The organism is Cryobacterium levicorallinum, assembly GCF_004402405.1.
In the GTDB taxonomy this organism is placed as follows: domain Bacteria; phylum Actinomycetota; class Actinomycetes; order Actinomycetales; family Microbacteriaceae; genus Cryobacterium; species Cryobacterium levicorallinum.
Map to the genome: position 1 here is coordinate 1 of NZ_SOFE01000001.1, position 57066 is coordinate 57066.

Sequence of the window (57066 nt, forward strand, 5' to 3'; positions counted from 1 at the left end):
GGCTGTCGTCTTCCGGGTCGGGTTGTCCAGAGTTATCGGCGCCAGCAGAGAACTCACCAGCGGCGCCTTCGGCCGGGAGGGAATCGTCGGCGAGGAAATCGTCCGGGAGGAAGTTGTCCGCGAGGTAGTTGGTATACAGGAACTCCTCGCGGAGGTCCTCATCGAAGAGGTGCTCGGGCGGCACCGCACCGAACACCTCGGTCAGATCGAGGTCGGCCGGAATGGTCGGGCCGTCAATCAGCTCCGGGCGGCCAGCCACCGGGCTCACTGCTGCCGGGCTCACCGGTTCCAGGTCGAGGTCATCGTACGGGGCGCAGTCTCCGAGCCCCTCGGCAATTTCAAACCGCCAATCAGCCTGACACTGCGCCCAGAACACCTCGAACTCGGCACGCTCCTCGGGTGTGGACGGCGGGTAGCCGTGAGCCGTGAGCCGCGAAGAACGGATCGACACGGCCCGGCTGGGGAGTATCGCCGCTCTGGCTCATAGAAGAAGGATACCAAAACCATGCGCCAGAGTCGAGAGATTCTCAGATATGTTTGGATTTCTGTGCGAATATGCATTCGGGCAGACCGCGCGTTGTCGAGACGGCTCAGGCCAGTCCACGGCGGTCTCGGCAAGCTCGACCAACGGAAAGAGTCGCGTTCCACAAACAGGCCACGTTTGGGAAGGCACGCTCCGGCACCCACAAAAGATCGCTTGGAAGCCCGAACGCGGGGCAATTAGTCCGTGGGTGCCTCGTAGGGGTCGACCGCCAGCACGTCAACCACGATCGCGGTGACGTTGTCTCGACCACCGTTTTCGAGGGCCGCGTCGACCATCGCTGAGACGGCATCCGCTGCCAGCTTCTTTTCGAGCAAAAAATGACGAATACCGTACGAGGTCAGTTCCTTGGTGAGCCCATCTGAGCAGACCAGGATGCGCATGCCGACCTGGATCGGCAGAATGCGATAGTCGGGAATAGGCGGTTCGTGAAAGCCGACCGCCCGGGTGATGATATTGCCGTGCGGGTGCACGTCGGCCTCTTCGCGGGTAATGCGCCCCGCATCGACGAGTTCCTGCACGACCGAGTGGTCGTTGGTGATCTGCTCGAGTACACCGTTGGACAACTGATAAACCCGGGAGTCGCCGATGTTGAAGACGATCCAACTGACGGCATCCGAAACCAGGGCCAGTGCAATCCCGGTCACCGTTGTTCCGGTGCCCTGGTCGGTGACTCCGACACCCTGCGCCATATCCTCGACGGCCAGCACGAGGGCGCGGTCAATCGAACCGGCCTCGGCGACGAGCGTTCCGGACAGCTCGGCCAGCCTGGTGACGACGGCGGCACTGGCGACATCGCCGGCCGAATGCCCCCCCATACCGTCGGCGACGGCGAACAGCGGTGGCGCGGCGAGCAGGCTGTCTTCGTTGACCTCCCGGCGATGACCAACGTCGGTCAAGGCAGCCCACGCCAGCGTTAACGACGTACCAACGCTGGGCAGTTCGACACGAAATTCGGTCGAACCTTGACCAATCTGGGTCACGGGTAGTGCCTTCCGAGTGTGGGGCGCGAAGCCGGCCCCGCCGTTCCAACGTTCACCGAAGGACTTGCACCATAATAACGGCACCGTCCGTTGGCACCGTACCGCACCTAATGTCCGATGTAGCTCATCACGTGCTTGATCCGGGTGTAGTCCTCGAAGCCATACATCGAGAGGTCCTTGCCGTACCCGGAGTGCTTGAAACCGCCGTGCGGCATCTCGGCCACGATCGGTATGTGGGTGTTGATCCAGACGCAACCGAAGTCAAGGTGCTTGGCAAAGCGCATCGCCCGACCGTGATCCCGGGTCCACACCGACGACGCAAGACCATACTGCACGTCGTTCGCCCAGCGCAGCGCCTCGGCCTCGTCAGTGAATCGCTGCACGGTCATCATCGGGCCGAAAATCTCTTGCTGCACGGCCTCGTCGGTCTGCAGCAGTCCGCTCACGATGGTCGCTTCGTGAAAATAGCCGGCCTGGCCGACGCGATGACCGCCGAGTTCGAGCACGGCGTGGTCGGGCAGCCGGTCGACGAAACCGGAGACCTGAGCGAGCTGGTTGACGTTATTCACCGGGCCGAACAGGATTCCCTGTGCGCTGGGAGCACCGGTGCGCGCGTTCTCTCTGGCGTAGGCGGTGAGCGCGGCGACGAATTCGTCGTGAATGCCGGCCTGCACGAGCAGCCGGGTCGCAGCGGTGCAGTCCTGGCCGGCGTTGAAGAAGCCTGCTGCGACGATACCGGCCACGGCGAGCTCGATGTCGGTATCGTCAAAGACGATCACCGGTGCCTTGCCACCGAGTTCAAGGTGGACCCGTTTGAGATCATGTGAGGCAGCTTCGGCGACGGCCATACCGGCCCGCACCGATCCGGTGATCGATACCAGCTGGGGAGTCTTGTGGTCGATCATGGCCGCACCGGTCGTGCGGTCACCGGTGATTACGTTGAGCACTCCCTTCGGCAGGAACTCCGCGGCGATCTCGGCAAGCAGCAGGGTCGCGCTCGGCGTCGTGTCGGAGGGCTTGAGCACGGTCGTATTGCCGGCGGCGAGCGCGGGCGCGAATTTCCAGACCGCCATGTTCAGCGGGTAGTTCCAAGGCGTGACCTGACCGACGACACCGATCGGTTCGCGGCGAATGAAGGAGGTGTGGTCGGTCAGATACTCGCCGGCCGCACGGCCCTCCAGATTGCGGGCGGCTCCGGCGAAGAACCGAATCTGATCGACCGAGAGCAGAATCTCGTCGTCGACGAGGGTCGAACGTGGCTTGCCGGTGTCGAGCGACTCGGCGTCGGCGAATTCCTCGGCACGCGCCTCCATCGCATCCGCTATGCGAAACAGTGCGAGCTGCCGGACCGCCGGGGTCGTTTCGCCCCAAATTTCGAAAGCGGATGCCGCGGCGCGGTAGGCAGCATCGACGTCGGTCGCGTTCGAGACCGGGCTCGAGGCATAGACCGATTCGGTCGCCGGATCGATCAGGTCAAACCGTTCCGTCGACGTCGACTCGGAGTGCTGGCCATTGATGAAGTTGCGTAGTTCGGGGGCGCTCATGCGGCCCAGTGTACCGATTTCGGTTTGAAGCACACCCAGATTCACAAATGAAATCCGCAGTGTTTTGCGAAGACTGCTACGGATTCGCTTGCTGAAGTGCATTTCGACTGACACAATCGATGCATGAATGGACAAAGGCGTGGTCACCCGCCCAAGCCGGCCCAGCTCGACGATGTGTCGAAGAAGATCATCGAACAACTGCAGGTCGACGGACGCCGGTCGTACGCGGAGATCGGCAAAGCTGTCGGCCTCAGCGAGGCGGCCGTGCGGCAGCGGGTGCAAAAGCTCACCGATTCCGGCGTCATGCAGGTTGTCGCCGTAACCGACCCGATGCAGCTGGGCTTCTTTCGCCAGGCGATGATCGGCATTCGAGCCTCGGCCGACACCCGCATTCTCGCCGAGCAACTCGCTGCGATTGATGCCGTCGACTATGTCGTACTCACGGCCGGCACCTTTGACATTCTCGCCGAGGTCGTCTGCGAAGACGACGACGAATTACTTGAACTGCTCAACTCCAAGATCCGCAACCTCGATGGGGTTCTCTCCACCGAGACTTTCGTTTATCTCAAACTCCACAAACAGTTTTATAACTGGGGAACACGGTAAAGAATATGACGCTCACCACACCCATCGATTCACCGGTTGCCTTCAGCGACGCGCACAACGCCGAGTTGCAGCAAAAGGCCAAGGATCATCTCTGGATGCACTTCTCCCGTCAGTCGGTGATGGAATCCGGCGCCGGAGTGCCCATCATCGTCAAGGGCAAGGGCCACCACATCTGGGATTCCCGGGGCAAGCAGTACATCGACGGCTTGAGCGGATTGTTCACCGTCAACGCCGGACACGGACGTAAGCGCCTGGCCCAGGTCGCCGCCAAGCAGGCCGAAGAACTCGCATTCTTCCCGATCTGGTCGTATGCCCACCCGAACGCGATCGAGCTCGCTGACCGCCTCGCCTCCTATGCGCCCGGCGACCTCAACCGCGTGTTCTATTCGACCGGTGGCGGCGAAGCCGTTGAAACCGCATTCAAGCTCGCCAAGTACTACTGGAAACTGATGGGACGCCCGACCAAGCACAAGGTCATCTCCCGCAACGTCGCCTACCACGGCACCCCGCAGGGTGCGCTGGCCATCACCGGCATTCCGGCAATGAAGGAAATGTTCGAACCGGTCACCCCCGGCGGCTTCCGTGTTCCCAACACCAACTTCTACCGCGCCGACGAAATGAGCCCGGGCCTTGGCCTCGGCGACAACCTTGAGATGTTCGGCCAGTGGGCCGCCAACCGCATCGAAGAGATGATCGAGTTCGAAGGGCCGGAGACCGTGGCCGCCGTGTTCCTCGAGCCGGTGCAGAACTCCGGTGGCTGCTTCCCGCCACCTCCAGGCTATTTCAAGCGCGTGCGGGAGATCTGCGACAAGTACGACGTGCTTCTGGTCGCCGATGAGGTCATCACGGCTTTCGGTCGCATCGGCAATATGTTCGCATCGACGACCTATGACATTCAGCCCGACATGATCACCTGTGCCAAGGGCATGACGAGCGGATACTCGCCGATCGGTGCGACCATCATCAGCGACCGCATCTACGAGCCGTTCAAGCACGGCGATACGACGTTTTACCACGGCTACACCTTCGGCGGCCACCCGGTCTCCTCGGCCGTCGCCCTGGCCAACCTCGACATATTCGAGGAGGAGAAGCTCAACGAGAACGTGCGCGAGAACTCGCCGTTGTTCCGCAAGGAGCTGGAGACGCTGCTCGACCTACCGATCGTCGGCGACGTGCGCGGTGCCGGCTACTTCTTCGGCATCGAGCTGGTCAAGGACAAGGGCACCAAGGAAACGTTCAACGACGACGAGTCCGAGCGTCTGCTGCGCGGCTACCTGTCCAAGGCGCTGTATGAGGCGGGCCTGTACTGCCGCGCCGATGACCGCGGCGACCCGGTGATTCAGCTCGCTCCCCCGCTGACCATTGGCCCGAAGGAATTCGCCGAGATCAGCGAGATTCTGCACGGCGTGCTCTCGGAGGCACCGAAGCACCTGTAGTTCGTTCGCCGGGACTCGGTCTCGCCTTCAAACGAATGCGCGACCGGGTCGCCGTCGGGCAGCACCTGCCTCAACCGCCGGCGGCCCTCGCCTCGTCGTCGTCTTCGTTGTTCTCGCCCTCGAAGGACCACAGAGCGTCGTCGCTGAGCGCGGCATCTTCGCCAAAGTCTTCGTCATTTTCGTAGCCGAAATCGTCGCTCTCCGCGTCGTCCCGGCGCGGAACCGCGAACGCCCACTCCGGCAGGTGTCCCGACCCGAGCAGCACTTCCAGCAGGTTCGCCATGCTGTACCGCGGGTCGATGGCGAGCGCTTGATCCACGAAGAATCCGGCAACGGAGCCACTGCCGAGGGCCCAGGACAGCCAGGCGAGCATGCAGAGCGGCGCCGGTCTGGCGGAACGCGGCGCCAGCGCAACCACGGTGCGCAACAGGGTGATGGCCATCCGGATCCGGTCGACATCCGGTCGTTCCTGCCGCAGCCCGAGCATGATGTCCCCGGTATGTTGGGCGCTCGAGTCACCGGAGTCCATCTCCTCGGCCACAAGATCGTCGAGGCTACGCCCGGTCTCGTGCTGGAGCAGGACGTAGTGCAGGTTGACCTTGTGGGCGCGAACGCCTTCCTCTCGGCCGAAGGCGAACTGCACCATGATCTGGTCGCGATTGGGCGGTGACTGCACGAGCACGAGCAGCGCTGCCGCGTCATCCTCGGTGGGCGGATTGCTCCAGGTCAGCGCTTCCTCCGCGATCGCGACCGGGTCGAGAAGCGCGCCGAGGGTAGGAAACAACTCCGGGGCATTTTCGGCCCGCGCGATCAGGTGGCGGTAGCGCCGGTAGACCCGGGCGAGGCGTTCCTTGGTGGCCAGATTGACGCCGACCGGTTCCGCGCCATTCTGCAGAGTGCCGAGCGGTCGCGCGGCCGGATCGGTCGCCTTGTCGTTCAGTGGGGACTCGGCAATGTCACTGAGCGGATGCCCGCCCGCCGGGCACTGCGGGTCGAGATAACTGCCCCAGGCATCCACTGACACGCAGAGCGAATCACGCAACAGAAAACCGCTGAGTTCGAGCCGCCGGTTCAGTATCTCCGCAAAACCCTCCCGTGGGATTCCGCGGGCTTCGACGAAGGAGTCGTCCGTGTAGATGACGGGAACGACAGCGTCGACGCCGGGAATCTTGCAGAGCATCCCGGCCAGTGTCGTGGCGATGCGTTGATACACCTTCTGCGGTGCGCCATCCTCGGGCAGGTTGAAGCGCAAGGCGCCGCAGGTGCGATTGCCGCGAAACGCGACGAGAACCGCGCTGGTCTCGGGCAAAAACCCGAGCAGCTGGGGAACGAGTGCCAGAAAGTCCTGGGCCTTCTGGGCTTTAACACGGGTTGGTTGCATGCCGCCACTGTGCCCGGTCGCGCGTAAACCCGCCGCTACCGACCGCGTATCTGGGGATCATCTCGGCGACAGGCCCCCTGTGGAGGAGACGCTCTAAACCTCGTCGCCGACCGGGGCCGCGAACTGCGCCGCATACAGCGCCTGGTAGGCACCGTTCGCGGCGAGCAACTGCACATGGTTGCCCTGCTCCACGATGCGGCCAGACTCCATCACGAGAATCAGGTCGGCGTCGCGAATGGTCGACAGCCTGTGCGCGATGACAAAGCTGGTGCGTTCGGCCCGCAACGCGCTCATCGCCTTCTGCACGAGCACCTCGGTGCGGGTGTCGACCGAGCTCGTCGCCTCGTCGAGGATAAGAACGCTCGGCTTGGCCAGGAATGCCCGGGCAATGGTGAGCAGCTGCATCTCCCCCGCGCTCACGTTGCCTCCCTCGTCGTCGAGCACGGTGTCATATCCGTCCGGAATCGAGTGCACGAACCGGTCCACGTACGTGGCTGTGGCGGCAGCGAGAATGTCTTGCTCCGTCGCATCCGGTCGGCCGTAGGCGATATTGTCGCGGATGGTGCCACCGAACAACCAGGTGTCCTGCAGCACCATTCCCATACGGCTGCGCAGGTCGTGCCGGGTCATGGTCGCCACGTCAACGCCGTCGAGCAGGATGCGCCCGGAATCAATCTCGTAGAACCGCATCATGAGGTTCACGAGGGTGGTCTTGCCGGCCCCGGTCGGGCCGACGATCGCGATGGTCTGCTCGGGTTCAGCGACGAGGCTGAGCTCTTCGATCAGCGGCTTCTCGGCGCTGTAACGGAACGACACGTTCTCGAAGACCAACCGGCCGTGCGCTTCAGTCGGCGTCTCCGCCAAGTCCGGGTCTTCGCTCTGCTCCTCGGCATCGAGCAGGTCGAAGACCCGTTCAGCGGATGCGACGCCCGACTGCAGCAGGTTGGCCATCGACCCGAGCTGCGCGAGCGGCTGGGTGAACTGGCGGGAGTATTGAATGAACGCCTGCACGTCACCGAGCTGCATGGCGCCGGAGGCGACCTGCAGGCCGCCGACGACCGCGATGGCGACATAGACGAGGTTGCCGATGAAGGTCATCGCCGGCGTAATCAGGCCGCTGATGAACTGCGCGCCGAAGCTGGCCTCATAGAGTTCGTCGTTCTTGGCCTTGAACCGGGCGTCGATTTCCTTCTACCGGCCGAACACCTTGACCAGGGCATGGCCGGTGAAGGTCTCCTCAATCTGACCGTTGAGCTCCCCGGTGTTCGCCCACTGGGCCACGAACAGCTTCTGCGAACGCTTGGCGATGAAGGCGGTGATCACGAGGGTCAGCGGCACGGTGACGAGCGCGATCAGGGCGAGCAGTGGCGACAGGATGAGCATCATCACGATGACGCCGATCACGGTGAGCAGGCTCGTGACTACCTGGCTGAGCGACTGCTGCAGGCTCTGCGAGATATTGTCGACGTCGTTGGTGACCCGGCTGAGCAGTTCACCGCGCGGCTTCTTATCGAAGTAGCTCAGCGGCAGGCGATTGATTTTCGCCGCGATCTCTTCGCGCAGCCGGTAGACGGTACGCTGCACGACTCCGTTGAGTACGTAGGCCTGCATCCAGCTGAACACGCTCGAGAGTACGTAGAGCGCGAGCGCCCAGAACAGCACGGTAGAAAGCATAGCGAAGTCGATTCCGAGCCCCGGCGTGAGCGTCATGCCGCTGAGCATGTCGGCCTGCGTGCTGTCACCGGATGCCCGCAGCCCCGCGATCACGTCGGCCTGACTGCTGCCGCTCGGCAGCGATTTCGACACCACGCCGGAGAAGATCAGGTTGGTGCCCTCGCCGAGCAGGCGCGGCCCAAGCACCGAGAACGTCACGCTGATCACCGCGAGGGCGAACACGAGCGCGAGCCACAGGCGTTCCGGCCGTAGCTTGCCGAGCAGTCGTTTGCCCGAGGCCGTGAAATTCAGGGATTTCTCGGCGGGCAGGTTCATCCCCCCCGAACGGCCCACCACCGCGCTGCGGGCGCGGAGCCGGCTTGTCGTCAGCGTGTGTCTCGCTCATGCTGCTTCCTCCGCGGTGAGCTGGGATGACACAATTTCCTGGTAGGTCGTGTTGGACTCGAGCAGCTGCTCGTGCGTTCCTCGGCCGACGATGCGGCCGTCTTCCAGCACCAGAATCTGGTCGGCGTCGATGATGCTCGACACCCGCTGGGCGACGATGAGCATGGTGGCTCCATTGGCGCTCTGTTTGAGCGCGAGCCGCAGCCGGGCATCCGTCGCGAGGTCGAGGGCCGAGAACGAGTCGTCGAAAATGTACAGCTCCGGCTGTTTCACCAGGGCGCGGGCGATCGCGAGGCGCTGGCGCTGCCCACCCGACACATTGGTGCCGCCCTGGGTAATCTTCGTATCAAGCCCGCCCTCCATTTCGGTGACGAAATCCCGGGCCTGGGCGATGGTAAGCGCCTGCCAGAGTTCCTCTTCCGTCGCATCCGGTTTGCCGTAGAGCAAGTTGCTGCGCACAGTGCCGGAGAACAGGTAGGGCTTTTGCGGTACGAGACCGATATTGCCCCAGAGCAGGTCGGGGTTCAACTCGCGCACATTCACGCCATCCACCAGAACGGAGCCGCTTGTGGCGTCGAACAGTCGCGGCAACAGGTTCACTAGGGTGGTTTTGCCACTCCCCGTACTGCCGATGATCGCCGTGGCGAGCGATGAAGCTCACGTTGCGCAGCACCGGTTGTTCGGCGCCGGGATAGGCGAAGCCCACGTCGAGCAGTTCGAGCTCGCCGTGGCCGACGGTCACGTTCACCGGGTTTGCCGGCGGCACGACACTCGACGCGGTGGCCAGCACTTCGCCGATGCGGTCGGCCGAGACGGCGGCCCGCGGAATCATCACGGCCATGAACGTGGCCATCATGACCGCCATCAGAATCTGCATAAGGTAGCTGAGGAAGGCGATCAGGGTGCCGACCTGCATCGAACCGTCTTCGATGCGGAATGCGCCGAACCAGATCACGGCGACGCTCGACACGTTGAGCACGAGCATAACGATGGGGAACATGAGCGCCATCAGCCGACCCGAGCCCAGGGCCACGTCGGTGACGTCCTGGTTGGCCTTGGCGAACCGGGCAATCTCTTGCTTCTCACGAACAAACGCCCGAACGACACGGATGCCGGTGAGTTGTTCCCGCAGCACCCGGTTGACGGTGTCGATGCGAGTCTGCATCTTGCGAAACAGGGGAACCATTCGTACGACGATGAGACCAACCGCGATGAGCAGTATCGGCACGCTCACCGCGATCAGCCAGGACAGCTGCACATCCTGGCGGATCGCCATGATCACGCCGCCAATGCTGAGGATGGGCGCGGAGACGAGCAGTGTGCAGGTGGTGAGCACGAGCATCTGCACCTGCTGCACGTCATTGGTGGAGCGGGTGATCAGCGACGGAGCGCCGAACCGGGTGACCTCCTGCTCGGAGAACTCCCCCACCCGGCTAAAGACCGCCCCGCGCAGGTCACGACCGACCTTCATCGCTACCTTGGCACCGAAGTACACGGCGACGATCGCGCACCCGATCTGCGCGAGCGTGATGAGCAACATCAGCCCGCCCACACGCAGAATGTAGCCGGTGTCGCCGGTAGCGACGCCCTCGTCGATGATGTCGGCGTTGAGAGTGGGCAGAAAAAGGGAAGCAATCGACTGGGCCAGTTGAAAGACGATCACCCCGGTAAGCAGTTGCCAGTAAGGCCGCAGAAAACTCACGAGCAAGGACCAAAGCACGAAACTCTCCTACTGAACGGTCTAGATGCGTGAATAGGCACCGCCCAGACCGAGGGGTCGACGCAGCTACCTCTGATGCCATAGTGCACTCTTTCCGACACGTCGTCGACCGAAATATTGCGCGCTGCGCAAAAAACGCCGACTTCGGCACAACTTCACATCAGACGTTCAGGCAAAGAGGTCCGAAATGTAAGCCACCTCGTCGACGCTCGGCTGCCACGCGGTCGCCGCGCTGGCATTTTGACGAATCTGTTCGGGCTTGGTCGCGCCGGCAATCACACTCGTCAGCCCGGGCTGGGCGAGCAGCCAGGCGAACGTCGCCGCCAACATGCTAACGCCACGCGCGTCGCACCACTCCTGGTACTGCTCGATCACGTCCCAGGGAGCATCGTCAGCGAGGTGGCGCCGGATCATCATGATGCGGCTGTCAGCTGGCCCACCCGCACGGGAGAACTTGCCCGTGAACAGTCCGTTATAGAGGGGGAAGAACGGGAGAAAGCCCAAGCCGTAAGCGTTCACGGCCGGAAGGACCTCCTCTTCGACATCGCGCACCAGCAGGCTGTACTCGTTCTGGCTTGAGATGAATTTGGGATGCCCGTTCATTTGCGCTGTGAACTCCGCCTCCGCGATCTGCCAGCCGGCCAGATTGGAGTGGCCGATGTAGCGAATCTTGCCCTCGGTGATGAGGTCATCGAGCGTGGACAGCGTTTCCTCGATCGGTGTCAATGGATCGGCGACGTGCAGCTGATACAGGTCGATCCAGTCGGTTTGCAGACGTCGCAGCGATGCCTCAACGGCCAAACGGATGTATCGGCGCGAGCCGCGCGCGCCCCAGTCCGGACCGTTCAACCCGCCCATGTCCATGCCGAACTTGGACGCGAGCACAATCTGGTCGCGTTTGCCGCGCAGCGAGTGGCCCATCAGGGTCTCGCTCAGCCCTCGCTCGGCACCATAGATGTCTGCCGTGTCGAAGAGCGTCACCCCGGCCTCGAATGCCGCATCAATGACGGCGGTCGTGCCGTCCTGTCCCTCCGACGCCGTGCCGCTGCGGCCGAAGTTGTTGCAACCCAGTCCGATCGTTGAAACGGTCAGTCCGGAGGAGCCAAGTCTGCGATATTCAATCTGAGCCATTCCTTTAGACTATGACCGTTCGGCCTGCTCGGGGCAAACCGACCGTCTCCTGCACAGCGCACCGTTGCGCGCGTTCGGCACCGATGTCCGAAATCCGCGAGCGCGCTCATTTGGGTGCGGCTACAGTCGAAATATGACCACCACGCCTCCCGCGCTCCTTCGCTTGCCGAGCCCCCTCGGGCGGCTTGAGCTCACCGCCGATGATGACGGCATCCTCTCCCTCTCGATCGAAACGGACGGTCACCTTCCGCTCGCAGAATACGCCGAGAACCCCTCCCCCGTGCTGCGACAGGCGGCCGAGCAGCTGGACGAGTACTTTGCGGGCACCCGACACTCGTTCGACCTTCCGGTGCACTTGACCCGCGGCACCGAATTTCAACGCAGCGTGTGGGCTCGCCTCTCAACTCTGGGCTTCGGCGAGGTCATCTCGTACGGTGCGCTCGGCACTGACATCGGGCGCGCCGGATCGGGCCGCGCCATCGGTGGAGCTGTCGGCGCCAACCCGGTGCCGATCATAATCGGCTGCCACCGCGTGCTCGCGACCACGGGGCGAATCACCGGTTACAGTGCCGGTCAGGGCATCCCCACCAAGGCCTGGCTGCTCGACCACGAGGGCATCATGCACCACTAGCTTGCTCCCGAAGACACGTCTGCGTGCTACTGCGCCGTGAAGATCGTCGACTTCGCCGGCTGGCCCTTGCTCGCCAAGTGCTGCTCGACGAGAAGCTGAAGTTCACCGGGCGCACCGGGTGCCAGGCTGATACCGACCGACCGGGCCCAGTCGATCAGGTCGGCAACGGCCCCGAATTCCTGCCCGCTGTCGATCAATGCCCGCGCGAATTCCCCCTTGGACTTCTTGTTGAAGTGATTGAGAGCGCGCCTCTGGCTGTCGCCGCTGTCGGCGACGACCCGCAGGTAGATCGAGTTCGGGCGCACCGGACGGGCACCCAGGGCGACATAGGCCTCCGAGCGCAAATCAAGCAACAGGCCCTCGGTTCGGCCGAGGAGCTTCTGCACGTCGGCGGCCCAATGTTGTTTGAGCGAATGCTTGTTCAAGGTCAGATCCGGCACCCGGGAGTCATGCGACAGCCGGTAGGCCGGAATCGGGTCCAGGGCAGCGAGCGGCCCGAGCAGCGCGGAATGCACGACCAGGTGGGCCTGCGCGAACTCGCGCTGCGGGACCGTCAGGGTGGCAGCATCCAACCCATCGAAGAGCACCCCGGTATAACGGTCAATGACTGGCATGGTCGGCGACCGCAGAAGCTCACGGTTGCGGTCCAGTTCGAACAGCTGGGTGCGACCGAGTTTCAGGGCGGCCATCGCCGCTTCCGGGTGCCGCGACAGGCTCACCAGCGCCCGGGCCAGGGATCGGCGCTTGACGCTGAGGGCCGGGTAGGCCAGGAGCGACCAGTCCAGGGGTACAGCTTCGCCGCCGGAGCGTTTCGTCTCCGACGGCGGTAGCAGTATCAGCAAAGGTGTTCCGTTGTTAGACGAGTTCAGCCTTGCGAGCCACGACGGTCACAATGTCGTTGTCGACGGACAGAAAGCCATCTTCAGCCTTCGCGACGACCTTGGAACCATCGGCCAGGGTGAGGCGAACATCGCCTATGGCCAGAATCGCCAACATCGGTTCGTGACCGGCAAGAATACCGATCTCGCCCTCGACGGTCTTGGCGACGACCATCGTCGCTTCGCCGGTCCAGACCTGCTGGTCGGCCGACACAACGCTGACGGACAGCGACTTTGCCATGCTTAGTCGTTCTCTTTCTGAATCTGAGCCCACTTCTCTTCGACGTCGTTGATGCCACCGACGTTGAAGAATGCCTGCTCGGCGACGTGGTCGAAGTCACCGTTGGCGATCGCCGTGAACGACTCGATGGTGTCCTTCAGTGGAACCGTGGAGCCCTCAACACCGGTGAACTTCTTCGCCATGTAGGTGTTCTGGGAAAGGAACTGCTGAATACGACGGGCACGGGAAACCGTGACCTTGTCTTCTTCAGACAGCTCGTCAACACCGAGGATCGCGATGATCTCCTGGAGTTCCTTGTTCTTCTGCAGAATGGCCTTCACGCGAACGGCCGTGTTGTAGTGATCGGCACCCAGGTAGCGGGGGTCGAGGATACGGCTGGTAGAGGTGAGCGGGTCGACGGCCGGGTAGAGGCCCTTCGACGCGATTTCACGCGACAGCTCGGTCGTGGCGTCGAGGTGGGCGAACGTGGTCGCCGGAGCCGGGTCGGTGTAGTCGTCGGCAGGAACGTAGATCGCCTGAAGGGAGGTGATCGAGTGGCCACGCGTGGACGTGATGCGCTCCTGCAGGATGCCCATTTCGTCGGCGAGGTTCGGCTGGTAACCCACGGCGGACGGCATACGGCCGAGCAGTGTGGAGACCTCTGAACCGGCCTGCGTGAAGCGGAAGATGTTGTCGATGAAGAGCAACACGTCCTGCTTCTCGACATCGCGGAAATACTCCGCCATGGTGAGGGCAGAGAGCGCGACGCGCAGACGCGTTCCCGGCGGCTCGTCCATCTGGCCGAAGACCAGTGCGGTCTTGTCGAAGACGCCGGCTTCTTCCATCTCGGCGATGAGGTCGTTGCCCTCACGGGTACGCTCACCGACTCCGGCGAATACCGAAACTCCACCGTGGTCCTGCGCAACGCGCTGGATCATTTCCTGGATCAGAACGGTCTTGCCGACACCGGCACCACCGAACAGGCCGATCTTTCCACCGAGAACATACGGCGTCAGAAGGTCGATGACCTTGATACCGGTCTCGAACAGCTGAGTCTTCGACTCGAGCTGGTCGAAGGGCGGCGGCTTGCGGTGGATGGGCCAGCGCTCCGTGATCTCGATCTTCTCGCCCGGCTTGGCGTTCAGCACATCGCCGATGACGTTGAAGACCTTGCCCTTGGTGACGTTTCCGACCGGAACCGTGATGGGGCTGCCGGTGTCGCGCACTTCCTGGCCGCGGACAAGTCCGTCGGTCGGGTTGAGTGCGATGGCACGAACCAGGTCGTCGCCGAGGTGCAGGGCAACCTCGAGGGTGATCTCGTTCGACTCGTCGCCGATGGTGATCGTGGTCTTCAGGGCGTTGTAGATGCCGGGGATCGAGTCATGCGGAAACTCGATGTCGACAACAGGGCCCGTGACACGGGCGATGCGGCCAACAGAGCCGGCCGTATCCTCCGCGCGGACTGGCGCGGTTGCGGTGTCAGTCATTGCTCTCTCTTCTCTGGTTACTTCTTGGCGGATGAGAGCGCATCGGCTCCACCCACGATCTCGGAAATCTGCTGGGTGATCTCGGACTGCCGCGCGTTGTTCGACAACCGCGTGTAGTCCGTGATCAGCTTGTCGGCGTTGTCGCTGGCCGACTTCATCGCCTTCTGACGGCTCGCGTGCTCGGACGCCGCCGACTGCAACATGGCGTTGAACAGACGACTCTCGATGTAGACCGGGAGGAGGCTGTCCAGAACCGTTTCCACGTCGGGTTCGAACTCGTAGAGCGGAAGAACCGTGTTGTTGCCCGGTTCTTCCACACCCTCGACGACCTCGAGCGGAAGCAGTCGAACGACTTCGGGAACCTGGGTAACCATGCTCACGAAGCGGTTGTAGACGATGTGAATCTCATCGACGCCGCCATCGGAGTAGTCCGTGAGGAACGACTCGAGCAGGGCCTCGCCGATTTCCTTGGCCGTTTCGAACTGCGGCTGATCGGTGCCGCCGGTCCAGACTCGCTCAGACGCGCGGCCCCGAAACGTGAAGTAGGCGATGGCCTTACGGCCCACCAAGAAGTAGACGATGTCTTTGCCCTGGCCGCGCAGCAGCTCACTGAGCGACTCCGCTTCACGCAGAACCTGCGAGCTGAACGCACCGGCCAGGCCACGGTCGGAGGCGAAGATAACGACCGCTGCACGCTCGATCTTCTCCGGCTCCGTTGTGAGCACGTGCTCGACGTTCGAGTACGTGGCCACGGCCGAAACGGCACGAGTCACTGCACGCGAGTACGGGGTTGACGCAGCGACCCGCGCCTGCGCTTTCTGGATGCGCGAGGCGGAGATTAGCTCCATGGCCCGAGTGATCTTCTTGGTCGTCTGGGCAGACTTGATCTTCTGCCGGTAGACGCGAAGTTGCGCTCCCATGTGTCTGCTTCCTTGTCTTTCAGTTTGATGAGATCAGTGGCACCGCAAGTCGAAAAGCGACTAGCGGCGGTGCTTGACGATCTTTTCCTGGTTGACGTCTTCGGCGGCGATGGCCTCAAACTTCTCTTTGCCAACCGAGGCGAGCGGCTTGCCCTCGCCGGTCTGGAACTCGAGCTTGAACTTGTCGACACCCGCGGTCAGAGCGGCAACGGTCTCGTCGGAGAGAACGTTGGTCTCGCGCAGGTTCTTCAGGATCTCGGTATTGCGACCGAGGAAGTCGAGCAGCTCGCGCTCGAAACGCAGCACGTCGGGAACCGGAACTTCGTCGAGCTTGCCGTTGATGCCGGCCCAGATCGAGACAACCTGGTCCTCAACGGGGTACGGCGAGTACTGCGGCTGACGCAGAAGTTCGGTTAGACGAGCGCCGCGAGCGAGCTGACGGCGGCTGGCCGCGTCGAGGTCGGAGGCGAACATCGCGAAGGCTTCGAGCGAGCGATACTGAGCGAGCTCAAGCTTGAGCGTTCCAGACACCTTCTTGATCGACTTGACCTGCGCGTCGCCACCGACGCGGGAGACCGAGATACCCACGTCAACAGCGGGACGCTGGTTGGCGTTGAACAGGTCGGACTGCAGAAAGATCTGGCCGTCAGTGATCGAGATCACGTTGGTCGGAATGTAGGCGGCAACGTCGTTGGCCTTGGTCTCGATGATCGGAAGACCGGTCATCGAACCGGCGCCGAGGGCGTCGGACAGCTTGGCACAACGCTCGAGCAGACGGGAGTGCAGGTAGAACACGTCCCCGGGGTACGCTTCGCGTCCCGGCGGGCGACGCAGCAGCAGCGAAACGGCACGGTAAGCCTCGGCCTGCTTGGACAGGTCGTCGAATACGATGAGAACGTGCTTGCCGGCGTACATCCAGTGCTGGCCGATGGCCGAACCGGTGTACGGGGCGAGGTACTTGAAGCCAGCCGGGTCGGAAGCGGGGGCGGCGACGATGGTGGTGTACTCCATCGCTCCGGCATCCTCGAGCGCACCCTTCACCGAAGCGATGGTGGAGCCCTTCTGTCCGATGGCGACGTAGATGCAACGAACCTGCTTGTTCGTGTCACCGGACTCCCAGTTGGCCTTCTGGTTGATGATGGTGTCGATCGCGATCGCGGTCTTGCCGGTCTGGCGGTCACCGATAATGAGCTGACGCTGGCCGCGGCCGATCGGGATCATGGCGTCGATGGCCTTGATACCGGTCTGCATCGGCTCGTGCACGCTCTTACGGTGCATGACACCGGGGGCCTGCAGCTCGAGGGCACGACGGGCCTCGCTGACAATCTCGCCGAGACCATCGATCGGCGCGCCGAGCGGGTCGACGACGCGACCGAGGAAGGCGTCACCGACGGGAACGGACAGAACCTCGCCGGTGCGGTGCACCTCCATGCCCTCAACAACGCTGGCGAACTCGCCGAGGACGACGACGCCGATCTCATCTTCATCGAGGTTCTGGGCCAGGCCCAGGGTGCCGTCGGCGAATTTGATGAGCTCGTTGGCCATCACGCCGGGCAAGCCCTCAACGTGGGCGATACCGTCACCGGCCGTGGTGACGTAGCCGACCTCGGTCGTCGATGTCTTGTTCGGCTCATAGGACTTCACGAAGTCCTGGAGAGCGCCACGGATCTCATCGGGGCTGATCGTTAGTTCTGCCATCATCTTCCCTTTTCTGTACGGCTGTACAGGTTCTGTCTGTTCAAGACGCTGCCGCCCTGAATCTGGTACTGCGTGGTTTACGGTGCTGCTGGTTTTGCCGAACTGCGCAAAAATCAGCTGGCGAGCTGGAGTCTCAAATCGGCCAGGCGGGTTGCAATGCTGCCGTCGATAACCAGATCGCCGATCTGTACGCGTACTCCCCCGACCAGAGCCGGGTCAACGACCTGGTTGATGGTGAGTGCACGCCCATGACGTTCCTGGAGACTCTTGCGCAGACGGTCGAGCTGGGCGTGCGTCAAAACGCTCGCCGAAGTGATGGTGGCAATCGACGTTCCGGCTTGGTCGGCGACAACGGATGCCGCCTGCCGCAGCAATTCGCCGATGCGACGGCCGCGAGGCTGCTGCACCAGGTGGCGAACGATTGCGAGCGTCTGACCGGACACCTTGCCGGCCAGGAGCTTTTCAACGAGGGCGGCTTTGGCGTCGATTTTGCCAAGCTTGCTGGCCAGGGCCAGTTCGAGCTCGGCGTCAGAGGAGACGGTCTTGCCGAAGGAGAACAGTTCGCCCTCGATCGACGTTTCGGTCGAAACAGACAGGGCGGATGCCCGAAGGCCCAGTTCTTCGATCCCAGCGAGCAGGTCGTCGTGGCTGGACCAGCGTTCGGCAACGGCTGCGGCGAGCAGATCCAGCGCCCGAGGCGTCACGCTCGCACCAAAGACGGCACGAACGAGGGTGACCTTGGCCGCAGCATCCGCTGATGCATCGCCAAGCGCCGACAGGAGTTGCGACGACGACCCGATCACTCGACCGGCGCCGAAGAGGCTTTCGCCCGTCGCCAGATCAGTCGTGCTGCCGGGGACGGACAGTGCCGCCCTCGATGTGGCGAGTGCTTCTCTGGTGGCGCTTCCCATTGGTTAGATCTTTCCTGCTACTGGCGCTTCGCTGGCTTCAAGTTCGGCCAGGAAACGATCGACAATGGCGCTGGCCTTGGCGTCGTCGGACAGGCTTTCCCCAATGACACCCGAGGCGAGGTCAATGGCGAGAGTGCCGACCTCACTGCGCAGGGAGACAACGGCGGCCTGGCGTTCGGCTTCGATCTGCGTCTTGGCACTGGCCGCGATGCGGCCGGCCTCGGCCGTGGCCGCTTCCTTGTGCTCAGCGACAATGCGCTGGCCATCGGTGCGGGCCTGGTCACGAATCTGACCGGCTTCGGCGCGAGCTTCAGCGAGCTGAGCCGTGTACTGCACGAGTGCAGCTTCGGCCTTGCGCTGGGCGTCGTCGGCTTTGGCGATGTTGCCTTCAATGGCTTCTGCACGATCGTCAAGAAGCTTCTGCATCTTGGGGAGCACAAGCTTCCAGAAGAAGAACAAAATCACGACAAAGCAGACCGCCGACCAAATAATGTCGTACGGCTCCGGGATGAGCGGGTTTGGCGCCGCTTCTTCCGTCGCGGCTGCAATTACTGCGTGAAGCATCATGCCTCCTAACTAAGTAGTGAAGAGGACTAGTTCGTGAAGATGAAGTAGGTCGCGATGCCGATGAAGGCGAGCGCCTCGGTGAAGGCGATACCGATGTACATCAGCACCTGCAGGCGGCCAGCCAGTTCAGGCTGACGTGCGACACCCTCAATGGTCTTGCCAACGACGATACCTACACCGATTGCCGGGCCGATGGCTGCGAGGCCATAACCGACGGTCGCGATGTTTCCGCTGATTTCCGCGAGAACGGTTGTTGCGTCCACGTGTGTTTCCTTCCATAGTGGTGAATGCGGCGATCGCCGGATTCGTAAAGTGTCTAGTGTTCCTCAGCCAGCGCGAGCTGGATGTAGACGGCGGTGAGTAGGGCAAAAATGTAAGCCTGGAGGACGGCGATCAGCACTTCGAACAGCGTGAAGGCGAAGCCGAAGACGAGGGTGCCAGCACCGAAGAGCTTGAAACCACCATCGGCAGTGAAGAAGAAAAAATGCGTGGCGCTGAAGAACAGCACGAGCAGAAGGTGTCCGACGATCATGTTCATCATCAGTCGGAGAGTCAAGGTGACCGGCCGCACCAGGAACGTCGAGATAAATTCAATCGGCGTCACGATGATGTACAGGGCTGGCGGAACTCCGGGCGGGAAGAGCGAGTTACGAAAGAACTTGCCCGGGCTCTTCTTGATGCCGGCGTAGATGAAGGTTCCGTAGGAAATGACGCCTAGCAGCAGCGGAATCCCGATCACCGACGTACCGGCGATATTGAGGAACGGGATGATGCCCGTGATGTTCATGAACAACACCATGAAGAAGATGGTCGTCAGAAGCGGCAGAAAACGCTTGCCGTCTTTCTTACCGAGCAGGTCTTCGGCGATATTGACGCGAACGAAGTCGAGTCCCATTTCGGCCAGGCTCTGGCCGCGGGTCGGAATGATCTTCATGCGACGCGTACCAAGCCAGAACACCAGCATCAGGACCGCAACCGCGAGGAAGCGAATCAGGATGATGCGGTTAATCTCGAACGGAGTATCGGCGAAGAAGATTACATCGGGGAAGAACTCATTGATGGAGGGACCGTGGAATTCACCGTCGTCGGTGGCAGACGGGACCATCAGGTTTACGGCGATTTTTAGCAGCGCTTTCTCCTGTTTCGGGGCGGTGAGCTCTGCTCGCGCATCGACGAATATGGGCAGGTTCACTACGCTGTAAAGCATGTGCAAACCGGGGTTGGATCGGTGTTTACTCTAGCAAAGATCAGGCGCTGCGCCGAATCGAGAGCGGGATGGGTCGAGGCTTGGGTGCCAAGGTCAGTCGTCGATGGGTGCAGGGGGCAACGTGACGTCACTCGTATAGGGCATTCGACTCTTCATCACCACGACCGCATCGACCACGAGGGAGCCGATCACTCCGGCAATGATGCAGAAGAACAGCACCATTGGCTGAATCCAGGCGCGGTCCTGCAGCAGCACCAAAAGCACCAGGAAGACGACGAACTTGAGCAGCCAGCCGCCCATGATGATGCCAAAGAATCCACCGATGGCGGACTCGTTTCCGGCCACGCGGTTGGCCAGGAGAATACTGCCGGCAGTGATTCCCATGAAGGCGACCGACATGGCCGTTCCGATCAGAGCGCTGAGTACCCCGGTACCGCCGTCGACGACAAAGCCCACAATGGATCCGACCACCGCGATGGCCACGGCGACGTAGACGCCGTAGATCAGGATGCGACGCAGCACGGGGATCGAGGTGGGCTGGGTGGGGGCGGGCGTGTTGGTGCTGGTCATGCGTTCTCCTCGGCAGGCGTCGCCGCGGGGGCGGTCGCTCGTGTCGTTGCGGGGTCTGATAGTACGGGTGTGTCTGTGGTGTGCTGGGCCGCGACGTCGAGCGGGTCGAGTTGATTCAGAACGACCACCGGCAGCGGCGCCGACTGGCTGGCCCACTCGCCGGTCTTGCGGCGACCGAGCGGGGCGAGGGTGACGATGGTGCAGATCAGGAGCGAGGTCACCAGGAAGATGGTCGCGTAGCCGGTGGGAAGACCGAGGTAAACCGGCAGGATGTAGTAGAGCAGGCATCCGATGGATGCTGCGGCTGTCCACCCATAGAAGATCAGCACGGCATGCAGGTGGGAATGTCCCATATCGAGCAAGCGGTGGTGCAAGTGTTTTCGGTCGGCACTGAAGGGTGACTTGCCCGCGTGTACCCGGCGGAGGACGGCGAGCCCGAAGTCCAGCAGCGGGATGATCATGATCGCCAGGGGCAGCAGGAGGGGAATGAAGGCCGGGAACAGCTGCGAACGGTTGAGGGAGGTCAGGTCGATCTGCCCGGTGATGGCTATCGCGCTCGTGGCCATGAGCAGGCCTACCAGGAGCGCACCGGCGTCACCCATGAACATCTTCGCTGGATGCCAGTTCAACGGCAGGAACCCCACACAGGCGCCGACCAGGATGGCAGCAATCAGCGAGGCGAGGTTGAAGTAGTTGGTCGGCGAGGTGTCACGCACGAGCAGGTAGCTGTACAGAAAGAAAACGCCGTTGGCGATGAGGGCGACGCCGGTGACGAGACCGTCGAGGCCATCGATGAAGTTGATCATGTTCATGACGACGACGATGGCGACGACCGTGACGACGATCGACGTCCAGCCGCTCCAGACCGTCAGTCCGCCGATCGGCAGGGAGTAGATCTGCACGCCCTGCCAGGCCACGAGCCCGGCGGCGATGAATTGGCCGGCGAGTTTCGTCATCCAGTCGAGGTCCCAGATGTCGTCGGCCACCCCGACCAGCACGATCAGCAGCGCTGCGCCGAGGATCGCGAGGATCTGCTGCGGGTCGGCAAAGACCAGGCGCAGCGGTGCGAATGCCCCGGCCGTGAGGTAGGCGATACCGAATGCGACCAGGATGCCGAGGAACATGGCGATTCCGCCGAGGCGCGGCGTCGGGCGGGTGTGTACGTCACGTTCCCGAATCTTCGGGTAGAGACGGTACTTGTGGCTGAGCTTGTAGACGACGATCGACAGCCCGAAGGTGACGATCGCCGAAACGAGCGCGAGCAGAATGAATACTGTCATGGGCTACCGGCTGGTATCCGTGTCGTCCTGGGAGGGTGCGGAGAGTGTGGGTGCAGCATCCGTTTCGCCTGCATCGGCGGGATCGACCGCTGCGTCGGGCGCCGCCTCCGGGGCCAGCAGTACGCCGATGACGTCGGAGATCGCGTCTCGGGAGATGACCCCGGAGCGCACGATGTGCAGCAGGCCGCCATTGGTCTCAAAGCCGGTCGCGTCGACGATGGTCGAGGAGCCCTCACCAGCCAGTCCGAAGGCGCTTGCATAGGTGTTGCCGGCCGTGCCGCCGTCGAGATAGACCTCAACGCTTTCGCCGAGGGCGGCCTCGGCGGAAAGCGCGTCGAGGGCGGCGGGCGCGCCGCTGAGGTTCGCGCTCGACACCGCGAGCGGGCCGGTTGCGGCGAGCAAGTCGAGCGCGACCTGGTTGCTCGGCATGCGCAGGGCGACGGTGCCGCGGGTTTCGCCGAGATCCCAGACCAGCGATGGCTGGGCATGGACGATGACGGTCAATCCGCCCGGCCAGAACGCCGCGACCAGGTCGCGTACGGGCTGCGGTACGTCGACGGCAAGGGCATCGAGGGTGCTGACGGTGGGAATCAGCACGGGCGGCGGCGACTGGCGCCCGCGCGCCTTCGCGTCCAGGAGCAGCTGTACGGCTTCGGCATTGAATGCGTCGGCGGCAACCCCGTAGACGGTGTCGGTGGGGATGACGACGAGGGCCCCTCGGCCGATCGCCGAGCACGCCAGTGCGATGGCCGCCTGGTATTTCGATTGGCTCGTGTCGGACTCGCCCGTGTCCGAGTCGCTCGTGCAGTCGTAGATACGTGTCATTTCCGGCAATTCTAACCCAGTGCGGTTGTGAGAAGCGGATTCCACGGCCACCGGTTGCGTCGCGCGTCGCTCAGGGGTGCAACGCCGTGGTCGCCCGGTCGCGACTCGTGTAGTCACGGTGGGTGGCCGGGGCGCGCCAACCGTCCGCGGCTAGCAGAGCCCGGATAGCCGTTCCCTGCAGTTCCCCGTGTTCGATCACGAGCACACCGCCCGGTCGCAGCAGGCGCAGGCCGGTCGCCGATACGCTTCGCACCACGTCGAGGCCGTCCGGACCACCGAACAGGGCGTGAGCCGGATCGAACAGGCGCACCTCGGGGTCGCGGGGAATCGCATCCGCTGGAATGTACGGGGGATTGGAAATGACGACGGCGACCGTGCCGTTGAGTTCGACGAAGGCGTCGGCGAGGTCACCGAAGGTGAGGGTGGCGTTGCGGGCAGCGACCTCGGCGAAGTTGCGAGAGGTCCACGGGTACGCTTCCACTGAGTTCTCGACGGCGAAGATACGGGCGTGCGGCACCTCGGTGGCCAGGGCCAGGGCGATGGCGCCACTGCCGGTGCCGAGGTCGACACCGATCGGCTCCGCGTCGGGCATCGATCGCAGCGCGTCGATGGCGAACTGGGCGACCTGCTCGGTTTCGGGGCGAGGCACGAAGACACCCGGTCCAACGTTGAGGGCCAGCGCCCGGAAGGGGGCGCGCCCTGTTATGTGCTGCAGGGGCTCGCGGGCGCTGCGGCGGGCCAGCAGGAGGTCGATGGTGGCTGCATCCGCTTTGCTGACGGGTTTAGCCAGGATGCTGGCGGCCTGCACTTCGCCGCGGCTTTGACCGAGCACGTGGCCGATCAGCAGGTCGGCGTCGACCTCCGGGTCGAGGATTCCGGCGGCGCCGAGCCGGGCAATGGCCTGGTTTCTCAGGGAAGTGACGGTGGCGGGCTGGGCAGAATCTGAAGAAGGCACGTAGTGAAATGTAACGCACCCGGCCGTTAGTGGCCGAGGGCCATAGGCTGGATAAGGCCCTACACACCATATTTTGCCGAAGATCACCGAATGAAAGTTGCTCACGTGCCCAAGATCTATTCCGACATCACCGAAGCCGTCGGTGGGACCCCCCTCGTCAAGCTGAACCGTTTGACCGCCGGGCTCGGCGCCACCGTTCTCGTCAAGCTCGAGTTCTACAACCCCTCCAGCAGCGTGAAGGACCGCATCGGCGTCGCCATCATCAACGCGGCCGAGAAGGATGGCTCGCTCAAGCCGGGCGGCACCATCGTTGAAGCGACCAGCGGCAACACGGGCATCGCCCTGGCCATGGTCGGCGCAGCCCGTGGCTACAACGTCATTCTGGCCATGCCGGAGACGATGAGCAAGGAACGTCGCGTCATGATGCGCGCTTACGGCGCCGAGATCGTGCTGACCGCCGGTGCCGACGGTATGCGCGGCGCGGTCGAGAAGGCCGCCGAGATCGTTTCCAACACCCCGGGCGCCGTTCTGGCCAGCCAGTTCACGAACCCGGCCAACCCGGCCATCCACCGCGCGACCACCGGCGTGGAGATCTGGAACGACACCGAGGGCACCGTCGACATTCTCGTCGCGGGCATCGGCACCGGCGGCACCATTTCCGGCACCGGCGGCTATCTCAAGGAGCAGAAGCCAGGCCTCAAGGTCGTCGGCGTCGAGCCGATTGACTCCCCCATTCTCTCCGGCGGCAAGCCCGGCCCGCACAAGATTCAGGGCCTCGGTGCGAACTTCGTGCCGGAAACTCTGGACCGTCAGGTCTACGACTCGATCACCGATGTCACCCTGGCCGACTCGCTCGCCACGGCACGCAAGCTCGGCACCGATGAGGGCATCCTCGGCGGCATCTCCGGTGGCGCTGCCGTCTGGGCCGCGCTCGAGCAGGCAAAACTGCCCGAGAACAAGGGCAAGACCATCGTCGTCATCGTTCCCGGCTTCGGCGAACGGTACATCTCAACCGTGCTGTACGAAGACCTGCTCGACTAAGCCGTCAGCCCCTCCATGAATCCCCCAGAGTCAGTGAGCGTTTTCGGGCGCCTCCGCGAAGACATCGCGACGGCGCGCACCCACGACCCGGCCGCGCGCAGCAACACCGAGGTCTTCCTTGCCTACAGTGGGCTGCACGCGGTCTGGTCGTATCGGATCGCGAACCGTCTGTGGCGTCGTGGACTGCACCTGCTGGCCCGCCTCCTGTCTCAGGTGACCCGGTTTCTGACCGGAATTGAGATTCACCCGGGGGCAACCATCGGGCGTCGCCTGTTCATTGACCACGGCATGGGTGTCGTGATCGGTGAAACGGCGGTGCTCGGGAACGATGTGATGCTATACCACGCGGTGACGCTGGGCGGCAAGAGCCGGCACGGGCATTCGCGCGGCGTGCGGCGGCATCCGTTTCTCGACGACGGAGTCACCGTGGGAGCTGGCGCCAAGGTCCTCGGCCCGATCACCATCGGTGCCTGGAGCACGATCGGCTCGAACGCGGTCGTAACCAAAGATGCCCCGCCGCGGTCGCTGCTTGTGGGGGTGCCGGCGACGATACGCCCGCAGACGCCCGCGACGGTCGAGTCCGCCCGCGGAGGCACCCTGGAGCCCGAGTACTACCTCTAGAATACGACCGGGCCCGGGCCCGGAAAGTAGGCCCATGTTCTATCGTGGGCCCGCTTTCCGGGCCCGGGCCCGGTTAGGTTAATGCGGGTGCTACTCGGGGTCGCCGAGCTCGGCCAGGCGAGTTTCCTCGTCGGCGTGGATGCAGGAGTCGATCACGNGAGTTTCCTCGTCGGCGTGGATGCAGGAGTCGATCACGGGGCCGAGGGCTCCGTTCATGACGGCGTCGAGGTTGTAGGCCTTGTAACCGGTGCGGTGATCGGCGATGCGGTTCTCCGGAAAGTTGTACGTGCGGATGCGCTCGGAGCGATCCATGGTGCGAATCTGCCCCTTGCGCACGAGCGAGGCCGCCGCGTCGATTTCTTCCTGCTGACGCGCCAGGACCCGGGCCCGCAGCACGCGCATCCCGGCTTCCTTGTTCTGCAGCTGTGACTTCTCGTTCTGCATGGCCACCACGATTCCGGTCGGAAGGTGGGTGATGCGCACGGCGGAGTCGGTGGTGTTGACCGACTGGCCACCGGGACCGCTCGAACGATACACGTCGATCTTGAGGTCGTTCGGGTGCAGCTCGACCTCTTCGGGCTCGTCGACCTCGGGGAAGACCAGCACGCCGGCCGCCGACGTGTGAATGCGTCCCTGCGACTCGGTCGCCGGCACGCGCTGCACGCGGTGCACGCCGCCCTCGTACTTCAGGTGCGCCCAGACACCCTCGGCAGGGTCGCTCGAATTGCCCTTGATAGCGAGCTGGATGTCTTTGATGCCGCCAAGATCGCTCGAAGTCTGCTCGATGATCTCGGTTTTCCAGCGATTGGACTCGGCGTAGTGCAGGTACATGCGCAGCAGATCGGCGGCGAACAGCGCCGATTCGGCACCGCCCTCCCCCATCTTGATCTCCATGATCACGTCGCGGGCGTCGAGTTCGTCGCGCGGAATCAGCAGGCGTCGCAGCTTCTCAGCCGTAACATCAAGCTGTTCCACCAAATCCGGAATCTCTTCGGCGAAGGCAGCGTCTTCGTCAGCGAGTTCACGAGCGGCTTCGAGGTTATCTTCAACCGCTTTCCACTCGTGGTACGCCGCGATGATGCGACTCAACTCGGCATAGCGCCGGTTGACCTTCTTCGAACGGGCCGGATTCGCGTGCAGCTCCGGATCCGCCAACTGCGACTGCAGGTCGTCGTGCTCGGCCAGCAGCGTGAGGACGGATTCGAACATTACTTATCCTTGTCTGACCCGTTCAGGGTCGGCATCGACTTCTGAACCTGCATGAGGAACTCCACGTTCGAGGAGGTCTCCTTGAGACGGCCGAGGATGAGTTCGAGCGCCTGCTGCTGCTCGAGCCCGGCGAGGGCGCGACGCAGCTTCCAGGTGACCTTGACTTCATCCGCGCTCATCAGCATTTCTTCGCGGCGGGTGCCCGACGCGTTCACGTCGACGGCGGGGAAGATGCGCTTGTCGGCCAGCTGGCGGGACAGGCGCAGTTCCATGTTGCCGGTGCCCTTGAACTCTTCAAAGATGACCTCGTCCATCTTGGAGCCGGTCTCCACGAGCGCGGAGGCGAGAATGGTGAGCGAGCCACCGTTCTCGATATTGCGCGCCGCACCGAAGAAACGCTTCGGCGGATACAGAGCGGATGCGTCGACGCCGCCGGAGAGGATGCGACCAGAGGCCGGGGCCACCAGGTTGTAGGCGCGGCCGAGGCGGGTGATCGAGTCGAGCAGCACGACGACGTCGTGGCCGAGCTCGACCAGGCGCTTGGCGCGCTCGATGGCGAGTTCGGCGACGGTGGTGTGGTCTTCGGCGGGGCGGTCGAAGGTGGAGGCGATGACCTCACCCTTCACCGTTCGCTGCATGTCGGTGACCTCCTCTGGACGCTCGTCAACCAGAACGACCATGAGGTGAACCTCAGGGTTGTTGGTGGCGATGGCGTTCGCGATCTGCTGCATGACGATGGTCTTGCCGGCCTTGGGCGGTGCAACGATCAGGCCGCGCTGGCCCTTGCCGATCGGAGCAACGAGGTCGATGATGCGCTGGGTGAGCTTGCCCGGCTCGGTTTCGAGGCGCAGGCGCTCCGTCGGGTACAGCGGCGTGAGCTTGTGGAAGTCGACACGGGCCGCGGCCTCTTCAACGGTCTGGCCGTTGATCGAGTCGACCTTGACGATGGCGTTGTACTTCTGTCGGCCGGACTGGTCCCCCTCGTGCGGCTGGCGAATGGAGCCGACGACGGCGTCACCCTTGCGCAGGTTGTACTTCTTGACCTGGCCGAGCGAGACGTAGACGTCGCTCGCACCGGGCAGGTAGCCGGAGGTGCGCACGAACGCGTAGTTGTCGAGCACGTCCAGAATTCCGGCGACGGGAATGAGTACGTCATCGTCGTTGACCTCGGGCTCGAAGTCATCGCCCTGGTTCGGGCCGCGACGCTTGCGGTCACGGTACCGGTTGCGGTTGCCGCGGCCATTCATGTCGTCGTCGAGACGGTCGGGACCCTGGTTGCGATCCTGACCCTGGTTACGGTCCTGGCCACGGTCGTTCTGACCCTGATTGCGGTCCTGGTTGCGATCCTGACCCTGATTACGGTCCTGATTGCGATCGGCCTGCGCCTGCGCGCGCTCCTGATTGCGTTCCTGGTTGCGCTCATTGCGCGCCTGACGCTGGCTCTGTGCGCGGGTCAGGCCCTCGTCGTTTGAGCCGTTCTGGTTGCGGTCGTTCTGGTTGTTCTGGTTGTTCTGGTTGTTCTGGTTGTTCTGATCAACCTGGTTACGGTCGGCGACCTGCGCACGATCGCCACCGCGGCTACGGCTGCGGCTGCGGCCCTGGCGCGGCGCGTTCGTCTCGTTGGAGTCATCGGTCGATTCGTTTGAGTCGTCTACTGCCTCGACCCGCGGGGCCGCTGCGTCCGCGGGCACCTCGACCGGCGCGGCACTGTCGGTGCCAGCATCGGCTGCGGGAACGTTGCGCTGCGACGACGCCCGACGGGACGGACGGCGGGCTGCCGGTGCAGTCTCGGCTGGCGTGCTCGCGGCCGGGGCGCTGTCGGTGGCTGCGCTGTCGGTCGGGGCGCTGTCAGCGGTGTTGAGGACGACGGCGGCCGCACCATCGAGGTGAACCGGCGCAACCTGCACGCGCTTGCGCGCCTGGCGAACCGGCTTGTCGGTGACCGGTTCGGTGTTCTCGCCGGTGTTTTCAGAAGCGGATGCCGCAGCATCCGCTGTCGGCGCGCTCGTGGCGGCCGCAGCGCCACGGGCGTTGCGTGCAATACGAGAGCCGGCGGCCGGAGCGTCGGGGAGGATGATGCCGAATCCGGAGCTGGCGTCGGCATTGACGTGGGATTTGGCGGGAGCGGCGGTGCTGGTGCTGGCACGACGAGGCGCACGCTTACGCGGAGCAGCATCGATGGCCTCGGCGAGGCTCTCGACCGGTGCGGACTCGGCCGGCAACGACTCAACTACGGGAGCAACATCGAGGGGAGCAACGGTCAGGGCCGGAGCAGGGTTACTGGCCTGTTTAGTGCTGGTCTGCTCGGTATCGGCCTGTTCGGTGCCGGACCGAGCCGTTTGGATTGCGTCCACGAGTTCTCCTTTACGAAGCTTGGAAGCGCCGGAGATTCCCAGCTCGAGAGCCAGAGCCTGCAGCTCGGACACGCGAAGGGTATTGAGACGGGGAAGATCCGAGCCAGTGGCGCGGAGGTTGACATCAGTCACGAAGGGGGTTCCTTTCCCCTGCCGAACAAAAATTCAGGCCAGGAGATGTATGCAGCGACGGATGCGCTGCGGGTGATCCAATCCGACAAGTGGAGGGGATTGGTGTAAACACACACAGCTACGCACGAAATCGCAATAGCAGTGAGGTACAGGGAATGCACCGGATGTCGCCGGAGGCGGTTTCTATCGGGTGCGCTTCAACCATAGCACTCCACCACCAGTCGAATCGCCAGTCGGGCCGACGCGCACGAGGCACGTCAGCCCGATCAAAACGAGCGTTACGCGGCGCTCTCGGCCGTGCTCGCGGAAGCGAGCGGATGCACGGTGGCACCCTGCACATCAACGGCGAGCATGAGCGCGCGCCACGGGGTGTCTGACTGGCTCGCGACGAGTTCGGCTGCGACCAGACGCTGGCCCGGGTCACTCGCCAGCACCAGAATGGATGGACCGGCACCGGACACGACGGCCGCGAAGCCGGCTTCGCGCAGCAGGGTGATGAGCTTATTCGTCTCCGGCATGGCCGCGGCGCGGTAGCTCTGGTGCAGCTTGTCCTCGGTCGCGGCCAGCAGCAGTTCCGGGCTCTGAATCAGCGCGGCGATCAGCAGCGCAGAGCGCGACAGGTTGAAAACGGCGTCCTCGTGCGGCACGGAAGCTGGTTGCAGGCTGCGCGCAAGCGCGGTGGACATCTCCTGCTCAGGAACGAACACGAGAGGCTTGACGCCGCGGTGCACAACGAGCTTTTTGTGACGCGGACCCTCGGGGGTGGTCCAGGCGATGGTCAAACCGCCGAACAGTGCGGGGGCGACGTTGTCCGGGTGCCCTTCCATCTCGGTGGCGAGTACGAGCAGCATTTCGGCGTCGATGTCGACGACGCCCTCCAGCAGTCCCTTGGCCGCCATGATGCCCGACACGATGGCCGCACCGGAGGAGCCGAGGCCGCGCCCGTGCGGAATAACGTTGTGCGCGACGATGTTGAGCCCGGGCATGGGCTGACCCACGGCCTCGAAGGTGTGAATGATCGCACGCACTACGAGGTTGCTCTCGTCGGTGGGCACCTCACCGGCGCCCACTCCGTGCACCTCGACAAAGACGCCGGGTTCGCTGCGCACGGTGACTTCGAGCTGGTCGTACTTGGCCAGCGCGAGCCCGAGCGTGTCGAAACCGGGGCCGAGGTTGGCCGTGGTGGCCGGCACCTGCACCGAGACGGCGCGCCCAATCAGCGAGAGCGGACTGATCATGCCTTGCCCAGGCCGAGCACGCTGGCGATTTCGGCGGTGTCGACCGGAACGATCGTGGGCACGACGTCGGAGCCGTCGGCGGTGCGCAGCGCCCAGTTCGGGTCCTTCAGACCGTGGCCGGTGACGGTGATCACAACGGTCGAGCCCTTGGGGATGAATCCGGCCTCGGCGCGCTCGAGCAGGCCGGCCACTCCAATAGCGGATGCCGGTTCTACGAAAATTCCGACCTCGGCCGAGAGGATGCGGTGCGCTTCAAGAATTTTTGCATCGGTGATGGCACCGAAATAGCCGTCGCTCTGCTCCCGCGCGTTCAGCGCGAGGTCCCACGATGCTGGGTTGCCGATGCGGATGGCGCTCGCGATAGTGTCGGGGTTGTCGACCCGGTGGCCGAGCACGATCGGGGCGCTGCCAGAGGCCTGGAAACCGAACATGCGCGGCAGTTTCGTGGTGGCGCCGCGGGCGACCTCTTCGCTATAACCGCGAAAGTAGGCGGTGTAGTTGCCGGCGTTGCCGACCGGAACGAACTGAAAGTCCGGGGCGTCGCCGAGCACCTCGACGACCTCAAAGGCGGCGGTCTTCTGGCCTTCGATGCGGTCGGGGTTGACCGAGTTGACCAGGTGCACCGGGTAGTTGGTGGCGAGCTCACGGGCGATGTCGAGGCAGTCGTCGAAGTTGCCCTGCACCTGCAGCAGCTGCGCGTTGTGGGCGACGGCCTGGCTGAGCTTGCCCATGGCGATCTTGCCCTCGGGCACGAGCACAGCGGCGGTGATGCCCGCGTGGGTCGCGTAGGCGGCGGCGGAGGCACTCGTGTTGCCGGTCGAGGCGCAGATGACAGCCTTCGCGCCGTCTTCCATAGCCTTGGAGATGGCCATCGTCATGCCGCGGTCCTTGAACGACCCGGTCGGGTTCATGCCCTCGAACTTGATCCAGACCTTCGCGCCGGTGCGCGCGGAGAGCGCTGCGGCGGGGATGAGCGGCGTGCCGCCCTCCCCGAGGGTGATGATCGGGGTCTTCTCGGAGATATTCAGTCGGTCGGAGTATTCGTTCAGCACCCCGCGCCACTGGCGGCTGACGATTGCGCCGGGCTTGGTCAGATTGGTACTGGTCTCGCTTGGGCTAAACATCAGACTCCTTCAACTCTCAAAACGGATGCGACTTCGGTGACAACACTGTTGGTGGCCAGGTCCTGCACGGTGGCGGCGAGTGCGGCCTCCGTTGCGTCATGGGTCCCGATCACTAGGGTAGCCGTGGCCGAGCGTGCTGCACGACTCTTCGTTGCCATCACGGCCGGTGTCATGGACTGTTCCACGAGCGCCAACGAGACCTTGCGTTGGCCGAAGACGCTCGCGATGGTCGCGAGCACGCCGGGTTCGTCGGTGACTTCGAGGGTCACCGCGTACCGTGTGGTGACCCGGCCGATATCAAAGATAGGCAGTTCGGCGTAGGTCGACGCGGCAACGCCCGGCCCACCGGCAACGTGACGCCGCGCGATGGAGACAACGTCCCCGAGCACGGCCGAGGCCGTCTCCACTCCCCCGGCTCCGGCGCCGTAGAACATGAGGCTGCCGGCGGATTCCGCCTCGACGAAGACGGCATTGTTGGCGCCGTGCACAGCGGCCAGCGGATGGCTGCGCGGAACCATCGCCGGGTAGACCCGTGCCGACACCCCGTCGACGCCGTTTTCGTCGGTGACCCGTTCGCAAATAGCGAGCAGCTTCACGACATAGCCGGCCTTGCGCGCCGATTCAATCTGCGCGGGGGTGACCGACTCAATGCCTTCACGGTAAACGGATGCCAGCGGCACCGTCGTGTGAAATGCCAGACTCGCCAGAATGGCCGCTTTCTGCGCGGCGTCGTATCCGCCGATGTCGGCCGTCGGATCGGCCTCGGCGTAACCGAGCGCGGTCGCCTCGGCCAGCGCGTCTTTGAGACTGGACCCGTCGGTGTCCATCCGGTCGAGAATGAAGTTCGTGGTGCCGTTCACGATGCCGAGAATGCGCTTGACTTGATCGCCGGCGAGGCTCTCCCGCAGCGGACGCACGATGGGGATGGCCCCGGCGACCGCGGCCTCGTAGTTGATTTGGGCGCCGACCTGATCGGCGGCCGCGAACAGCTCGGGTCCGGCTTGGGCGAGGAGCGCCTTGTTGGCGGTGACAACATCCGCTCCACTATTGATCGCCAGCAAAATGTGACTGCGAGCCGGCTCGATGCCGCCCATCAGCTCGATCACGATGTCTGCGCCGAGAATAAGCTCCTCGGCATTGGTCGTGAACAGGTCGCGGGGCAGATCGACCGTGCGTTCCGCGTTCACGTCGCGCACCGCGATGCCGACCAGTTCGAGGGTGGCGCCGACGCGGTTGGCCAGTTCAGGGCCCTGTTCCAGCAACAGGCGGGCTACCTGGGCGCCCACGTTGCCACCGCCGAGGAGCGCAACGCGCAGATTGCGGTATTCGATCTTCAAGATTCTCCTCCATTGGCCGGGCCCGTCGAAGGCATCCCGGTGTCCCGCGCGAGCAGGTCGGCTATCGTTTCGCCGCGCACGAGCACCCGCGCCGTGCCATCCAGCACGGCCACGACGGGCGCGCGGCCCTGGTAGTTGTAGTTGTTGGACAAAGCCCAGCAGTAGGCGCCGGTGGCCGGCACCGCGAGCAGATCGCCGGGGGTCACATCATTCGGCAGATAGTCGGCGTCGACGACGATGTCGCCGCTCTCGCAGTGCTTGCCGGCGATGCGCACGAGCACCGGCTCGGCCGTCGACACCCGATCGGCGAGGCGTACCGCATAGTCGGCCCCATAGAGGGCCGGGCGAACGTTGTCGCTCATGCCGCCATCGACGCTGACGTAGAGGCGCTGCGTGCCCGACACGTCGACGGCTTTGGTGGTGCCGACACGGTAGAGGCTCACGCCGGCGCGTCCGATGATGACGCGGCCGGGTTCGAACGCGACGACCGGCAGCGGGATGTTCAGCCGCGCGCACTCGGTGGCGACGATGTCGGCCAGGGCCACGGCGAGCTCTCGAATCGGCGTGGGTTCGTCGGCGCTCGTGTAGGCGATACCGAAGCCACCACCGAGGTTGAGTTCGGGCACCGGGCCGTCTTTGAGCAGGACCGCGTGCAGGTTGAGCAGCCGGGCGGCCGACTCGGCGAATCCGTCTGCACCGAAGATCTGAGAGCCGATGTGGCAGTGCAGGCCGACAAAGCCCAGCGCGGGTTCGGCGCGAATCAGCGCGACCAGCCTCGGTGCATCGGTAAGCACGATGCCGAACTTCTGGTCCTCGTGCGAGGTGGCCAGAAAATCGTGGGTATGGGCGTGCACGCCGCTGTTCACGCGCAGCCGCACGTTCTGCACCCGGCCGTTTCGCGCGGCGGCTTCGGCGACGCGGCCGATTTCAACCTCGCTGTCGATCACGATCGTGCCGACGCCCACCCGGGTGGCCTGGTCGAGTTCGGCGAGGGACTTGTTATTGCCGTGAAAGCCGAGCCTGGCCGGTTCGGCGCCACCAGCCAGCGCGACGGCGAGCTCGCCACCGCTGCAGACGTCGATATTGAGGCCCGCGGCGGTGACCCAGCGCACGATCTCGGTCGACAGAAACGCCTTCCCGGCGTAATACACCTTGACGCTCGTGCCGATCCGCGCGAACTCAGCCTGGAACACGGTGAGCAGCGCGCTCGCTTGGGCGCGGGCATCCGCTTCATCGATGACATAGAGAGGAGTGCCGAATTCGGCGGCGAGGGCCGAGGCCCTCACCCCGCCGATGAGGAGTTCACCGCTGGTGCTGCGGGCGGCCGTCGCCGGCCAGAGGCCGGGTGCAAGCGCGTTCGCGTCGGCGGGAAGGCACAGCCAGTCGGGGGCCAGAGAATTAGGTTCAGTCGTCACGGGGAGTACCTCACGAGAGTCGAAGGGGAATCTCAGCGAGCGAACCCGGTTTGGTCCCTGAAGCCGGAAAAATTGGTCAGCCCACAAGACGGGCCGGCCTGACCAAATTCTACCGCCGCAGGTGACGACGATCGAATTAGTCGGCGCAGCTGCCGAGGGTGGTCAGCGACTGCACGGTGAGCCGCAAAGTGCTCGACTCCAGCGTAACGCGTGCTCGCTCGGGTGAAATGTCAACGTCGCTCAGTTCGACTCCCTCGGGCAGGTAGCTGGCCACGCAGACACCGATCGGGGCCTGCTGGAGGATGAGATTGACCAGCGGTGTTGCGTCGATGTCGCCGATGCCGCTGGTGACGGTCGCTTCGGTCGGGGTGAAGTTCAGGGTATCGCCGGCGGCGCTGGCCGTGGCCGTGGCGCTGTAGCCGACATCGAACTCGAACAACTTCACCGACGCGGTCAATGCAACGTCATTATCGCCGAGGGTCAGGACGGCGTCGGCCGGCGCGCTGCCGGAGGCCTGAACGAGCTGATTGAGGGCGGCCTCATCGAGGTCGAGGGTCGCACTGAGCGAGCCAATCGCCTTGGCCGTATTGGTCGACACATCGCGGGCAATGACATGAACGGATGCCGGCACGCCGTCGACAGTCAGCTTCGGCGCGGTCAGTTCCACCTCGTCAAAATTGCCTCCGATGAACTGGGCGATCACCGAGGTGCCGCCGATGGTCACGGTGACGTCCCCGGTCACGGAGGCGGGCATCCGCTTGCTGATTTCGGTTTCGGCACGGTCCTGGGCGAAAGCGCGCAGTCCGCTATCGACCAGGAAAAACGCGACCACGAGCAGAACGGCAAGCGTCCCCAGAATTATCAGCGGAACCAGACCGCGACGTTTGCGCTTGGCCACGATTACATACGCTCCGGGGCGGTGACGCCGAGCAGGTCGAGGCCGTTGCGGATCACCTGGCCGGTCGCGTCGTTGAGCCACAGACGGGTGCGGTGCAGGTCGGTGACCGGTTCGTCGCCGAGCGGGATGACGCGGCAGTTGTCGTACCAGCGGTGGTAGTAGCCGGCGACCTCTTCGATGTAGCGGGCGACGCGGTGCGGCTCCCGCAATTCGGCGGCCTGGGCGACGATGCGCGGGTATTCCTGCAGCACGCCGAGCAGCGCGGATTCGCTGTCGTGCACGAGCAGCTCCGGCGAGAACACCGAGCGCTCGACGCCGCTCGCTGCCGCATTGCGGGCGACCGAGCAGGTGCGGGCGTGGGCGTACTGCACATAGAAGACCGGGTTATCGTTCGTCTTCTTGCCGAGCAGGTCGAGGTCGATATCGAGTTGCGAGTCGCTGTTCGAGCGCACCAGGGCGTAGCGGCCGGCGTCAACACCGACGGCGTCGACGAGGTCGTCCAGGGTGACGATGGTGCCGGCGCGCTTACTCATGCGCACCGGTTCGCCGTCTTTGAGCAGGTTGACCATCTGGCCGATCAGAATCTGCAGGTTCACGCCGGGCTCGTCACCGAAGGCTGACACCATCGCCATCATGCGGCCGACATAACCGTGGTGGTCGGCGCCGAGCATGATCAGGCACTGGTCGAATCCGCGCTCACGCTTGTCGAGGTAGTAGCCGAGGTCGCCCGAAATATAGGCGGGTTCACCATTGGAGCGGATGATCACCCGGTCACGATCGTCGCCGAAGGTGGTGGTGCGCAGCCAGATGGCGCCATCAGCTTCGAAAATATGACCCTGTTCGCGGAGGCGTTCGATGGCGCGGTTGACGGCGCCGGATTCGTGCAGCGAGTCTTCGTGAAAATACACGTCGAAGTCGACGCCGAAACCGTGCAGCTTGTCCTTGATCTCGGTGAACATGAGGTCGACACCGATCGAGCGGAACACTTCCTGCTGCTCGTCGCGGGGCAGGGCAGCGACGTCGCCGTCGTACTTCGCAAGCACGTTGGCCGCGATATCGCCAATGTACGCTCCTCCGTAGCCGTCTTCGGGAGTGGGCTCGTCGAGGTAGCTCGCCAGCACGCTGCGGGCAAAGCGGTCGATCTGCGAGCCGTGGTCGTTGAAGTAGTACTCGCGGGTGACGTCGGCGCCCTCGGCTTGCAGTACGCGGGCGAGGCTGTCGCCGACCGCGGCCCAGCGCACGCCGCCCATGTGGATCGGGCCGGTGGGGTTGGCCGAGACGAATTCGAGGTTGATTTTGAGACCGTCGTAGAGGTGGCCGGTGCCGTAGACCTCGCCCAGGTTGACGATGGTTTTGGCGAGCGCGCCGGCCGCCGCAGCCTCGAGACGGATATTGATGAAGCCGGGGCCGGCGATTTCAACGGATGCGACATCGCTGAGCTGTTCGAGACCGGCGGCCAACTCCGCTGCAATTTCACGCGGGTTGGTGCCGAGCGGCTTGGCGATCTTCAGCGCGATGCTCGAGGCCCAGTCACCGTGGTCGCGATTGCGCGGGCGTTCGACGGCGACGTCGGCGAGGGTGAGTCCGAGGTCTACCCTTGCCGTGTCAGCCTCGCGTCGGCGTTCGCTTACGTCCTGGATGAGATCGAAGAGGGACTGGGAGAGTTCGGCAGGAGTCACTGGACAATCGTACCGGCCCCTCCTGTTGGTAGGGTCAACACGTGACTGATACCCGCGTCTACCCCTCATTTGCCCGTACCGTTCCTCGCTTTGCGCGGCGTCGGGCAGGCCTGGTGCTCGCCGGTGGCGCTCTGTTCGCGCTCGTTCTGAGCGGCTGCGCCAGTGGTGACGAGCCGACGCCGACGAATTCTGCGGCGACGAGCACGGCATCCGCTGAACCGACAGAGAGTGCAGCGCCCTCGTCATCGCCGACGCCGACGCCGGAAGCGACCGGTTCTCCGATTGAGCGAGCCTGCGATGAGCTGCTCACCCTGCAGGATCTCTACGATTTCAACCCGAATTACGGCACCGCGCCGAGCTTCGCCCCAGCCGCCGGTGGCCTGGCCGAGTCTGCGCTTGACTACAACGGACTCGCCTGCGGCTACTCGAACCAGACTAGTGGCGAGCTCATCGAGCTCTCGCTGGTGGCGCCGAACGACGTCTTGATGACCACACTCAAGCAGCAAGCGGATGCCGACAGCCAGGCCGTGCCCACCTACGGAACCCCGCCGACCGTCGACGGCTTCTTTGAATACGCCGCCGCCGGCAGCGGCCAGGCACAGGTCTTCACGGGAACCTACTGGGTCACCTTGAGCTCGCCAGCCTTCATCGAGCCGGGCGACTCCGAGCGCCTCATGTCGGCGGTGCTCGGTCACCTCGGGTAGCTGCTAACCTTGAACCACCCTGGCCCCCATAGCTCAGGGGATAGAGCACTGCCCTCCGGAGGCAGGGGCGGCAGTTCGAATCTGCCTGGGGGCACATCTGTCACGTGACAGTCCAGTTCGGACTATTGCCACCTACTTCGGACAATCCGGCTATCAAGTTCGTTGAAAGTCATGTCGTTGTCATGAGTAGACGTGACCCGAACGCGGTCCTCAGCCTGTCGCAGTTGACGTGCCTTGGCGGGATTTCCTTACGCGACAGGTCAAACGGGACAAGTTTGCTCAGACGGTGCGCGGGGCCCTGTCTTTGCGGGGGCGTTCCCGTATGAGGTCCCCCTTTGCGGACATGCTAGTCAGGAGTTGCATCCGGTTCGATCCGTGGGATGTTCAACTCGCGGTGCCGACGGCCGAAGACCTGGAGCTCGTCGAGTTAGCAAGCTGTTGCTATCCTCGGTGTGGGGAGCGGAAAGCACCAGGACCTGTCTTATCTCAGTTTCACAGCGCTGATTCTCGGAGGTTTTGTGGTCGGAATCGGTGTCGCGGGGACCGGGATCATCTGTTGACACGGCGCGATGTTCGATTCTGCTGGCGGCTTGAACGAATCCGTATGCACTGGCCTGTCTAACTAGTCCGTTAGCATGCTGGGCGAATCCAGCGGGACCCATCAACGAGACGGAGATAGTTAACTTATGCACGCTCCCGCGAATCTTCCAGTTGCCGTGCGGGTCGCTGTCGCTGGCGATCGAGGCGAGATCCTCCGGTTGGTCGCGCAAGTGTATTCGGACATGCACACGGTTTACGGCGGAGCCGCACCCGCTACGGACGCGGAATGGGAAGCGCGGGTCGCGGCTTCTCTCGATCGGCGCCTCGGCAACGATGTCGCGATTTTTGTCGTAGAGGGTGCAGTTGGGCACCTGGCGTCCCTGGCGGTCGGACGGATCAGTGAAACCCTGCCGAGCCCGAGGCACGTGCACGTCCTGGAGGGGTACGTCGAGTGGGTGGGGACCGACTCCCAGTATCGAGGCAGGGGGTATGCGTCCGCTGCGATGAGTGAACTCCTGCGGTGGTTCCAAGCCAATGACGCGATGTCGGTCTCCCTCAACGCGAGCCCAGACGCGGAATCAATCTACCTCCGCATGGGCTTCAACGACGACGGACCACGGGCTCTCAGCATTCGCCTCGGAGAGCACGCATCATAGTCAACAAGGGGCGCAGCCCAACTTCGCGCACCGGTCGACTTCCCGTTGATAGCCTGTCGCCTATACGCCGTACCCGAGGCCCTGGAACACAGGGCGGCGAACTCTTCCCGTATGACGTTCCGCTGTGGCACCCGGCTGCGGCGGTCTGGCTCGGCACAGGTAGCCTCTCCCTATGGAAGATGAGTTGACCATTTCGATCGCCACCCACGCCGACGACGCTGTCGCCGAAGAGATTCGCCGATTGCTTCCGCAGCTGTCACAGACAGCTATGTTCGACAGGGAGATTCTCAATCGGATGCTGGAGAACGAGTCAGTCGATCTCTTCCTGGCGCGGCTCGCTGGCCGGGTTGTCGGAATGGCCACCCTCGTAACGTTTCCCATTCCGACTGGGGTCCGGGGTCACATCGATGACGTTGTGGTGGACGAACTCACCCGTGGCCGAGGGATCGCTCGTGAATTATTGACCGCGATGATTGCCAGAGCGCAGGCGTTGGGAGTGCGGAGCCTGGACCTGACGTCGCGCCCATCCAGAGAATCCGCAATCCGGCTTTACGAGGCCTCCGGATTCGTGCGCCGTGATTCCGTTTTGTTTCGATACCAGCCCATCGATTCTCGATGAGAGATTCCCTTCCGGGTGCACGGAAAACAAAGCCCTGAGACTGCACATTCGCGGAACCGTCCCGTAGGGGGTTCCCCTGTGGAACTGGATCAAGGCCGGTCTTGGACCATGCACGGGGCGGATGTGCCTACGGCCGAGCGGTGTGTGGGACCATGCAGTCATGAGGATAGCCAGGGCAGCTCGAGTCTTAACCGTTGTTCCGATTGCCTTGACCATGAGCGGGTGTCAGGCGGTGCTGGAGCCTCGGTCGACTATGGGGGTCGATGATGTGGTGGCTGTTTTCACGGCGCAGGCTGACCTTCCCATGACGGATCCACGCGACATTACCGCCGACGCCTGTGCCACAAACGACGCCTGCATAGCGGCGGTACGGTCAGAAGAAATTTCGATTTAGCGTTTTGCGTCGCCGAACGACGCGGAGAAATTCGCGGAAACACTTGGCGATAACGGCCATCAATCCGACTGGATTGTCTTGGAATATCCAGGCGCCAAATTCGATTCCGATCCCACTAAATCGTCGCATGCCGGCCTTATCGACTCCATGTGGACGAGCGACTGACGACAACCAGCGAGTCAATCACCGGGACATAGCAGGTCCCGCAGGGGGTTCCCATGTGACACAGCATCGGCGCCCTTGGCGATCGAGTGGAGAGGCCGCGAATTCGTCGCGTTGGAGGTCCGGCTTGCGGGCATCCGAAGGTGGTGGCCCGTGGCGCTCAGTTTGAGACGATCAGTCTGCGGGATTTGCGCGTAACCAGTCACGAACTTGGTCTGCATGACCTTCCGCCGGGAAAACGGGATAAAACACATGCCTGACGGTTTCTCCGTCAATAACAAGAGTCATGCGTTTGAGAAGCGTCACGCCTTCGACCGTGAAGGTGGGGAGTTTGAGCGCCGCTGTCAATCGTCCCTTCTCATCCGAGATGAGTGGGTACGGTAGGTGAAGCCGCTCGACGGCCTCGTGTTGATAGGCCGAGCTCTGCACCGAAACCCCGATCACGTTTTGAGCGCCAGCCTCATTGAGTTCGACCAAGCTGTCACGAAAGCTGCATGCTTCGGCGGTGCAGCCTTTTGCTCCGGGGATGTCTGCCCATCCGATTGGCTCGGCCTGGCCAGGCACGCCCGTTCGTGGATAGATAAACAAGATCCAGCGCCCAGTTGAGCATTTTTTCATGCTCAACTCGCCGCCCGATGTCGATGCAAGGTCGATGTCAGGCAGGTGCAATCCGATCAAGTGATCAGCGGCACCGTCATCGAGGGGCGTCGGAAGGGTTTTCGCCATGTGGCTTCATTTCGTGGTGTGGTCGAGGTCAGACTTGCGAAAGGTGGGATCAGCGGAAACTATTCAGGTCAGTCGCTTTGATCGAACCTGAACATCAGCGTTTTCGTAGCCGAGGTGCTCATAGAAACCGAGTACTGCTTCGTTGGTCGAGCGGACCATGAGCTGAACTTTCACGGCGCCGTGTTTGCGCAGCCAGTCTTCCGCCGTTGACATCAGCTGCCGTCCTAAACCAGTTCCACGTTGGCTTTCATCAACAGCTAGGTAATACACCCAGCCGCGGTGTCCGTCGTGGCCAACCATAACGGTGCCGATCAATCGGTCATTGTCGAAAGCCCCCAACACGGTTGATGTCCCGCCGTCGAGTGCGCGCTGCAGGTCAAGCTCCGGCGGATTCCACTGGCGGGTCAACCCCGCTCTGACCCAGAGTGACGTCGCTGCACCGATGTTTGCCGAGGTTAGGTCGCGAATCTGCATAGTCCTAGTTTGCCGTCATCATTGCAGACCCAATGCCGTGAGACGTTCGGTTTACGGGCTTACCGTGCAGCTCCAATCCACGTCGATCGGGCGCATCCCACAAGCTGGTAACCGTCAGCAGGCTGTTAGCCTCGGGGTCATGATTGGTTCTGCGCAGTGGATTGAGCATCGACGTGGCGACGGCGAACTGCTCGGATGGATGGCACCCGAGGGCGACGGTTTCGTGGTCATCGATCTGCTGGGTCGAACGCGCTCGGACGAGGTGGATTGGCTCACTGCGGAAGAAACCCTCGAGGAGATCGGTCTGGGCTTCCTCGCAGACCCATTCGAGCTTCGCCTCTCCGACGGACGCTGGCTACCGGTGCGTATCGCCGAGCTCTCACCCGAAAGCATTCGAGTTACGCGCGACGACTGGGGTGCCGCTGACATCGAGGAACGGGAATTCTCCCTACCATTCCCGATACCCGAAGTACTGCGTCCAAAACTGAACTAAAACGAAACCGAGACCGTGCATCACCAACCCGTGGAGCGCACGGCTGACGATTTGCTTCCGGCATCGACGGTGCCATTTAGCGCTGCACAAATACCGTCACCTATTGGCTCTTCTCCAACCAAGCCACCAACTGCCTGTCCCGGTGAGGGTTCCTCGAAGGCAACAACGTCTAGGACGAAACCACGCGCATGGAACTTGGCGGCGTGGGTCGCCTGGATGTCGACCGGGCGATTGGAGTTGCAGGGCATCTTCGTTCCGAGTCCGGTCACTGCAATAGGATCCAGTCAGGGCTTGGCGGTTATCCAGGCATTGGGGGCGATGTGGGGCGGGCACGGCGCGTATGGATCCGCAGAGTCGTTAAGCGGTCGGGTCTTTGGGCGTGATTTCTCCCGGTGGTACGAGCGGATCACCTTCGATTAGCGTGACCCGAGCTGGGCTCTTGGCCGCGGCTTTGCTGGGGTTGGAGCTTGTCGCGGGCATGCAGGCTTACCTGCTGAACACCGTGATGCCCGTCATTGGTTCGGACCTCGACGCGAAGGACTTCTATGGTGTGATCGTGGGCTCGGCGCAGATCGCCATGTTCCTAACGATGCCCTTGGGCCCGTACTTGCTCCAGCGTTTTCGGGTGGATCGGCTGCTCGTTCATCTGAGTTGGCTCACGGTCGCCGGCAGCGTGTCGAGTGCCGTAGCTCCGAACGTCGGTGTCTTCGTTGCCGGTCGGGTCGCCTCTGGCCTGGGCGCTGGAGCTTTGGCGACCGTGTCCTTGGCGGCAATCGTGTCAGTTCTACCTGCCGGGTGGCGCCGCGCGGTTCTCGCCGGTTTCAGCGTGACCTGGGTATTCGCCTCACTCGCCGGCCCTCTGTACGCCGCGTGGGTGACCTCTGTTGCGAGTTGGCGCTGGGCGCTCGTGCTCTACCTCCCGCTCCTCATCGCGGCGCGAATCGTGGCTGCTCGCCAGCTGAGGGGCACCATGCAACCGGGAACCGATAAGGAGCCGTTGACGCTCGGCTCCGCCGGAATGCTCGCGGGCGGCGTTGCTTTACTCTCCCTCGTGGGCCTGCAGGCAGTGCCCTCCGCCGTAGCTGTCACCATGGGTGCCATCGGGGCCGTCGCCGTGATCTTTGCCGCACGCCGGCTTCTGCCCCCGGGAACCCTGAGCGCGCGAGCCGGCCGCCCTGCGGCACTGGCCACGATGGGGCTCCTGGCGGGTGTGTATTTCGGTGCCCAAGCGATCATGTCGATCATCGTTCAAGATCTGCTCGGGGGAACCACCGGACAAGCTGCGCTGGTACTCGCCGGCAGTGGCATGGGATGGGCGCTCGCGGGTTTGGCAGCAAGTCGATGGCCCCCACGGACGTCCCGAGCGTACGTCTGCCGCGCAGCGGTAGGGGGTTCCCTGATTGGCTTGGGGCTGTTGGGGACCGGAGCCGTCATTCTCACGGACGACGCTCTGCCGCGCATCACTGTGGTCCTTCTCGGGTGGACGCTCGCGGGCATTGGTATGGGGCTGGTCTATCTCGACACCCTCAACAAGATCGTAGATGTGCCACCGGAGGTGGATGGCGTCACTGTTCCGCGGGCGGCTGCGGCGACAATCTTGGTCGAAGCGATCGCAACAGCGGTTGCCGCCACGCTGGCGAGTGCTGTCGTGGGGCGGGCCGTTGCGGTCGGTCAGGACGCGAATCCAGCAGTAGTCATTCTCGCCGTCACCGGTGCGGGCGCCCTCTCATTGGTGTGGTTGGCCCGCCGCACGGCGATGGTTCATGTGGTGCGATGATCGCCTGCTCTGATTCACCTTGAATCGGCCACCAAGCCCAACCACCATCCCCACAGGACTCGAAGCTCGATCGTCCCGTAGAGGGTTCCGTTTACGGGCGCCTATCTCGGGCCGTTGCCCTGCAGCGACGCCATCCGGCAATAGCAACGGACATCGCCATCACGCCGAGGGTGACCAGTACGAAGGTGGGAGTTGGAGTCATGCGGCTCGCTATCTCTTTCGGAACGCTCAGGTGAGCTTCTTGAGCATCTTCACCGAAGTTGTTTCGTACCCAAGCGAGTTGTAAAGCCCCCGGGCGCCGGTGTTGAATCCGAAGACGCTCAGGCCGAGAGACTGCGCTCCGTGTGAGTGTGCGTATTCCTCGCCGAGGAGCATTGCCGCTCTCCCGAAACCCTGACCACGCTGGTCAACGTTGATGACAACGTCCCAGACCCACCACGCCCCTGGATCGGCGCTGACGTCCTGTCCGATCCACAGGTATCCCACTGCGGCACCCGCCTTGTTCATGACGTGAAAGACCTCATTGCCAGGGCTCGGAGCACCATCCGGGAACAAACGAGCCATGCTCTCGACGGCTCTGCGTTGAGCTTCCTCATGCGATCCACCCTGGGTAACCAAATCACTTACGTATTCGGTGCAGCTGCGGTCCAACCACGCTGGGAACTCGCTGGTGAGGATTCGCTGAAGGGTCACAGTCATCCGTCAATTCTTCCAGACAAGTGTCGCCGGCCAACGATTCCTGGTCGCAGCAGATTCGGTTTATGCGACCCCATCTGATGCTATATTTGTATAGCACTCTGAGGAGGGATGCCATATGCCGCAAATCAATCTCCGCGTTGACGATGAAACGGATCATCGCCTGCAATATCTGTCGGAGCGCACTGGGCGGTCGAAAACGTTTTATGCGACCGAAGCATTGACCCAGTATCTGGACGAGAACGAAGACTATCTCTTGGCCAAGGATGCGCTCGAGGAATTCACTCAGTCCAACGACGACGCCATTGACCTCGCCGATGTGGTCTGGCCTGTGTGAGCTACACGATCAGATTCACCCCGAAGGCAGCGAAGCAGGTCAGGAAACTCGACTCGGCCGCCGCGAAACGGATTCGTGATTTTCTTGAGCAGAGGCTTTCCGTACTAGACAATCCGCGCCAGCTCGGTAAAAAGCTCGTTAACGAAGAATTCTGGCGTTACCGGGTCGGCGACTACCGAATCCTCACAAATATTGACGACGATCAAATCCTCATCCTCATTGTCGAGGTTGCACATCGTCGCGAGGTCTACAACAGGCTCTAAACACAGCAGCGGCGCCGCTCGACGCGCCAAGTTCGATATTGCCAGCGAAACGAGACGTGTCCCGCAGAGGGTTCCTCTTTCGCGCACCGGGTCCGGCCCCCGGCGGCGTTGACCTTCTCGCGCGTGGGCATGATTCGCAACATCCTGATTGTCGCTCGAGGCGTGGACGTGCCGTTCACTAGCGAGATTTCATCGGCCCGGCTGAGGTGTCGGCAGCGGCGTTCGGCTCTGTTAGTTTTAGAAAAACTGCAGGACCGACGTTTAGGGGAACGGATGAATAGACGAAGACTTGCTTTGGCCGTGGGAGTGTTCGTGCTCCTGGCTCCGGTGTTGAGTGCCTGCACGGGGCCACCGGAACCTGGACCTAGGTCACCGTCAGCAACAAGTTCTTCGGTGGACTCTTCGACATCGTCTACGCCCGTTCCCCAGTCAATCAAGCCGCCCGCCGCAACGGGCACGACACTCGGAACGTGGGTGAGCCTACCCAACACGGCACGTGGCGGTCCTATCGATTCTCTCGGCGAAGGCCTATGGGTCGCCCTCAACTGCGCGGGGAGCGGAACGGTGACGGTCGACATCGGCGACGTTACGTCGTCCACATTTCAGTGCACCTCAGACGACACGATGGCCTATGCCAATCACTTCAACCAGGCGCACGGACAAGCAACCGTCTCCGTGTCCGCAACGGGAGATGTTATATGAAGACTAACGATCTCCAGCACGCCGGTCACCAACTCGACACAAGGCTGAGACCGATGCCCAGCGGCCGCGACTCGCCGCCGGTGCAGCACAGGTGTGTCGTCGATTTGTCCCCGGATGAGGTTCCCAAGTGACACGGCATCGGCTCGCTCGGCCATCGGTCAGTTTGGACCAAGATCTGTCGCGCCGGCCGTCCCCTTGTGAGCCGGCCGGCTGACCTCGGAACCGAGACCACAGGAACCACGATTTGCGTCGCGCATCAACTTTTCCACGACTGCCTTGATCGAAGACCAAGACGGGGGTAAGGAGTTCGCCCAACAGAATCTTTTCCCCGAAAAAGCGTTGGCAGGTCTTAATACTGCAATGCTTTTCTATCCTCCGAGGAGAACCCCGTGCACGAAGATGATCGCCGGGAATGTCGCGGTGAACGCCCAAAAGAAAATGTCGAGGCCAATTAGTACGGCGGTTCCGAGATGGAGCATGGCCCCGGCGAAAAGAAACGCGACCAGTACGCCAGGCGGAGCCACAAGGGCTACGGGAAAAATGATTTCCACGCCGATAACTGACCATCCGACGAAGCCTCCAAGCCAGGGTCGCCTACGAATTACGGCTGCGGCCGTGGAATGTCCATATGTAGCCGTGTTGAGAATGCTCTGCATCGCTGATCCTTGACGCCATTGTGCGTTGGATATCTTCGATATCCCCGCAGCGAAATATGCCAACAAAGCCTGCGCCGCGATGAAATACAAACCCACGGCTTGAAAAGGACTCGACGTTGGAATCAGGAAGGTGAATGCCAAGCCCGCAAGGATGATGACCGATATTTGATTGGAGCCATCTTTGCCATAGCGAATTTGATAGGCCAGGAAAAGGCTTGACAGCAAAATGATCGTCACGTAAGCGGCGTAGAGCAGGTTGCTTTGAAACGGAGTGATGAGGGCTATGGAACAGACGATTCGAGCAATCACAACGACACGTAGCCACACTGAGCCGCTGTGCCCGACCATCCATCCACGTGACCCACCGTGTGACCTAGCGAGGATCTGTTTACTATTCCAGTCAAACAGCCCGCTCAATCCGAATTCTTTCAAGCTGAAGAGTAATTGCAGAGAACCTTGAAGAATACCTATGCCCACGATGACGGCGGTAATTCGTGCGGCGCTCTCGATTGTCAACATGGCTTATGACACCGGGTGAGTCAGCGAATAGAAACGAACGAGTGGCACAGATGCTCCGCTTGGACCGCGTGTTTCAATCAAAGCGAATTGGTATAAGGCCTGCGACGACAATGAACCTCCGAGGCGTTTGCGCGCGACGTCAAGCAAGATTATGTATGGCGCGGTGAACTGAAGCCTGTCTGTAGAGCAGTTGATACTAGAAAGCGCCAGCAGCTGGAACAATTCAATCATGCCCTCTCGGTAGCGTTTTCGAGGGTTCCAAAGTGGATAGAGAATTCCTCTCGGGGATAAATTCAACTCCAACCATGGGCTGAAGCTCGTTTCCTTGTCGCGACTGCGATAGACAAAGTGATAGTTGCTCGCACCGGGATCTGGCGTGAAAAACGACCATTTTGGTACGAGTGTGAACCGGTCAAACCGTGTCGTTAGCCGGCTGAGCCGATTATTTTTCTGAAATGCGATCGTCAGTAAGAACCAGACAGAGAAAACAACCATTCCAGTAACGCCGAAGACGGAGCTTGCAATATCACTCATCATGTGGACTTCCCCAGATCGAATCGGTCGGCGAACAACTTGTAACGCAAGCCACTTGACGAGCGAACTCGTAGCGGAATCGTTTACCGATTTTGGTAGCAGGCAGCTGTTGGTGATTTGAGAACAGGAAGCAGAGTCCGGTTCACTTCGATCGGGCGGCCCTCGCGCGCGCCTGGAAGGCTCGAAGAACCTCCAACGTCTGTGCCGGTCGGTGCTCTACAGGTACTTCTGCAAGCTCGTCGCTCATACCCTCGGTGTCGCACCGTATAGCCGAACCCCCGTCCGTGACGATCCAGTCGTCCTGGGGGTCGACAGGGGTGACGAGGCTGTCGAGGGTCGAGAGTTCTAGATCCGTGAGGCTGATGGCCATGTGCGTTCCGTCTTTCGGTCTCGGAGAATATTTACAGACGCGCTCTCACTATGAATCCAGAATAACTTGCGGTCGCTCATAATCTAGCGGGCCGGTCCACAGAAACGAAAGCTGTGAAGGTTCAACAGCCTGATATTTATTCTCAAAATTGTCTTTCGTCAACAATGAAAAAAGAGCATGACAGACATCTCAGTTCGTTAAAGGAAGGCCTTGCATCGCAGTGTTCTGGGGTCGCGGAGCATCAACCCGCCATCCGCGCTGAGTGCGATTACCTCCCGACGGCAGGAACTCTCTCGCATGCCGTTCAAGGTTGCTGTTTGACAGGGTCACAGTCGGGTAGCGCTAATCGTTGCGCGCGGTTATTAGCGCCGTGTCAGAGTCAGAACTTGCTTGCAGTTCAGATCGAAACAGCCACCAAACGATTACGCCACAGCAGATGAAAAGGGTGCCGCTCGCCAGGAACGGCACGGACAAGGACAGCGACGAAGCGAGGACCCCGCCGAGGGCTGCTCCCACAGTGAGACCGATAAGACCAAGGACCTTTGACGATGCGTTGACCCGCCCTCGGAGGTGCTCGGGGACAACGCGCTGCCGAAGCGAGCTCACGCAGATACCCCACACGACGGAGTGCACGATGTACGCGGTTAGGAGAGCCGCGGCTACCCATGGAATCCGGACGAACGCGAGCGCGAACATGGATGCGGCGCCGAGGCAGAGACTGCCCACGATCGTCCATCCGTATCCCGCACGTGAACGCAGTGGAGCAGTGATGATCGAACCGACAAGACCGCCGAGTGCTGACACCGCCAGAATCAGGCCGTACCCGGCGGAGCCAAGTCCTAGAGTCTGCTGAGCAAATAACACCAGAACGGAAAACGGCATCATGTATGCGACACTCGCGAGCCCGCCAACTACAGCCAGGCCGCGCAATAAACGGTGGCCCCGAAGCCACCTGGCACCGTCCGCGGCTTCACGAAACACGGATCGGCGAGGCGAGGGAAGGGCGTTGACGACGCCCCGACGCGGGAGCGCGAGGAAGAAGAACCCGGCCGCTGCATAGAGGCCGCCAGCGGCCAGGACCGGAACCGCCACCCCGAGGGCGAACAGGAGGCCGCCCAGTGGTGGCCCAGCGAATTCATCGGCGAGGAGTTGAGCTGCCGAGATGCGGCTGTTCGCCTGGTCTAGTTTGTTCGCTGGAACGACCGACGGCAGGATCGACAGGGCTGCGTTGTCCGCGGCGGTCTCCAGGATTCCGACGCCCGCAAGGACGACATACAGGAGCGGAACGGATCCGAAACCGATTGCGAACAAGACCGCCATCATGATCAACAGCGACGCTCGGCTGAGATTCGTGATCCACAGGATCGTTCGACGGTCGTAGCGATCGACGTAGACCCCGACCGGAACCACCACAAGCAACCGCATCGCCGAGTATATGGCGGCAAGGCCGGCGATGAGAATGGCATCCGTCGTCAATGATGTTGCCAGCAGCGGTATCGCCACAAAAATCAAGCCGTCGCTCAGGTTACCGGCCGCATTGCCCGCCCAAAGCTGCCTGAACCCTCTACCTAACGACACGAACAAACCCTAGCCGCCCCGAGCCATCAAGCCGCCAAGAGACGTCCCGTACAAGGTTCCCCGTGAGGGCTCTCTCGTGAGCGCTTTGCCGCAAGCCGCTGCGGCAGCTCTGGCACTCGCAGTGCGTCGGTCAGGCGGTGAGCAACGCGAGCGGGATGACCGCCACGCCATCCTGTCGGCGATAGGCGTGGGTGCCAGTGTTGATGACAACGAGGTCGACAATTTGGTCGGGAAGTGACTCCTTCAGCCACAGCAGGTGGCGAACGTCCTGGTCGGTGATGGCGGACTTGAGCTTGACTTCAATACCGACAGCTTCTGCGTCTTCTCGGTGGATGACGAAGTCAATCTCGTGTCGCCCATCATGGTCGCGGAAAGGCGACAGCTGCGCGTCGTTCGCCGCCGCATAGGTCTGGAGGCTGAGGGCCACGAGTGCTTCGAAGAAGTCGCCGAGGCGAGTCCGGTCGCGGTTGTTCGTCGCGGGCCCGGTGGCTGACATCAGTTTGACCGCGTTGAGGCCCAGGAGGCGCGGCAGGAAGTAGAGGGCGGTGCCACTGACCCCCGAAGCTGAACATTGGGCTATACCACAGCAGCCCGCGAAGCGCAGTCCCCTCATGAGCCGACGTGTGATCATCTGCGGCAAGTCGTACCTTTCAATTGCACCTGTGTTGAACGCTCAATATGGGCAAAGTCATTGGTGACTACTTGGCAATCCACTACCCACAAGGAAAAGGATTTTTCATGCATAAAAGATTTTCGGAACAGATGCGTCTCAAGTTCTTCACCGTAGCGGCTGCCTCGTCGGCGATCCTGATCGGCATGACCGGACTGGCCCTTAGCACGCCCGCTTCGGCCGCTCCCGCCCCTCAAGCCACCGGTACCGCTGCTGCCGCAGTCCCCGGCGAGCTCGTCGTCGGCTACGTGGCCGGCGCCTCCGCCGACCAGCGCGAGCGTGCTCGCGGGCACGCCTCGGCACGGTTCGCCGAGCGCATCGTCGCCGCGGCCGCCGACCGCACCGAGGTCGAGCTCGTCCGTCTGCCGCAGGGCAAGAACCTGGACGAGGCGATCGCGCAGCTGAAGAGTGACCCCGCCGTCGCCTACGCCGAGCCGAACTACGTCCTGACCCACCAGGCCACCGCCACCGACCCCATCTTCACCAGCACCAATACCTCCCAGGACCTCTGGGGCATGTACGGCGACGCCTCGACCCCCGCCAACGCCTACGGCAGCCAGGCCGCCGAGGCCTGGACCGCCGGCCACACGGGGTCGAAGAGCGTCTACGTCGGCATCATCGACGAGGGCATCCAGTACACCCACCCCGAGCTCAACGGGCAGGTCTGGACCAACCCCTACGAGATCGCGGGGGACGGCATCGACAACGACGGCAACGGCTACGTCGACGACGTCAACGGCTGGGACTTCGCCAACAGCGACAACACTATCTATGACGGTGGCTCCAGAGGCTCGCTCGACAACCACGGCACGCACGTGTCCGGGACCATCGGCGCCAAGGCCAACAACGGGCAAGGCGTAGCTGGCATGAACTGGGATGTGACCCTGATCAGCGGCAAGTTCCTCGGTCGCCAGGGCGGATCCCTGGCCGACGCGGTCAAGTCGGTCGACTACTTCACCGACCTCAAGACCCGCCACGGCCTGAACATCGTGGCGACCAACAACAGCTGGGGCGGCGGCGCCTTCTCCCAGACCCTGCTCGACGCCATCACGCGCGCCAACGCCGCGAACATTCTGTTCGTCGCGGCCGCAGGCAACAGCGGCACGAACAACGACACGACGGCGTCCTACCCGTCCAACTACGACGTCGCCAACGTCATCGCAGTCGCCGCCATCGACCGCAATGGGGCGCTGGCGTCCTTCAGCCAGTACGGCGCCACGACCGTCGACCTCGGCGCCCCCGGAGTCGGTGTCTGGTCGACGACCGCCTTCAACACCTACTCGTCCTACAACGGCACCTCAATGGCCACGCCACACGTCACGGGCGCGGCCGCCCTCTACGCCTCCACGCACCCCGGTGCGACAGCGGCGCAGATCAAGAGCGCGATCCTGAGCTCGGTCGTCCCGACGGCCTCCCTCAGCGGCAAGACGGTCACCGGCGGACGGCTCAACGTCAGCGGCTTCTGACTTAGAAGACGGTCAGCGGGTGTGGTCGGGGCGAGAGCCCGGACCACACCCGCTTCTCGTTGCCGAGCGCCGTCTCCAAGACTGACTGACAGTTCACGACGCCACGCTCAACAACGGGCTCGTCATACACCACGTCCGTGGACTCAACTAGCCGTCATTGCGGCTCTTCTCAGTGTGGTGTTCGGCGCCACAGCGGCGAGTGATCTGGACAGTGTGATCCTCAGCCTCGGCGAACACGTCGGCCGAGTGCTTGCGCAGGTCTGATGATCGCCGAGTCGTGGTGCGAAGGTCATTGATCAGAGTCATGTGATCATCGTGTTCGGAATGCATTCGGAAGTACAGACACTACCGGCGCTGCGCATCAGTCATGATCGCTCTGGACCAGCCGCAGTCATCCAGCGACAGTAACTACTGATAAGACATGGATACCCATGACGAAGTCATGAGCGGAATCTCTGATCGAGGTCCGACCATCTTCACTTGCGGCACGTGCCCACTTCTTGCCCACAATCGTGGCGTTATCATTGCTCAATCATGATCGCTATTGTGAGCGAAAACGACTCTTGATCGACTATTTACCGTCGGGAGGAAGACTGGAAAAGGTCCGCGGTTCGCCCTCCAGGAGGCAGGGGCGGCAGTTCGAATCTGCCTGGGGCACACTCTGAAAGCCCCGGTCACGCCAGTTGCAGCAATTGTTCGTTGCGTTCAGGCTGCAACTATCTGGGCCGATACACATCGGCGCGGTGATCCACCTGCACGACGATGATCACCAGCCGTTCCTCGACGATGTCGTAAATAATGCGATAGGGGCCACGGCGCGCGCTCCACAGACCTTCGAGTTCGCGTTGCAAAGGGTTACCAACTCGCCGCGGGCATCGGGCGAGGTCTCCGTAGACGAACTCAATTATCGCTGGCACAATCCGGGGCGGTACTCCTTGTAAATCTCGGCGGGCCGAACCAGCGAATTCGACCTCGTCGCTCTTCTCGTCGTCCGAGCTCACTTCGACGATCGACGGGGAACGTTGAACTCGGCGCGTATCTCGTCCTCGCCAATCGTGCGACCGTCGACCAGCTCCTGGCGCGCTTGGGCGACGGCAGCAAGAGTCCCGGGCCGAGAGAGCCAAAAGAGCGTCTCCTGCAACGAATTCCATTCATCGGCTCCGATCAACACCGCCACCGGGAATCCATTTTTCGTGATCGTCACCTGCTCGTGAGTGAGCGACACCGCGTCGACGAACTCACTCAGCCGGTCCTTGACCTTAGAAATCGGTAGCGTCTGCATGCCACCACCGAAGGCCCGAATCCTGGCCATGAGTAGGTCCATATAGTGGCTCTTCTTGGCGATCGTTATCTTGCGGTGAGCGAACGGATCAGTCTGCCGCGCTCTGTCGCGTGTCGTCGCGACCTTTGCGCCCCGGTCATCGGCCGGCCCACATCTCAGCGATTGGGATCTCCCGGTTCAGCACGTTCGATGCGGCGCGGTGGCCGGAGCAGAGCGCCGCGGTGACCGTGGCAGGGTCATCCGTCCAGGTCGCCTCTCCGGCGATGTGGAGCACCCCGCCGACGGGCGTCGCGAGGTCGTCGTGGTCGGCCGTGGTGGCGCCGCGCGTCATGTACGCGTAGGAACCACGAGCAAAGGGATCGTCCTGCCACGCGGTGATGTCAACCCGGGTTGGAAACTCCACCTTGTCGCCGTACAGCCTCCGCAGCTGCGCCAGAACCGAGTCGACAACCTGCAGGTCAGTCCAGTTACGGATCTCGCGGGCCGCAGGCCCGGCGGCGAAAGTCAGCAGGGTAGGCGTTCCGTGCAGGGCCGTCAGGTCGTACCAGGAGTGCCACGCGCGACCCTCGGGTCCTTGTTGCCGGATTGCAAAGACTCCGTCGTCCCAGAATTTCGTCGGAAACCGCAGGAAAATCTTCTCGAACGCGTTCATCGTCAGCCGCCCCAAGGCGCCCACGTTTGGTTCCGGGAGCGGCGGTTCGATGGTGAACTCCGGTGACTGGAGAACCCCGACGGGCACCGTCACGACGGCCGTGTCCGCCGTCAGAATGCCATGGTCTGTCGTGACCGTGACGACCGTTGAGGACCATCGCACGTGGGTGACGACGTGCTCCAGGCGGATGTCGAGTCCGGTCGCGAGGTGCGTGGCCAGTCGGTCATAGCCGTCGGGAAAAACCACCTCGTCACCCTCTATGACATCGTCGTCGAGTCCGTGGGCGGCAAGATCGTCGATCCAAACCCCGTACTGCTCTTCGCTGCGGTGCTGCAAAAACTCCCGCACACGTTCGGCCCGAGCCGGGTGCCAGCCCTGGCCAGCGAGCGCTGTCTCGGTCACGTCGCGGTAGGAGGCATCCGTTTCTGACGCAGCGACCGCCTGGACGAGCGCGGCATCAACCGAGCGGATGTCGTCGGTGAAGGCCCGCGCGGCATCATCGGGGAGTCGCTCACCGCTCGGACCGTAGTACGCGATCGGGCGGCTGTCCGGTTGGTATCCGCCGACCGTGAACTCCATGGTTGGCATCCCAAATGCTGCGGCCGCTGCTGCGACGGGGTTGTCGGTGATGCCGTGGATCCACGATGCGCCGCGGTCGGTGACGAACCCGTCGGCGCGATCCGTGTAGACCCGGCCGCCCACACGGTCGCGGGCCTCGAGCACCACGACGCGGCGGCCGGCGTTCGCCAGCAGTCGAGCAGCGGCCAGCCCCGCCACCCCGGCGCCAACCACGATCGCATCGAAATGTTCCATGCCTAACCTTCTCCTACGGGGGCGAGCAGCGCTGCCAAAGTCGGCTGACATTCAGCCGTGAGCCCACTCTCCCATGCTCGTCCTCGATGACGGCGGCAGGGATCGCTGAGCGTCTGAACTTGACCGTACGGGGGATGCGCATGTTGGGTTGATGCCGCAAACGCTGACCGATTCCCACGGCCACCGACATTGCATTCGCTCTCGGAATCCTCGCCGTATTCGGCAAGGGCATTCCCTCCCCGTCGGGCGGCACACCACCGCGACCTGCGCACCCGCGAACAGACGGAGCTCCAGACCAGTAGATAGACTGATTTACCTGATCGGGGAGGTTGTGGATGGCTGGAAAGAACAGCGTCGGGCGGGCCAAGCCCCAGCCGTGATCGAGGCGCTGTGAATCGGCATCGCCTCGCCGGAATCGGCGCGATCACCGTCACGTCCCTTCTGTGGGGCACCACCGGAACCGCCGCGACTCTCGCGCCCGGCGTTGGGCCGCTCGCGGTCGGCTCAGCGGCTCTCGGCATCGGGGGGATTCTGCAGGCCGTCATCGCCATCCCCGCGCTTCGGGCCGCCCTACCCGCCGTGCGCGGCAATTTGCGGCTGATCGTTCTCGGCGCGGTGGCGGTCATGATCTACCCCCTCGCCTTCTACAGTTCCATGCACTTCGCGGGCGTCGCGATCGGATCGGTCGTGTCACTCGCCTCCGCGCCCCTCGCCTCCGGCCTCCTCGAATTCCTGCTCGAACACAAACGACTCAGCCGGTGGTGGGCCCTGGCGGCGGGCCTGGGAATCATCGGCAGCACGCTGCTGTGCCTGTCCAAGATGACGGATGCCGCAGAGTCGGCCGGTCAGACCGTGGCCGGCATCTCCCTCGGACTCCTCGCCGGGGCAACCTATGCCACCTATTCCTGGGCAGCACACCGCCTCATGAACCGAGGCATCAGCCGCGCAGCATCGATGGGCTTCGTGTTCGGGCTCGGCGGCACGCTCCTGCTGCCCGTGCTCATTGTCACCGGCGCCCCGCTGCTCGCATCCACCCAGGCCTTCAGCGTTGCCGCGTACATGGCGATCATTCCGATGTTCCTCGGCTACCTTCTGTTCGGCTATGGCCTGACCCGCGTCTCGGCCAGCACCGCCACAACGATCACGCTCACCGAACCGGCAATAGCGGCCATCCTCGCTGTGCTCATCGTCGGCGAACGCCTCACTACGCTCGGCTGGGTCGGCCTCGCAGTCATCGCCGGCGTCCTGGCCATCCTGGCGATTGCCCCGACCAACGAAGTCGCGGGCAAGACCGCGACCTCAACGCAGAGAATACCCGCCGCGACCCGGTGACCGGCTCGGCGCATCCGCTCGTCAGAGGCTGTCTCGTCAACGGCTGTTCGGGCACACGAAGAGGCCTCAGTCTTTCGACTGAGGCCTCTTCGTTACTCCGATTTAACTTAGTGGCTACTCAAAGCCGGTTCCTCGAACTGGTTGCTCGTGTTGTTCACGCCGCCAGCCTTCAGCGCGGCTTCGCCGGCGAAGTACTCCTTGTGGTTGTCACCCAGGTCGGAGCCCGACATGTTCTGGTGCTTGACCGTGGCGATTCCCTCACGGATTTCGCGACGCTGCACGCCCTTGACGTAGGCGAGCATGCCCTGGTCGGCGAAGTAGCCCTTGGCCAGGTCATCCGTCGAGAGTGCGGCCGTGTGGTAGGTCGGCAGGGTGATGAGGTGGTGGAAGATGCCAGCCTCTTTCGAGCTATCGCGCTGGAAGGTGCGGATCTTCTCGTCGGCGTTCACGGCCAGTTCGGTCTCGTCGTAGTCGACGCTCATGAGCTTGGCACGGTCGTAAGCGGAGACGTCCTTACCCTCGGCGAGGAGTGCGTCGTAGGCCTGCTGACGGAAGTTCAAGGTCCAGTTGAACGACGGGCTGTTGTTGTAGACCAGCTTGGCGTTCGGAATGACCTTGCGCACCTCGTTCATCATGCCCGCAATCTGGCCGATGTGCGGCTTCTCGGTTTCGATCCAGAGCAGGTCGGCACCGTTCTGCAGCGACGTGATGCTGTCGAGCACGCAACGCGCCTCGCCGGTTCCGGCGCGGAACTGGAACAGGTTGCTGGCCAGGCGCTTCGGGCGAAGCAGCTTGCCATCGCGCTTGATGACGACGTCGCCGTTGCCGAGGTCGGCTTCGGTGATCTCGTCAACGTCGAGGAAGGAGTTGTACTGGTCGCCCAGGTCGCCGGGCGTGTACGTCACGGCAAGCTTCTGCGTGAGGCCGGCACCGAGCGAGTCGGTGCGCGAGACGATGATGCCGTTCTCGATACCGAGCTCGAGGAACGCATAGCGAACCGCGTTCAGCTTGGCGATGAAGTCTTCGTGAGGAACGGTGACCTTGCCGTCCTGGTGGCCACACTGCTTCTCGTCCGACACCTGGTTCTCGATCTGAATGGCGCAGGCGCCAGCCTCGATCATTTTCTTGGCCAGAAGGTAGGTGGCTTCGGGGTTACCGAAGCCGGCATCGATGTCGGCGATGATCGGCACAACATGGGTCTCGAAGTTGTCAATCTGCACCTGGATCGCAGCTGCCTTGGCGTCGTCGCCAACGATGCGGGCGTTGTCGAGGCCGGTGAAGAGCAGGTCGAGCTCGCGGGCGTCGGCCTGGCGGAGGAAGGTGTAGATCTCCTCGACGAGAGCGGGAACGGTCGTCTTCTCGTGCATGGACTGGTCGGGGAGCGGACCGAATTCGCTGCGCAGCGCCGCAACCATCCAGCCGGACAGGTATAGGTAGCGCTTGTTGGTGGTCTTGAGGTGCTTCTTGATCGAGATCATCTTCTGCTGGCCGATGAAGCCGTGCCATACACCGAGCGACTGGGTGTAGATGGAGGAATCTCCGTCGTACTCCCCCATGTCCTTGCGCATGATGTCGGCCGTGTACTGCGCGATCTCCAGGCCGGTCTTGAAACGGTTCTGGGCACGCATGCGGGCGACAGACTCCGGGTTGATGGCGTCCCAGCTGCTTCCAACCTGCTGTTTGAGGGCTTCGATGGCCGCGATGTCTTTCCGGTAGACAGTCATGTTAATTCCTTCGACGTGTGAGTTGGGCTGAGCCGGAACTTCTGACTCAACGAGCCGCTATCGGCTGATAAACCCAGATTGGCGCAAGAACAGTGAGTCTTTCCCAAGAAAGTCGAGAGAATAAATGCGATTCTTCTGCAATTGAAAAGTTATTCACGGAGTTGGGTGTTCTCGGGGGCATCTCCGGGCACGACGATGACCAGCCGGCACCTGGGGCACCGATGGCACTCTTCCAGACCGTCAGCGGTGTCGACGCCGTCCGGGATCATCTCGGTGCCGCAGGCCGGGCAAGCGGGACCGTCGTCGTCAAAGTCCTTCATCACACAGGCG

At 62.9% G+C, this 57066-nt stretch carries 54 protein-coding genes, 1 tRNA gene and 3 pseudogenes (1 of these 58 only partly in view); 16 read left to right on the forward strand and 42 right to left on the reverse strand.

What is annotated here, in order from left to right:
* The 3 genes from E3O11_RS00005 to E3O11_RS00015 all read right to left on the reverse strand — a co-directional run.
* Positions 1–451, reverse strand: a 451-nt coding sequence (locus E3O11_RS00005; RefSeq protein WP_134495334.1) for a hypothetical protein, incomplete at its 3' end; no start/stop codon positions are given.
* Between the two features lie 269 nt (positions 452–720).
* Positions 721–1524 (reverse strand): PP2C family protein-serine/threonine phosphatase, encoded by an 804-nt coding sequence (locus E3O11_RS00010; protein ID WP_092448737.1) that lies wholly within the window; start codon positions 1522–1524, stop codon positions 721–723.
* Positions 1525–1631: 107 nt separating this feature from the next.
* The gene (locus E3O11_RS00015; RefSeq protein WP_092448968.1) at positions 1632–3068 is read right to left on the reverse strand and encodes a gamma-aminobutyraldehyde dehydrogenase; all 1437 of its coding nucleotides are present in this window, start codon (positions 3066–3068) and stop codon (positions 1632–1634) included.
* Positions 3069–3191: 123 nt separating this feature from the next.
* On the opposite strand from E3O11_RS00015, the gene E3O11_RS00020 reads away from it, so the two are divergent.
* Together E3O11_RS00020 and E3O11_RS00025 are read left to right on the forward strand one after the other, a co-directional pair.
* Positions 3192–3674 (forward strand): Lrp/AsnC family transcriptional regulator, encoded by a 483-nt coding sequence (locus E3O11_RS00020; protein WP_092448738.1) that lies wholly within the window; start codon positions 3192–3194, stop codon positions 3672–3674.
* A gap of 5 nt (positions 3675–3679) precedes the next feature.
* Complete coding sequence (locus E3O11_RS00025; RefSeq protein WP_092448739.1) at positions 3680–5110, forward strand: aspartate aminotransferase family protein; 1431 nt, start codon at positions 3680–3682, stop codon at positions 5108–5110.
* A 70-nt stretch (positions 5111–5180) separates the two neighbouring features.
* Here E3O11_RS00025 and E3O11_RS00030 read toward each other — a convergent pair whose 3' ends face one another.
* From E3O11_RS00030 to E3O11_RS00045, 4 genes and pseudogenes are all read right to left on the reverse strand, one after another.
* The gene (locus E3O11_RS00030) at positions 5181–6491 is read right to left on the reverse strand and encodes a DUF4192 domain-containing protein (protein WP_092448740.1); all 1311 of its coding nucleotides are present in this window, start codon (positions 6489–6491) and stop codon (positions 5181–5183) included.
* Between the two features lie 93 nt (positions 6492–6584).
* Positions 6585–8550: pseudogene (locus E3O11_RS00035) on the reverse strand (ABC transporter ATP-binding protein).
* A pseudogene (locus tag E3O11_RS00040) lies at positions 8547–10269 on the reverse strand (ABC transporter ATP-binding protein). Before E3O11_RS00040 ends, E3O11_RS00035 begins: the two co-directional pseudogenes overlap by 4 nt.
* A gap of 168 nt (positions 10270–10437) precedes the next feature.
* Positions 10438–11400, reverse strand: a complete 963-nt coding sequence (locus E3O11_RS00045; protein WP_092448741.1) for an aldo/keto reductase — start codon at positions 11398–11400, stop codon at positions 10438–10440.
* Between the two features lie 133 nt (positions 11401–11533).
* Here E3O11_RS00045 and E3O11_RS00050 point away from each other — a divergent pair, with 133 nt between their 5' ends.
* Positions 11534–12031 carry a methylated-DNA--[protein]-cysteine S-methyltransferase gene (locus tag E3O11_RS00050; protein ID WP_092448742.1) on the forward strand — a complete coding sequence of 166 codons (498 nt, stop codon included), beginning with the start codon at positions 11534–11536 and terminating at the stop codon, positions 12029–12031.
* 26 nt (positions 12032–12057) lie between these two features.
* Here the strand turns inward: E3O11_RS00050 and E3O11_RS00055 are convergent, their stop codons facing one another.
* The 13 genes from E3O11_RS00055 to prmC all read right to left on the reverse strand — a co-directional run bounded on the left by E3O11_RS00055 (position 12058) and on the right by prmC (position 23549).
* Positions 12058–12873, reverse strand: a complete 816-nt coding sequence (locus tag E3O11_RS00055; RefSeq protein WP_092448743.1) for a YaaA family protein — start codon at positions 12871–12873, stop codon at positions 12058–12060.
* 13 nt (positions 12874–12886) lie between these two features.
* Complete coding sequence (locus E3O11_RS00060; RefSeq protein WP_092448744.1) at positions 12887–13150, reverse strand: F0F1 ATP synthase subunit epsilon; 264 nt, start codon at positions 13148–13150, stop codon at positions 12887–12889.
* A gap of 2 nt (positions 13151–13152) precedes the next feature.
* A complete protein-coding gene (gene atpD, locus E3O11_RS00065) occupies positions 13153–14616 on the reverse strand; it encodes a F0F1 ATP synthase subunit beta (RefSeq protein WP_092448745.1) in 1464 nt (487 codons plus the stop codon).
* A gap of 17 nt (positions 14617–14633) precedes the next feature.
* Positions 14634–15536: a F0F1 ATP synthase subunit gamma gene (locus tag E3O11_RS00070; RefSeq protein ID WP_092448746.1), complete on the reverse strand. Its 903-nt coding sequence runs from the start codon at positions 15534–15536 to the stop codon at positions 14634–14636.
* Between the two features lie 60 nt (positions 15537–15596).
* Positions 15597–17234, reverse strand: a complete 1638-nt coding sequence (gene atpA / locus E3O11_RS00075) for a F0F1 ATP synthase subunit alpha (protein ID WP_092448969.1) — start codon at positions 17232–17234, stop codon at positions 15597–15599.
* Positions 17235–17347: 113 nt separating this feature from the next.
* Positions 17348–18145 (reverse strand): F0F1 ATP synthase subunit delta, encoded by a 798-nt coding sequence (locus tag E3O11_RS00080; protein ID WP_092448747.1) that lies wholly within the window; start codon positions 18143–18145, stop codon positions 17348–17350.
* A gap of 3 nt (positions 18146–18148) precedes the next feature.
* On the reverse strand, positions 18149–18709 hold the full coding sequence (locus E3O11_RS00085; RefSeq protein WP_092448970.1) for a F0F1 ATP synthase subunit B: 561 nt from the start codon (positions 18707–18709) through the stop codon (positions 18149–18151).
* Positions 18710–18738: 29 nt separating this feature from the next.
* Positions 18739–18975 carry an ATP synthase F0 subunit C gene (atpE, locus tag E3O11_RS00090; RefSeq protein WP_092448748.1) on the reverse strand — a complete coding sequence of 79 codons (237 nt, stop codon included), beginning with the start codon at positions 18973–18975 and terminating at the stop codon, positions 18739–18741.
* 53 nt (positions 18976–19028) lie between these two features.
* The gene (atpB, locus tag E3O11_RS00095) at positions 19029–19817 is read right to left on the reverse strand and encodes a F0F1 ATP synthase subunit A (RefSeq protein ID WP_241994609.1); all 789 of its coding nucleotides are present in this window, start codon (positions 19815–19817) and stop codon (positions 19029–19031) included.
* Positions 19818–20012: 195 nt separating this feature from the next.
* Positions 20013–20489: a Cg1360 family ATP-synthase-associated protein gene (locus E3O11_RS00100; RefSeq protein ID WP_092448750.1), complete on the reverse strand. Its 477-nt coding sequence runs from the start codon at positions 20487–20489 to the stop codon at positions 20013–20015.
* Positions 20486–21769, reverse strand: a complete 1284-nt coding sequence (locus tag E3O11_RS00105; protein ID WP_092448751.1) for an MraY family glycosyltransferase — start codon at positions 21767–21769, stop codon at positions 20486–20488. The genes E3O11_RS00100 and E3O11_RS00105 overlap by 4 nt, the downstream gene beginning before the upstream one ends.
* 3 nt (positions 21770–21772) lie before the next feature.
* Positions 21773–22594: an L-threonylcarbamoyladenylate synthase gene (locus E3O11_RS00110; RefSeq protein WP_092448752.1), complete on the reverse strand. Its 822-nt coding sequence runs from the start codon at positions 22592–22594 to the stop codon at positions 21773–21775.
* A gap of 70 nt (positions 22595–22664) precedes the next feature.
* Complete coding sequence (prmC, locus tag E3O11_RS00115) at positions 22665–23549, reverse strand: peptide chain release factor N(5)-glutamine methyltransferase (protein WP_092448753.1); 885 nt, start codon at positions 23547–23549, stop codon at positions 22665–22667.
* Positions 23550–23639: 90 nt separating this feature from the next.
* On the opposite strand from prmC, the gene cysK reads away from it, so the two are divergent.
* Positions 23640–24590 carry a cysteine synthase A gene (gene cysK / locus E3O11_RS00120; RefSeq protein ID WP_092448754.1) on the forward strand — a complete coding sequence of 317 codons (951 nt, stop codon included), beginning with the start codon at positions 23640–23642 and terminating at the stop codon, positions 24588–24590.
* A 15-nt stretch (positions 24591–24605) separates the two neighbouring features.
* Positions 24606–25211: a serine O-acetyltransferase EpsC gene (gene epsC, locus E3O11_RS00125; RefSeq protein ID WP_198415516.1), complete on the forward strand. Its 606-nt coding sequence runs from the start codon at positions 24606–24608 to the stop codon at positions 25209–25211.
* Between the two features lie 90 nt (positions 25212–25301).
* Here the strand turns inward: epsC and prfA are convergent, their stop codons facing one another.
* The 8 genes from prfA to argS all read right to left on the reverse strand — a co-directional run bounded on the left by prfA (position 25302) and on the right by argS (position 36597).
* Positions 25302–26420 (reverse strand): peptide chain release factor 1, encoded by a 1119-nt coding sequence (gene prfA, locus E3O11_RS00130; RefSeq protein WP_134495335.1) that lies wholly within the window; start codon positions 26418–26420, stop codon positions 25302–25304.
* Complete coding sequence (rho, locus tag E3O11_RS00135; protein WP_092448757.1) at positions 26420–28906, reverse strand: transcription termination factor Rho; 2487 nt, start codon at positions 28904–28906, stop codon at positions 26420–26422. Before rho ends, prfA begins: the two co-directional genes overlap by 1 nt.
* 278 nt (positions 28907–29184) lie before the next feature.
* Positions 29185–30144 carry a homoserine kinase gene (thrB, locus tag E3O11_RS00140; RefSeq protein ID WP_092448758.1) on the reverse strand — a complete coding sequence of 320 codons (960 nt, stop codon included), beginning with the start codon at positions 30142–30144 and terminating at the stop codon, positions 29185–29187.
* Positions 30141–31268 carry a threonine synthase gene (gene thrC, locus E3O11_RS00145; RefSeq protein ID WP_092448759.1) on the reverse strand — a complete coding sequence of 376 codons (1128 nt, stop codon included), beginning with the start codon at positions 31266–31268 and terminating at the stop codon, positions 30141–30143. Before thrC ends, thrB begins: the two co-directional genes overlap by 4 nt.
* A complete protein-coding gene (locus E3O11_RS00150) occupies positions 31268–32605 on the reverse strand; it encodes a homoserine dehydrogenase (RefSeq protein WP_241980469.1) in 1338 nt (445 codons plus the stop codon). The genes thrC and E3O11_RS00150 overlap by 1 nt, the downstream gene beginning before the upstream one ends.
* The gene (gene lysA, locus E3O11_RS00155; RefSeq protein ID WP_092448760.1) at positions 32602–34020 is read right to left on the reverse strand and encodes a diaminopimelate decarboxylase; all 1419 of its coding nucleotides are present in this window, start codon (positions 34018–34020) and stop codon (positions 32602–32604) included. The genes E3O11_RS00150 and lysA overlap by 4 nt, the downstream gene beginning before the upstream one ends.
* 136 nt (positions 34021–34156) lie before the next feature.
* Positions 34157–34918 (reverse strand): LmeA family phospholipid-binding protein, encoded by a 762-nt coding sequence (locus E3O11_RS00160; RefSeq protein ID WP_158251698.1) that lies wholly within the window; start codon positions 34916–34918, stop codon positions 34157–34159.
* 2 nt (positions 34919–34920) lie between these two features.
* On the reverse strand, positions 34921–36597 hold the full coding sequence (argS, locus tag E3O11_RS00165; RefSeq protein ID WP_092448762.1) for an arginine--tRNA ligase: 1677 nt from the start codon (positions 36595–36597) through the stop codon (positions 34921–34923).
* Positions 36598–36638: 41 nt separating this feature from the next.
* Here argS and E3O11_RS00170 point away from each other — a divergent pair, with 41 nt between their 5' ends.
* The 4 genes from E3O11_RS00170 to E3O11_RS00185 all read left to right on the forward strand — a co-directional run bounded on the left by E3O11_RS00170 (position 36639) and on the right by E3O11_RS00185 (position 39116).
* A complete protein-coding gene (locus tag E3O11_RS00170; RefSeq protein WP_092448763.1) occupies positions 36639–37301 on the forward strand; it encodes a hypothetical protein in 663 nt (220 codons plus the stop codon).
* 22 nt (positions 37302–37323) lie between these two features.
* A tRNA-Arg gene (locus E3O11_RS00175) sits at positions 37324–37395 on the forward strand.
* A gap of 688 nt (positions 37396–38083) precedes the next feature.
* Positions 38084–38497, forward strand: a complete 414-nt coding sequence (locus E3O11_RS00180; protein WP_241994596.1) for a GNAT family N-acetyltransferase — start codon at positions 38084–38086, stop codon at positions 38495–38497.
* Positions 38498–38669: 172 nt separating this feature from the next.
* Complete coding sequence (locus E3O11_RS00185; protein WP_092448765.1) at positions 38670–39116, forward strand: GNAT family N-acetyltransferase; 447 nt, start codon at positions 38670–38672, stop codon at positions 39114–39116.
* A 730-nt stretch (positions 39117–39846) separates the two neighbouring features.
* Here E3O11_RS00185 and E3O11_RS00190 read toward each other — a convergent pair.
* Both E3O11_RS00190 and E3O11_RS00195 read right to left on the reverse strand, forming a co-directional pair.
* Positions 39847–40398 carry a peroxiredoxin gene (locus tag E3O11_RS00190; RefSeq protein ID WP_092448767.1) on the reverse strand — a complete coding sequence of 184 codons (552 nt, stop codon included), beginning with the start codon at positions 40396–40398 and terminating at the stop codon, positions 39847–39849.
* Between the two features lie 63 nt (positions 40399–40461).
* The gene (locus E3O11_RS00195) at positions 40462–40872 is read right to left on the reverse strand and encodes a GNAT family acetyltransferase (RefSeq protein WP_092448768.1); all 411 of its coding nucleotides are present in this window, start codon (positions 40870–40872) and stop codon (positions 40462–40464) included.
* Positions 40873–41011: 139 nt separating this feature from the next.
* Between E3O11_RS00195 and E3O11_RS00200 the strand changes: the two genes are divergently transcribed.
* Positions 41012–41365: a hypothetical protein gene (locus E3O11_RS00200; RefSeq protein WP_092448769.1), complete on the forward strand. Its 354-nt coding sequence runs from the start codon at positions 41012–41014 to the stop codon at positions 41363–41365.
* A 421-nt stretch (positions 41366–41786) separates the two neighbouring features.
* Positions 41787–43142 (forward strand): MFS transporter, encoded by a 1356-nt coding sequence (locus tag E3O11_RS00205; RefSeq protein WP_139226630.1) that lies wholly within the window; start codon positions 41787–41789, stop codon positions 43140–43142.
* 228 nt (positions 43143–43370) lie between these two features.
* Here the strand turns inward: E3O11_RS00205 and E3O11_RS00210 are convergent, their stop codons facing one another.
* Positions 43371–43841 carry a GNAT family N-acetyltransferase gene (locus E3O11_RS00210; RefSeq protein WP_092448771.1) on the reverse strand — a complete coding sequence of 157 codons (471 nt, stop codon included), beginning with the start codon at positions 43839–43841 and terminating at the stop codon, positions 43371–43373.
* Between the two features lie 115 nt (positions 43842–43956).
* Between E3O11_RS00210 and relB the strand changes: the two genes are divergently transcribed.
* Positions 43957–44175, forward strand: a complete 219-nt coding sequence (gene relB / locus E3O11_RS00215; RefSeq protein ID WP_092448772.1) for a type II toxin-antitoxin system RelB family antitoxin — start codon at positions 43957–43959, stop codon at positions 44173–44175.
* Entirely contained in the window at positions 44172–44438 is a 267-nt protein-coding gene (locus tag E3O11_RS00220; RefSeq protein WP_092448773.1) for a type II toxin-antitoxin system RelE family toxin, read from the forward strand. Before relB ends, E3O11_RS00220 begins: the two co-directional genes overlap by 4 nt.
* Before the next feature lie 1070 nt (positions 44439–45508).
* Here E3O11_RS00220 and E3O11_RS00225 read toward each other — a convergent pair.
* The 5 genes from E3O11_RS00225 to E3O11_RS00245 all read right to left on the reverse strand — a co-directional run bounded on the left by E3O11_RS00225 (position 45509) and on the right by E3O11_RS00245 (position 49428).
* Positions 45509–46315: a hypothetical protein gene (locus tag E3O11_RS00225; RefSeq protein WP_092448774.1), complete on the reverse strand. Its 807-nt coding sequence runs from the start codon at positions 46313–46315 to the stop codon at positions 45509–45511.
* A 3-nt stretch (positions 46316–46318) separates the two neighbouring features.
* Entirely contained in the window at positions 46319–46852 is a 534-nt protein-coding gene (locus tag E3O11_RS00230; protein ID WP_134479345.1) for a hypothetical protein, read from the reverse strand.
* A gap of 139 nt (positions 46853–46991) precedes the next feature.
* On the reverse strand, positions 46992–47219 hold the full coding sequence (locus E3O11_RS00235) for a hypothetical protein (RefSeq protein ID WP_092448775.1): 228 nt from the start codon (positions 47217–47219) through the stop codon (positions 46992–46994).
* 342 nt (positions 47220–47561) lie between these two features.
* Positions 47562–48797 carry an MFS transporter gene (locus E3O11_RS00240; protein WP_092448776.1) on the reverse strand — a complete coding sequence of 412 codons (1236 nt, stop codon included), beginning with the start codon at positions 48795–48797 and terminating at the stop codon, positions 47562–47564.
* Positions 48798–48927: 130 nt separating this feature from the next.
* A complete protein-coding gene (locus tag E3O11_RS00245) occupies positions 48928–49428 on the reverse strand; it encodes a DUF4143 domain-containing protein (protein ID WP_092448777.1) in 501 nt (166 codons plus the stop codon).
* A gap of 107 nt (positions 49429–49535) precedes the next feature.
* Here E3O11_RS00245 and E3O11_RS00250 point away from each other — a divergent pair, with 107 nt between their 5' ends.
* A complete protein-coding gene (locus E3O11_RS00250; protein WP_198415517.1) occupies positions 49536–50933 on the forward strand; it encodes a S8 family peptidase in 1398 nt (465 codons plus the stop codon).
* A gap of 147 nt (positions 50934–51080) precedes the next feature.
* On the opposite strand, the gene E3O11_RS00255 is transcribed toward E3O11_RS00250, so the two are convergent.
* The 4 genes from E3O11_RS00255 to E3O11_RS00270 all read right to left on the reverse strand — a co-directional run bounded on the left by E3O11_RS00255 (position 51081) and on the right by E3O11_RS00270 (position 53680).
* The gene (locus E3O11_RS00255; protein ID WP_241991207.1) at positions 51081–51239 is read right to left on the reverse strand and encodes a hypothetical protein; all 159 of its coding nucleotides are present in this window, start codon (positions 51237–51239) and stop codon (positions 51081–51083) included.
* Between the two features lie 410 nt (positions 51240–51649).
* Entirely contained in the window at positions 51650–51934 is a 285-nt protein-coding gene (locus E3O11_RS00260; protein ID WP_092448779.1) for a type II toxin-antitoxin system RelE family toxin, read from the reverse strand.
* Positions 51931–52245 (reverse strand): type II toxin-antitoxin system Phd/YefM family antitoxin, encoded by a 315-nt coding sequence (locus tag E3O11_RS00265; RefSeq protein ID WP_277871241.1) that lies wholly within the window; start codon positions 52243–52245, stop codon positions 51931–51933. Before E3O11_RS00265 ends, E3O11_RS00260 begins: the two co-directional genes overlap by 4 nt.
* 106 nt (positions 52246–52351) lie before the next feature.
* On the reverse strand, positions 52352–53680 hold the full coding sequence (locus E3O11_RS00270; RefSeq protein WP_092448780.1) for a flavin monoamine oxidase family protein: 1329 nt from the start codon (positions 53678–53680) through the stop codon (positions 52352–52354).
* A gap of 167 nt (positions 53681–53847) precedes the next feature.
* Between E3O11_RS00270 and E3O11_RS00275 the strand changes: the two are divergent.
* Positions 53848–53919: pseudogene (locus E3O11_RS00275) on the forward strand (Na+/H+ antiporter NhaA); the annotation flags it as partial.
* A 151-nt stretch (positions 53920–54070) separates the two neighbouring features.
* Positions 54071–55012: an EamA family transporter gene (locus E3O11_RS00280; RefSeq protein WP_092448781.1), complete on the forward strand. Its 942-nt coding sequence runs from the start codon at positions 54071–54073 to the stop codon at positions 55010–55012.
* 107 nt (positions 55013–55119) lie between these two features.
* Here E3O11_RS00280 and E3O11_RS00285 read toward each other — a convergent pair whose 3' ends face one another.
* Complete coding sequence (locus E3O11_RS00285; RefSeq protein ID WP_092448782.1) at positions 55120–56736, reverse strand: isocitrate lyase; 1617 nt, start codon at positions 56734–56736, stop codon at positions 55120–55122.
* A gap of 319 nt (positions 56737–57055) precedes the next feature.
* Positions 57056–57066, reverse strand: partial view of a threonine synthase gene (locus E3O11_RS00290; RefSeq protein ID WP_092448783.1) — the 3' portion only. It continues 1132 nt past the right edge of the window; only the last 11 of its 1143 coding nucleotides appear in the window; the start codon falls outside the window, past its right edge — the gene reads right to left on this strand; the stop codon is at positions 57056–57058.

Bases quoted from the DNA above. Each gene is read 5' to 3' on its own strand.
- E3O11_RS00050 (WP_092448742.1), top strand. From the start codon at position 11,534: ATGACCACCACGCCTCCCGCGCTCCTTCGCTTGCCGAGCCCCCTCGGG.
- thrC (WP_092448759.1), bottom strand. From the start codon at position 31,268: ATGTTTAGCCCAAGCGAGACCAGTACCAATCTGACCAAGCCCGGCGCA.
- E3O11_RS00185 (WP_092448765.1), top strand. From the start codon at position 38,670: ATGGAAGATGAGTTGACCATTTCGATCGCCACCCACGCCGACGACGCT.
- atpD (WP_092448745.1), bottom strand. From the start codon at position 14,616: ATGACTGACACCGCAACCGCGCCAGTCCGCGCGGAGGATACGGCCGGC.
- E3O11_RS00235 (WP_092448775.1), bottom strand. From the start codon at position 47,219: ATGGCCATCAGCCTCACGGATCTAGAACTCTCGACCCTCGACAGCCTC.
- atpB (WP_241994609.1), bottom strand. From the start codon at position 19,817: ATGGTCCCGTCTGCCACCGACGACGGTGAATTCCACGGTCCCTCCATC.
- E3O11_RS00250 (WP_198415517.1), top strand. From the start codon at position 49,536: ATGCATAAAAGATTTTCGGAACAGATGCGTCTCAAGTTCTTCACCGTA.
- E3O11_RS00080 (WP_092448747.1), bottom strand. From the start codon at position 18,145: ATGGGAAGCGCCACCAGAGAAGCACTCGCCACATCGAGGGCGGCACTG.
- E3O11_RS00225 (WP_092448774.1), bottom strand. From the start codon at position 46,315: ATGTTGACAATCGAGAGCGCCGCACGAATTACCGCCGTCATCGTGGGC.
- E3O11_RS00085 (WP_092448970.1), bottom strand. From the start codon at position 18,709: ATGCTTCACGCAGTAATTGCAGCCGCGACGGAAGAAGCGGCGCCAAAC.
- E3O11_RS00195 (WP_092448768.1), bottom strand. From the start codon at position 40,872: ATGCAGATTCGCGACCTAACCTCGGCAAACATCGGTGCAGCGACGTCA.
- E3O11_RS00270 (WP_092448780.1), bottom strand. From the start codon at position 53,680: ATGGAACATTTCGATGCGATCGTGGTTGGCGCCGGGGTGGCGGGGCTG.
- E3O11_RS00110 (WP_092448752.1), bottom strand. From the start codon at position 22,594: ATGACACGTATCTACGACTGCACGAGCGACTCGGACACGGGCGAGTCC.
- E3O11_RS00025 (WP_092448739.1), top strand. From the start codon at position 3,680: ATGACGCTCACCACACCCATCGATTCACCGGTTGCCTTCAGCGACGCG.
- E3O11_RS00105 (WP_092448751.1), bottom strand. From the start codon at position 21,769: ATGACAGTATTCATTCTGCTCGCGCTCGTTTCGGCGATCGTCACCTTC.
- atpA (WP_092448969.1), bottom strand. From the start codon at position 17,234: ATGGCAGAACTAACGATCAGCCCCGATGAGATCCGTGGCGCTCTCCAG.
- E3O11_RS00070 (WP_092448746.1), bottom strand. From the start codon at position 15,536: ATGGGAGCGCAACTTCGCGTCTACCGGCAGAAGATCAAGTCTGCCCAG.
- E3O11_RS00045 (WP_092448741.1), bottom strand. From the start codon at position 11,400: ATGGCTCAGATTGAATATCGCAGACTTGGCTCCTCCGGACTGACCGTT.
- E3O11_RS00245 (WP_092448777.1), bottom strand. From the start codon at position 49,428: ATGATCACACGTCGGCTCATGAGGGGACTGCGCTTCGCGGGCTGCTGT.
- E3O11_RS00190 (WP_092448767.1), bottom strand. From the start codon at position 40,398: ATGGCGAAAACCCTTCCGACGCCCCTCGATGACGGTGCCGCTGATCAC.
- epsC (WP_198415516.1), top strand. From the start codon at position 24,606: ATGAATCCCCCAGAGTCAGTGAGCGTTTTCGGGCGCCTCCGCGAAGAC.
- thrB (WP_092448758.1), bottom strand. From the start codon at position 30,144: ATGATCAGTCCGCTCTCGCTGATTGGGCGCGCCGTCTCGGTGCAGGTG.
- E3O11_RS00230 (WP_134479345.1), bottom strand. From the start codon at position 46,852: ATGATGAGTGATATTGCAAGCTCCGTCTTCGGCGTTACTGGAATGGTT.
- E3O11_RS00200 (WP_092448769.1), top strand. From the start codon at position 41,012: ATGATTGGTTCTGCGCAGTGGATTGAGCATCGACGTGGCGACGGCGAA.
- E3O11_RS00020 (WP_092448738.1), top strand. From the start codon at position 3,192: ATGAATGGACAAAGGCGTGGTCACCCGCCCAAGCCGGCCCAGCTCGAC.
- E3O11_RS00100 (WP_092448750.1), bottom strand. From the start codon at position 20,489: ATGACCAGCACCAACACGCCCGCCCCCACCCAGCCCACCTCGATCCCC.
- E3O11_RS00015 (WP_092448968.1), bottom strand. From the start codon at position 3,068: ATGAGCGCCCCCGAACTACGCAACTTCATCAATGGCCAGCACTCCGAG.
- cysK (WP_092448754.1), top strand. From the start codon at position 23,640: ATGAAAGTTGCTCACGTGCCCAAGATCTATTCCGACATCACCGAAGCC.
- E3O11_RS00255 (WP_241991207.1), bottom strand. From the start codon at position 51,239: ATGACTCTGATCAATGACCTTCGCACCACGACTCGGCGATCATCAGAC.
- E3O11_RS00285 (WP_092448782.1), bottom strand. From the start codon at position 56,736: ATGACTGTCTACCGGAAAGACATCGCGGCCATCGAAGCCCTCAAACAG.
- E3O11_RS00180 (WP_241994596.1), top strand. From the start codon at position 38,084: ATGCACACGGTTTACGGCGGAGCCGCACCCGCTACGGACGCGGAATGG.
- E3O11_RS00265 (WP_277871241.1), bottom strand. From the start codon at position 52,245: ATGGCCAGGATTCGGGCCTTCGGTGGTGGCATGCAGACGCTACCGATT.
- E3O11_RS00030 (WP_092448740.1), bottom strand. From the start codon at position 6,491: ATGCAACCAACCCGTGTTAAAGCCCAGAAGGCCCAGGACTTTCTGGCA.
- E3O11_RS00060 (WP_092448744.1), bottom strand. From the start codon at position 13,150: ATGGCAAAGTCGCTGTCCGTCAGCGTTGTGTCGGCCGACCAGCAGGTC.
- E3O11_RS00210 (WP_092448771.1), bottom strand. From the start codon at position 43,841: ATGACTGTGACCCTTCAGCGAATCCTCACCAGCGAGTTCCCAGCGTGG.
- relB (WP_092448772.1), top strand. From the start codon at position 43,957: ATGCCGCAAATCAATCTCCGCGTTGACGATGAAACGGATCATCGCCTG.